This window comes from Parvibaculum sp. (genome assembly GCF_046297875.1).
Classification (GTDB): Bacteria; Pseudomonadota; Alphaproteobacteria; order Parvibaculales; family Parvibaculaceae; genus Parvibaculum.
Genome location: NZ_JBKBHD010000001.1, coordinates 952,313 through 1,007,403 on the forward strand (window position 1 = coordinate 952,313; position 55,091 = coordinate 1,007,403).

Below are 55,091 nucleotides of genomic sequence, written 5' to 3' on the forward strand. Positions count from 1 at the left end.
AGGGAACAGAACATTTGAAGAGCGGGCTTTCGGGCCCGCTCTTTTTCTTTGTGCCGCCGCTCTGGTTCTTTGTGCCGCAGTTCTGGTTTTTGCGCGCCCGGCTTGCTAGGACAAGGCATCCGACAAGACGAGGAACGACAAGATGGGCGCCCTGATCTGGCTTGCCTCCTACCCGAAATCCGGCAACACTTGGATGCGGAGCTTCCTGCACAATCTGTTCAGGAACAGCCAGAAGCCGGTCAGCGTCAATGAGATCGACGATTTCTGCCTTGGCGGCTCGACATCGTTCTGGTACCGCAAATATACGGCGACGCCGCCCGAACAGTTGAGCGAGGAAGAGGTCGCCCGCTACCGGATGCAGGTGCAGCGCGATTTCACCACCGTCTTTCCCGACTCGGTTTTCGTCAAGACGCATGACTATCTCGGCGAATATGCCGGCGTGCCGCTGCAGAACATGGAAGTGACGGCCGGTGCGATCTATATCGTGCGCAACCCGCTCGATGTCGTGATTTCGATGGCCCCGCATTTCGGGATCACGCTCGAAGAGGCGATCACATCGCTGGCGAACGAAGATGCCGGGACGAGCCAGAACGACACTCATGTGCCCGAGCATTACGGCTCATGGTCCACGCATGTGCGCACCTGGACGAGGCGGCCGAGCCCCGGCCTTCTCGTGATGCGCTATGAGGACATGCTCGACAAGCCGAAAAAGAGCTTCAAGACCGTCACGAATTTCCTCGGGCTGAAACCCTCGCCCGAGCGGCTGGACAGGGCGATCCGGTTTTCCTCTTTCAAGGTGCTGAAGGCACAGGAGGAGAAAGAGGGATTCAAGGAACGGCCGCAGACTTCGAAGTCCTTTTTCCGCGAAGGCAAGCGCGACCAGTGGCGCGAGAAGCTGACGCCCGATCAGGTGCGCCAGATCATTGCCGTTCATCACGAGCAGATGGCGCGCTTCGGCTATATTCCCGAGGATTACCGCGACGCCGTGCCGTCCTCATCGGCTGCCACGGCCTGACACCGCGCAAGCGAAACGGAGCGGCAGAAATTCATGGGCGCGTTGATCTGGCTTGCTTCCTATCCGAAGTCCGGCAACACATGGATGCGCATCTTCCTGCTCAACCTGTTGCGCGACAGGGACGAGCCGCTCGACATTAACAAGATGGCGGGTCTGAGCCCGATGGATTCCGCGCGCGTCTGGTATGAGCCATTTGCGCGCGCGCCGCTCGACCGGCTTTCCGAGCCCGAGATTGCGAAGCTCCTTCCGCTGGGGCACAAGCGCATCACCGAAATCAGGCCCGATCCCGTCCTCGTCAAGACGCATAACTTCTTCGGCAACTGGCGCGGCGTACCGCTGCATACGGGTGCCGTTTCGGCGGGCGCCATCTATATCGTGCGCAATCCGCTCGATGTCGCCATTTCCGTTCGCGGTCATTTCGGGATGAGCGATCTCGACCGGGCGATTGCCTATATCGCGAACGAGAATGTTGGTGCGCGGATGACGGATGAGAGGATGCCGGAATTCTATCGAAGCTGGTCGGGTCATGTGCGGAGCTGGACGGAAAGGCCCAGCCCGAAAATCCAGGTCGTGCGCTATGAGGATCTCGTGGCCGCGCCGGAAACCCACTTTGCGCGCGTCGCCCGGATTCTCGGGATACCGGCGAGCGACGCACAGATCGAACGCGCGATCCGCTTTTCCGCCTTTGACCGGCTGCAGAAACAGGAGGCCGAACAGGGCTTCATCGAAAGGCCGGAAAAATCGGAGAGTTTTTTCCGAGGCGGGAAAAGCGGCGCATGGCGCGATGTGCTGACGCCCGAACAGGTGACGCGCATCGTCGCCGATCACCGCGAACAGATGGCGCGGTTCGGCTATATTCCCGAAGGCTATTGAGCGTCAGCCGAGAAAGCCGATGCCGGCGATGCCTGCAGCGCCCGTGCCTTGCAGGCGGCGGACCTGTCTTTCGCCGACAATGCCGCCCAGTGCATAGGGCGCGAGGCCGAGGCTTGCCGCGAGGCGGGCGAGCTGCGCGAAGCGGACGATGCCGAGCGGCTTTGCGCCTGCATGGCTTTTCGTTGCAAAGACCGGCGAGATCAGCACGGCATCGGCACCCGCCAGTGCCGCGCGCCGGATCGCGGCTTCGGAATGGCAGGCAGCGGTCAGCGCCATGCCGGGGGGACGGTTGCGGCGCCCGATCACAAACACGCCGCTGCGCGGCCGCCTCACTTCGCGTTCGGGCAGGTGAATGCCCATGATTCCCGTTCGCGCGGCAAGGGCCGGAGAGCCCGCGACCAGAAGAACGACGCCGCGCCGATGCGCCAAAGATGTGAGGCGGCGAAGGCGGGCCGCGCCGGTATCGTCCTCATAGGCGCGCCAGATCAGGGCCGCGCCGCGCGGCAGGGCGCGCAGCGCCGCCTCCGCATCGGGCAGGCGCGCGGGGTCGGTCATCGCGATCAGCGCAACCTTTGAACTTCCGCCCGACAGCCAGGCTGCGGCACGTCCGATATTCATGTGCTGCCGTCCTGCTTGTCTCTCGCCGCCGCTGACACTAGCTTCTCCCCCGTCACCACGGAGAGACTATGACAGGCGCGGCAAGAGATACCAGTCCCGGCGATGCGGCGTCACGGCTTGCCGATATTCGCGGCCGCATCGAGGCAGCAGCGCGCGAAGCGGGGCGCGATCCGCGGGATGTGACGCTGGTTGCGGTGTCGAAAACATTTGGCGAAGAGGCAATCCTGCCCCTGATCGGGGCGGGGCAGCGGGTCTTCGGCGAAAACCGCGTGCAGGAAGCGGCGGCGAAATGGCCTGCGCTTCGCACGCGCTTTCCGGATATCGAGCTTCATCTGATCGGGCCGCTGCAGACCAACAAGCTCGACGATGCGCTGGCGCTCTTCGATGTGTTTCACACGCTCGACCGCGAGAAACTTGCGCTGGCGCTCGTCAAGGCGCGCGAAAAGGGAAAGGCGATGCCGCGCCTTTTCGTGCAGGTGAATACGGGCGAGGAAAAACAGAAGGCAGGCGTGATGCCGCAGGAGGCAGACGCCTTCCTTGCGCGCTGCCGTGAGGACTGGCAGCTCGAGATCGAGGGGCTGATGTGCATTCCGCCCGCCGATGAGGAGCCCGCGCTTCATTTCGCGCTCATCGACAAGATTGCGCGGCGCAATGGCGTTGCCAAACTCTCGATGGGCATGAGCGGCGATTTCGAAACGGCGGTGCGGCTCGGCGCGACGCATGTGCGTGTCGGCAGCGCCTTGTTCGGGGCGCGCGGCTAGGAAGGCTCGATCCGCATGAGCGTGCAGGGGCCGCAACGTGCGAGCACGTTCAGCATGCCGGGCAGGCGCAGCGCAACGCAGCCTTCGGTCGGGCGAAGGCCGGCGCCGGTTTCCTTTGCGAGGTGAAAGAAGATCGCGCTGCCCGCGCCGGGGATCACGGGATCGTCGTTCTGGCCGAGAATGACGACGAGATCGTAGAGATGATCCTCGCGCCACATCCTTTCGGCGCTTGCCGGATAGGGATGTTTCACGGGCCGGTTGTAGTTCGGATCGCCGGGCGCATCGCACCAGCCATCATCCTCCGCGATTGGCGTCATGGGGAGAGCGGTTTCGGGCGCGGTCAGGCGGTCGGCGCGGTAGCGCAGCGCGCGCAGCGGAAAGGTGCCGACGGGCGTTCCGCCATCGCCTTCGCGCTTCTCGTGAAGAATGCCTGTGCGGCCGAGTGCGCATTCGAAGCGCGCGCCACCTGCGGTCAATATGCCGGTCGTGCTGCCGGGCGCGGCGGTGACGAGAATTTCATCGAGAAGTCCGGTGCGTGTCATGGTGCGGGGAGATTAGGCGCGAAAGCATCTCGCGGCCAGTCTTGCGCTCAGCGTACCCGCTCAAGGGCTTCATATTTGTCCATCGCCTGCTGCATGGCCATCATCAGGCCGGCATCGGCGGCGGAGGGGCCTGTGGCGGGCGAGGAGAGGAGCACGGCCTCATCGTCATCGGCGTCGATCAGGCTTGCCGTCGCATCGCGCAGGGCCGACGGATCGGCAAAGGCGGTGAGCAGGGCGTCGAAGGCTTCAGGGCTCAGTTTTGCCATGGGCGCCTGAGGGGCGGGCGCGGCGGGGCGGGCCGGGGCTTCGGCCGGGCGCTGGGGCATGATCGAGGCGGTGGTGAGCGGCGCATCGGAAGGCGCCGTGTGCGGGGGTTCTTCGGCAGCGGCGGGTTTTTCCGCCGAGGCCATCAGCGTTGCCGGTGCCGGATCGCTGTCGCTGCCGATGAGCGAGGCAAAAATCGTGTCGCCCACGCCCTTCTCGCCATTGCCGGAGATGGCAAGGCTCAGAACGGAGGCAACGCCGCCAATCGGGCCGCCATAAAGCGTGCCGCCGGCGACGCGGGCCTGCGGGCTGATCCTGTCGCCGGTGACATGGCGGTAGAGTTCCGAGACGACCGGGATGTGCTGCAGCGGGTTCAGCGTGTCGACGAGATCGGCAAAGCTCAGCTCCTGGCCTGCAGGTGCGCGGCCTTCGGCGCGCGCGGCGCGCAGTTCCGCAAAGGCGGCGGACGCCATGTTGCGCTTGCCGGGCGTCTGGTGAAGGGCGATGGATGTGGCGGCGATCTCGGTCATGGGTTTGAGGGAGCAAGGAGCGGGCCAGTGCGAGGCCCCGAGTTTCCGCCATTTTTCAGGGGCCGCCCGTACTCTTGCGGCGGTGCGAGCGGCAATTTCTGCCGGGCAGGCGGCAGCTTCGGCCAGCGGGGCCGAAAGCGTTGGTCCGGGCTTCAGCCTGTGGCACACTCCGCGCCAATCCGCCAACCAGCAAAGCCCCGTTCCAGATGACGAAATCCTCTCCGCCCAAGGGGCCCGGCAAGCCCTTCCAGACCGGCCTTGCGCCGCAGGGCGGGTTTCGTCCCACGGTCGGCCTGCCGCCATCGGCGGGCGGGGCGCGGCCCACAGTGCCGTTGCCGGGCATGGCGCGGGGGGCACCCGCTGGCGTCTCGAAGGACGACATCATCCGGCTTCTGAAACTGGGCGGGGCGCATCTTGCGGCGGGCAGGCCCGACCATGCGGCCAAGGCGGCGGCGGCCATATTGCAGGTGGAGCCGAAGAACCCGGATGCGATCCATCTCATCGGCCTTGTTGCGCTCGCCAAGGGCGATACGGCAAAGGCCGAACAGCTGATTGCCGCGGCGGCGGCGCTGATGCCGCATCATCCCAATGTCTGGGTCAATCTCGGCAATGCGCAGCGCGATCAGGGCAAGGTGGACGAGGCGCTGATTGCCTATCGCCGCGCGGAGACGATCGATCCCGCTTATCCGGATCTCTATCTCAATCGCGGCCAGCTTCATCAGGACAATTCCGATCATGCCGATGCGATGGAGAATTTCGGCCGGCTGATCGAATTGAAGCCGGACGAAGCCTCGTCCTATATGCGGGCTGCATCGGCGGCGAACGATGCCGGGCTTTTCCGGGAGGCGGCCGAATACTGCAAGCAGGCGCTGCAGGCGCAGGGCGGCGAGCCTGCTCAGATCATGGCCATTCTCGCAACGACCCATGAGCGGCTAGGCGAGCTTGACGAGGCGATCCGCTGGGCGGAAAAGGCGCTCGAAACGCAGCCGAAGGATGCGGGGGCATTGCGGACATGGGCGAAGGCCCGCCGCCGCAAGGACAAGAAGAACAAGGCACTGCTTGCCGAGCTTCGCGCACGGCTTGAAAGCGTGGCGGCGGGGCCCATGCGCGCGCCGGATGCACGGCTCATCCTTTCAGAGCTCGGCCAGATTTGCGACGAGATGGGCGACTTCGAGGCGGCGTTCGCCCATTTCGAGCAGATGAACCGGCGGACGAGCGAACTGAAATCGCTTGAGCGGGTGGATCGCGGCAAGTTCATCGGCGAAGTGGAGGAGCTTCTGCGGCTTGCGACCGAAGAGACTGTCCGGCGCATGAGCGTGCTTCCCGGCATCGGGAAGGAGCCCGGTCACGCGGCGGCGCCGGTCTTTCTCGTCGGCTTTCCGCGATCCGGCACCACGCTGCTCGACCAGATACTCGATGCACATCCCGGCGTGCAGGTGCTTGAGGAGCTGCCGCTTCTCAATGCGGTGAAGAAGATATTTCACGGCTATCCGGAGACGCTGTTCACGCTGGACGAAGCAGAGCGCCTTCGTCTCCGGGACGTTTATTGGAGCGAAATCCGGGAGGCGGGCGCCGATCTCGAAGGCAAGGTTGTCATCGACAAGATGCCGCTCAACATGGTTCATGCCGGGCTCATCGCGCGCGTCTTCCCGGAAGCGAAAATGATCCTCGCGCTGCGCCACCCGGCGGATTGCGTTCTCTCCTGCTTCATGCAGGATTTCGTGCCGAACGGGGCAATGCTGAACTTCCTTACGCTCGAAGGATCGGCGCGGTTCTATGACCGGGTCTTCACGCTATGGGAGCAGTATCGCGCGCTGCTGCCGCTCAATGTGCAGGAAGTGCGCTACGAGAACCTGGTGGCCGATCTCAGGGCGGAAGTGGAGCCGGTGCTCGATTTCCTTGGGCTTGGCTGGAACGATGCGGTGAGCGATCCGGCGGCACATGCGCTCCAGCGCGGCACCATTCGCACGCCATCCTATTCGCAGGTGACGCAGCCCATCTATTCGAGTTCGACCGAGCGGTGGCGGCACTATGAGGCGCAGATGAGACCGGTGCTTCCCGTTCTTGCGCCGCATGTCGAACGGCTCGGCTATTCACTTTGATGGCGCCATGAACGGAACCAGGAAGATACTTGTCGTCGATGATGACGATGTTCTGCGGGGATCGCTTGCAGAGCAGCTTCAGTTGCATGAGGAGTTTTCCTGCATCGAGGCGGCGACGGCATCGGCCGGGCTCGATCTCGTGCGCAACCGGCATGTCGATCTCGTGCTGCTCGATGTCGGCCTGCCGGACATGGACGGGCGCGAGGCCTGCCGGCTGATGCGCAAGGCCGGCGTCAAGGTGCCGATCGTGATGCTGACAGGCGCGGATGCGGATTCCGACACGATTCTCGGGCTCGATGCGGGCGCGAACGACTATGTGACAAAGCCCTTTCGTTTTGGCGTGCTTCTCGCGCGGATCAGGGCGCATCTGCGCAGTCATGAGCAGAGCGAGGATGCCGTCTTCAAGATCGGGCCCTATTCCTTCCGGCCGAGCGCGAAGCTCCTCACCGATGCGGCGGAGCGGAAGGTCCGGCTGACGGAGAAGGAAACGGCGATCCTGAAATTCCTTTATCGCGCGGGCGCGAAGGTCGTCGGCCGCGACGTGCTGCTGACGGAAGTCTGGGGATACAATTCAGGCGTGACGACGCATACGCTCGAAACGCATATCTATCGCCTCCGGCAGAAGATCGAATCCGATCCCTCGAATGCTGAAATCCTGGTGACGGAAGCGGGCGGCTACCGGCTGGTGCCCTAGGCTTTCGCCGTCAGCGACAGCATGACGATCGTGCCGAGCGCGAGCGGCGTTCCGATCAGGGCTGCGACGAGAAGGGCGCTCGCGCCCCAGAGAAACACGCAAACCGCGACAAGCAGCACGAGATTGAGCGCAAAAAGCGTCGGGGCGTCGATCTGGTCCATGTCGGTCTCCTCGGTCCGGTGTGGCCCTGATGTGCCGTCTTGAGGCGCGGATTCCAACCGGACGTTTCGACGCAGGGCCGGCGAAAGCCGATCAGTTGTCTCCGTCGACCGTGGCGGTAAGCGCATAGGTGGAAACGAATTCCGGCGGCATGCGCGTGGCGCGGCCCGTTTCGATATTGATGCAGACGAAATCGGAGAGGCCGCGGAGCAGGGTTTCGCCGGTATCCGCATTCACCATCTGGAAGCGGCGGCGAAGGCGCAGGCGGCCGTCATTCCCCGTAATCCATGTACCGATCGCGACACGCTCGCCCTCGCGGCTCGCGGCGAGATATTCGAGCTCGTGGCGGCGCACCACCATGCCGCGATTGACGCTCGCATAGGCCGCGAAGTCGAGGCCCAGCGCCTTGGAATGTTCCCAGGCGGTCTTTGCCATCCAGGTCAGATAGACGACATTGTTCGTGTGCTGAAAATCGTCGATATGCTGCTTCTCGACCCTTGTCTCGTGGATGAAGGGGGAGGGGTAGTCCCAGACGATTTCAGGTTTTTCTTGCGTCATGATGAGGCTCTGGCTGCGGCGTCTTGCCCGGTTTCCGCCGGGTCATCCTTCATAGCGGCGGGGCGCCGCCTTCGCAAATCCGGGCCCCGCGACACGGCGCTCCCGCTTCGCTATGATTTTTACATGAGCCTCGAACCCGCCACCCAATTGCTGCAGAAGCTCGACCTTTTCGCCGGTCTCGATCCCGTGCGGCTCGAGGTCGTGGCCTTCACCTGCGAGCGGCGTGAATATGCTCCGGGGGCGACGCTTTTCCATGAGGGGGATGAGGCCGATTGCGCCTATCTCATTCTGGAGGGCGAGGCGGTGATGCTCGCGCATGACGGGGCGGGCGAGCCTGAGGCGCACAGGCTTGACAGGGGCGAGCTCATCGGCGAAACGGCGCTCTTCGAGCCGGAGCGGCGGCGCACGACGCTGCGCGCCGTCACTTCGCTTCACGTGCTCAGGATCGGGCGCGACATGTTTCAGCGGCTCCTTGGCGAATTCCCCGAAATGGCGGGCTCGGTCGCGGGCCGTGTGGCGGACAGGCTGGAGGCGGTGGGCGAGGATCTTGCGCGGCTGCGCCAGAGGCTCGGACGGGACGACGACAAAAAAGGGCGAGCAGGGGAATGAGCGACGGTCAGACGAAAGAGGCAAAGGCCCCGGCGGCACCGAAGGTGGACTGGCCGCCGAATATTCAGGCGGTCTTCAAGCGCATGGCGCCGGCGAGCCGCTATCTCGGGCTTGAAATTCTCGATGCCGACAAGGAGGCCCGCACGGTCCAGGTGGCGTTCAATGCGAGCGCCGAGCTTTGCAACATGTGGGGCGGCATCCAGGGCGGCATGGTGGCGGCGATGCTGGACGATGTGATGAGCCTTGCCGTCGGCCTCGATCTCGAATGGGGGCAGATCTCGCCGACGCTCGAACTGAAAGTCTCGATGCTCAATGCGGCGCGCCCCGGCCGCATCATCGGTACGGGCCGCGTCATCAAGCGCGGCAAGTCTGTCGGCTTCATCGAGGGCGAACTCGTGGATGAGGAAAGCGGCAAGCTGCTCGCCACCGGAAGCTCGACTGCGACCTTCGTGACGCTGAAGAAGAAGGAAAAGCCGGAGGGTTGAGGCCGCTCAGGCGTAGGCGTTCTTCTCGAAGTAGCGGCGCGCCTGCGCCGTCAGATGCGTGTCGAAAAGCGCGAAGTGGTGGCGGATGCCGGCATTGAGGGCGGCCTTGTCGAGCTTCACGACGCGGCGCGTCTCGCGCAGGAAGCTCGGCCAGTAGCGGATCACCATCCAGGTATTGTCGGCAAGCGGCGCCAGCTCATCCTCCGGCATGGAGAGGTGGCCCGCCTCGATCATGTGGCGGAAGAAGCGGACCAGCATGGCCGTCGTCGTCTCGTAGACATTGTGCACCTTGTCCTCGAGCTCGGGCGAGGTGCGGCCATATTCCGCCTGGTCGCGATAGAGATACTGATAGGTCCAGACCTCCTCGAAGACAGCGCGATTGAACAGGGCATATTTCTCGAGCACGTTTTCGGGTGTCGAGGAAATGGCGAGGCGCTTGTCGATCTGCTCGAAAAGCGCGAGCTGATGTGCCTTCACGAGATCGCGCTTGGTGCGGAAGTGGTACCAGAGATTGCCTTCGGAAATGCCGACGGTTTCGGCGATACGGGCGGTCGTCACCGCGTCATAGCCGTTCTCGTTGAAGAGCCTGAGGCTCGCGGCGAGGATCTTGTCTTTCGTCTTCGGTGCCATGCCGGGTCTTTTCTGCCTTTTTATCTTGTCTTGCCGTAGCGGTGGCCGGGCTCCTGCCGGGCAGGGGAGGGAACCCTGCTCCCTTGCGCTTATAGGGTCAATACCCTAATATGGGGCAACTACCCTAATGAGAAATCCCCCGCCGGGCGTCCCCCAAATACCCGGAAGGCGGACAGGCAGGTAGGAACCCCAGGAGCGGGCGGAGGCGAGACGCTTCACCCCCGAAGGCTGGCCCCCCAGCTCAAAGTCTCAGCGCCGCAACGACCGGCGCATGGTCCGACGCCCGCTCCCACCCCCTCGCATCCTTCCGCACATGCATCGACAGCGGCGCTTCGGCGAGTGCCGGCGTCACCCAGATATGGTCGAGGCGGCGGCCGCGATCGGCGGCAAGCCAGTCCTTCGCGCGGTAGCTCCACCAGGAATAGAGCTTCTCGGTGTCCGGCACGAAGCGGCGCATCACATCGACCCAGTCATGCGAGGCATAAAGCTCGTTCATGAGGTCCACCTCGACCGGCGTGTGGCTGACGACTTTCAGCAGCTGCTTGTGCGACCAGACGTCATGCTCGAGCGGGGCAATGTTGAGGTCGCCGACCAGCACCATGCGGTTGCTGCCCTTGTTGCGCTGCTTGCCGAAAAGCGAGGTCATCTCGCGCACAAAATCGAGCTTGTGGGCGAACTTGTCGTTGATCTTCGGGTCGGGCTCGTCGCCGCCAGCGGGCACATAGAAATTATGGATGCGCAGCCCCCCCGGTACATCGAGGTCGGTAGCGACATGGCGGCAATCGCCCTTCTCGCAGAAGTCGCGGCTCTCGATCTTCCTGAAGGGAATTTTGCTCAAGGTCGCGACGCCGTGATAGCCCTTCTGGCCGTGAACGGCGACATGCTCATATCCCGCTTTCCTGATCGTCTTGATCGGGAAAGCATCGTTGACGCACTTGATTTCCTGCAGGCAGAGCACATCGGGCTGTTCTTCCGCCAGAAGCTTCTCGACGAGATTAATCCGCAGGCGGACGGAATTGATATTCCAGGTCGCGATCTTGATATCCAAAGTCTTGTTCCGTTCCCTGTCTCAGAAAATATTGAAAGTGAGGCCCGCTATGCCGATCGGCCAGCGGCCGCGCGTGAAAAGCGCGAATTTGCGGCGGAAGGGGTGATCGTCGTCGGCGCCGGCGACGAGCGACAGGGCGGCGCCATGCGCGGCATGGAGCGCAGCACCCGCCGCTGCATTCAGCAGTTCCACATCGTCCACTTCCCAGAAATCGGCAGCCTCTTCCACCGCCACGCGGACGCGCTCGCTCAGAAGTGCGGAAACATGCGTCATGGCGATGTTGAGCGCATCCTCGCTCAGAATATCGAGCGCATCGGCGGCTAGGCTCGCGCGCAGGCTTTCTTCCGCCTCCCAATGGGCGGGGTCGATGTCGAGCGTCATGGCGGCGTCGGCCGCCTCCACCCAGTCGCGGATGCGGGCGGGCTCCGCATCGGGAAAGCCGAGCCCGTCGAGATAGGAGCGGGCCAGCGCCTTCACCTCGCGGTCGAGCGGGCGGCCGAGCTTTGAGAACCAGGGCATGTTGACCGCCTCCTCGCCGAAGCGCCGGATGCCGGCAAGGATCGGGATTTCCTGTTCCAGCTCGTCGAGCTCGGCATCGGAAATCATGTGGGTGGCGTCGCCGGATGGGTCGGAAAAGCGAGACATGGGGCCCGATTCATGGGGAAGGGAGGGGGGAGATTAGCCGCTTCGGGCAGGGCGGCGCAAAGAGAGGTACAAAAAAGTTGCGTCCCCCACCTTTTGAACAAGAAAGGCGGGGCGCAAAAAAGTTGCGTCCCCCACCTTTTGAACAAGAAAGGCGGGGCGCAAAAAAGTTGCGTCCCCCACCTTTTGAACAAGAAAGGCGGGGCGCAAAAAAGTTGCGCCCCCCACCTTTTGAACAAGAAAGGCGGGGCGCAAAAAAGTTGCGCCCCGCCGGGGGAGGACGGGGCGCAACAGCGCATCTCGCGCTTGGCACCGGGAGGGGAAGACCGGCGCCGGAGGGGGCCAGAGGCGCCGCGGGGGTGAGCGGGGGGCAGTCACCCGGGCGGCCAGTTGCCCGGCCCTCATAGTTGAGTAGATAGGTTTGGGACTGCCGGTGTTCAATATGCGCTTTAACGAAAGATGAATCAGCGGGTTTACCGACCGCTCACACAAGATTTCTTCATGTTTTCAGTGGCTTGGGCGGGAATGGCCGGGCAGCGGGGTGCCTGCGACAAACCGCCGCAAGGCGCCCGGCCTGGAAAGGCCCAGCAAATGCCTCAGGAAACGCCGAGGTCCCTGGCGGTGAGATCGATGCAGCGCCGGGCGAGGCCGAAAAGCTCGTCGATCTCGCCTTCCGTGATGGTGAGCGGCGGGCTCAGCACCATCGTGTCGCCGATGGCGCGCATGATGAGGCCGTTCGAGAAGCAATGATTGCGGCAGATCGTGCCGGTGCTGCCGACATCGGGGAATTTCTCGCGGGTCTTCTTGTTCTTCACAAGCTCGATGGCACCGAGCAGGCCGACGCCGCGCGTCTCGCCGACCAGCGGGTGTCCGGAGAGTTCGGCAAGCCGCTTCTGGAAATGCGCGCCGGTGGCGCCGCCCGCCTTTTCGACGAGCTTTTCCTTCTGCATGAGTTCGAGATTGGCGAGTGCCACGGCGGCCGCAACCGGGTGGCCGGAATAGGTGAAGCCGTGCGACCACTCCTCGTCGGAATTGAAGATCACGTCGCCGACGCGCTTGCCGAGGCCGACAGCCGCGATCGGCTGATAGCCCGACGATAGACCCTTGGCCATGTTGATCATGTCGGGCTCGATGCCGAACGTGTCCGAGCCGAACCAGTTGCCGGTGCGGCCGAAGCCGCAGATCACTTCATCGACATGGAGCAGCACATCGTATTTGCGGCAGATGCGCTGGATCTCGGCCCAGTAATTCGCGGGCGGGATGATGAGGCCGCCGGCGCCCTGCACGGGCTCGGCGACGAAAGCGGCGACATTCTCCGCCCCGAGTTCGAGGATCTTGTCCTCAAGGCTCTTGGCGGCGAAGGCGCCATGTTCCTCGGGCGTGCGCGCGCCGCCTTCGGCAAACCAGTCCGGGCATTCGACATGGTGGAAGCCCGGCATCGGCAGGTCCGCCTGCGGGTGCATATGCGTCAGGCCGGACAGCGAGGCCGCCACCATCGTCACGCCGTGATAGGCCTTCTTGCGGGCGATGAAGAGTTTCTTGTTGGGCCGCCCTTGAAGGTTCCAGAAATAGCGGATGATCTTCACCGCGCTGTCGTTTCCTTCGGAGCCTGAATTGGCAAAGAAGAAGCGGTCGATCCCCTTCGGGCAGACTTCCGAGAGTTTCTGCGAAAGTTCGGCGGCGTAGGGGTTCGTCGTCTGGAAGAAGTTGTTGTAGTAGGACAGTTCCTTCAGCGCCTTGTAGCCCGCCTGCGCCAATTCCTCGCGGCCATAGCCGACCTGCACGCACCAGAGCCCCGCCATGCCGTCGATCAGGCGCTTGCCTTCCGAGTCATAGAGATAGACGCCTTCGGCATGGGTGATGACGCGCGCGCCCTTGGCGGCGAGGTCCTTGTGCGTCGTGAAGGGATGGAGGTGATGGGTGGCGTCCATCTCCTGCCAGCGTTTGGTCTGGTTCGAGATTGCGGCGGTCTGCGACATGGGAATTTGCTCCGTGTTCCGAATGAAAGAGAGATGCGGAATTGCGCGGGGGATGTGACCCGAGCCGGAGCGGATTTACGGGTTGTAGCCGATGCGGGCGCAGAGGATCAGAAGCTCGCGCTTGGCGAGCCGCATCCGCGCGGCAGGTGTGAAGGCATCGCTGGTCATGGGGGGGAGTATAGGGGAATAGGGGTGATTTACCAACCTTCGCCGTTTCACACGTTCAAGAGCAGATGCTCGCGTTCCCACGCCGAAATCACCTGCTGATAGGCTTCGTGTTCGGTGAGTTTCACGTCCATGTAGAGCGTCACGAAATCGGCGCCGAGGACTTCCTTGAGTTCGCTTGCGGTGCGCAAATTGTCGAGCGCGTCGAGGAGATGGCGGGGCAGCGCGAAACGCTTGCTGTCATAGGCATTGCCCGTCATTTCCTTGGTCGGCTTCAGATCGTTCACCATGCCGATATAGCCGCAGGCGAGCGAGGTGGCGATGGCGAGATAGGGGTTCGCGTCGGCGCCGGGCACGCGGTTCTCGACGCGGCGGCCCTGACGGCGCGCTTCCGGTACGCGCAGGCCCACCGTGCGGTTCTCATGGCCCCAATGGGTATTGATGGGGGCGGCATGGTCGCGGACGATGCGGCGATAGGAATTGACGTTCGGCGCGATCAGCGCCATCGCATCGGGCAGGAATTTCTGCAGGCCGGCGATGTAGCCGAGAAAGAGCTTCGTGTCCTTGCCCTGCTTGGTGGCAAAGAGATTGTCGCCCGTCTCCGCGCTCACGATCGACTGGTGGATATGCATGGCGCTGCCGGGCTCGCCTTCATAGGGCTTCGCCATGAAGGTCGCATAGATGCCGTGGCGCAGTGCCGCCTGCCGCATGGTGCGCTTGAAGAGGAAGGCCTGATCGGCGATTTCGAGCGGGTCGCCATGATCGAAATTGATCTCGACCTGGGCCGCGCCCGACTCGTGAATCAGCGTGTCGATATCGAGGTTCTGCGCCTCGCAGAAATCATACATGTCCTCGAAGATCGGATCGAACTCGTTGACCGCGTCGATGCCATAGGACTGGCGTGCGGTTTCCTGCCGGCCGTTGGCGCCGACGGGCGGCTCCAGCGGATAGTCGGGGTCGATGTTCTTCGCTGCGAGATAGAATTCGATTTCGGGCGCGACGACGGGCTGCCAGCCCTTTTCCTCGAACAGCGCGACGACGCGCTTCAGCACGTTGCGCGGCGCGATGGGAACGGGGCTGCCGTCGCGGTAGTTCGCGTCGCAGATAATCTGCGCGGTGGGCTCGTCATACCAGGGCACGACGCGCACGGTGGCGGGATCGGGATCAAGAATGATGTCGGGCTCGATGTCGCCGAGGAAATCGCTGTCGACATAATCGCCGGTCACGGTCTGGCCGAAAATCGATTCAGGCAGTTTCAGCGAGCGGTCGTTCAGTCCGATGATGAACTTGCGCGTCGGAATGATCTTGCCGCGCGCGATGCCGGCCATGTCCGACACCATGCATTCCACCTCGGTGATGCGGCGATCCTTCAGCCACTTCACCAGTTCTTCCGCGTTCTTGACCGCTTCGTCCTTCTCGCTGCCCATTGTCATGGGACACCATTCTTTCATGTTTCAGGCGCGGGGCCCCTCAGGGCCCGTGCCGGTTCAGGCCGTGGCGGAGGCTGCCTGCCTTACCGCATCCCCGAAAGCGCCGAAGAGTTTCTGCGACACGGGGTTTTCCCAATATTTCCATTCCGGGTGCCATTGCACGCCCAGTGCGAAGGCCGCCGCGCCCTTCACGCGCACTGCCTCGACGGTGCCGTCCGGCGCGCGGCCTTCGGCGACAAGACCATCTGCCAGCCGGGCAATACCCTGACCGTGAAGCGAGTTCACCCGGATCGTCTGTGTACCGAGCAGTTTCTCGAAGGCACCGCCCGGCGTGAGCGCCACGTCATGGGCAGGCCCGTACTGGATCTCCAGCGGGTCGTCCTTCTTCTCGCGGTGGTCGAGGCGCGGCGCAAAGCCGGGCTCGCCCCCCGTTTCCTCGATATGCTGGTGAAGCGTGCCGCCAAAGGCGACATTCAGTTCCTGGAAGCCGCGGCACACGGCAAAGAGAGGCACGGCGCGGGCGACGCATTCGCGGATGAGGGCAAGCGTCAGCGCATCGCGCTGCCGGTCGATCAGCACGCCTTCGCGCGGCGGCGTGCCGCCGTAGTTTTCCGGATGGACGTTCGAATGCGAGCCGGTGAGGAAGATGCCGTCGCAGAGCGCGAAGATGTCGTCGAGCTTCGCGCTGCTGTCGAAAGGCTCGCCCGGCGTTGCGCGCGGCACAGGCAGGAGGACCGGCTGGCCACCGGCGCCGCCTTCAACCGCAGCGATATATTTTTCGCCCACCGCGTGAAACGGGTGGGGCCCCAGCATCTTCACGTCGCAGGGAATGCCGATAATGGGCCGTCGATGAGATTTTCGGGTCATGCAGGTCACAAGTATCCGCGCGCGCGGACGCCGGTCAAGGTGGCGGCCGGCGCAAGAAGGAACAGGTGTTGATGATAATAGACGGAGGGGAAATGCGCCAGCGAGCGGCGCAGGCCCTGTCTAGCGGGCGCCGCCGATCGTGGGCCGCTGCTCGTCCCGCAGTACGAAGAGCGCATTGTCGGCGCGGATACCGGTCTGGATATTGCGCAGCGCAACCGTGGTCTGGAGCCCTTGCGCATCCGTCACCACCCATTGGCGTAGCTGCATGCGCGGCTGGTCGAAGATCAGCGTGATCTGGCCGGGGGCTTCGCCGGAGCGGTCGGCGATGGTGACGAGCAGGGCGCCGGGCTGATTTTCGACATTCAGCACACGGGCGCTTTTCGTCAGATCGACATTCTGCGCGAGGATCAGGCCAAGCGGCGTCGAGGAGATGGGATAGCGCTGGGCGGGGGCGGCGCTGTCCTTGACGGCGACCCAGGTGCCGTCCGCGACGACAAGGAGATTTTCTGGCGCGTTGTATTCGAAGCGAAGGCGGCCCGGCCGGCGCAGATAGAATTTGCCTTCCGTCACCGAACCATCGGGGCCGACCTGCAGGAAATCGCCCTGCATGCTGTCGAGCGCGGAAAGATAGGCGCTTGCCTCGGAAAGCGCCTGTTCGTCGCCCGCATCGGCGGCGGTGTTTTCGGCCGGTGCCTGTGCGCCCGTTTCGGCGCGGGCGTACCCGCCCGCCGTGACGACCGTCACGACAAGGAGGCCAAGGCCGATCACGGCTGCCGCAAAGAGCATGCGCTGGCGCGCGCGGTGGTTCTGATCGAAGTCTTTCATGAAAGACAGCATGGGCGCTCTTTGTGGCGAAATGTAGAACCCCGGCGGGCTATTTGGAGGCGATGGTAAACCGGGAATTAATCCGAAAGCCGCCGCCTATTCAGTGATCTCCGACAAGAACCTCGCGCTTGCCCTGATGATTGGGCGGGCTCACCACGCCTTGTTCTTCCATAAGTTCGATCAGGCGCGCGGCGCGATTATAGCCGATCTGCAGGCGGCGCTGGATGTAGCTGGTCGAGGCGCGCTTGTCGCGCGCGACTATTGCCACAGCCTTGTCATAGAGATCGTCGCCGGTGCTGCCGCCGCTATCGAAGGCGAAGGGATCGTCGCCGCTTTCTTCCTCGGCAGTGATGGCTTCGAGATATTCAGGCACGCCCTGCTTCTTCAGGAAGGTGACGATCTTTTCCACTTCCTCGTCCGACACGAAGGGACCGTGCACACGGCGGATGCGGCCGCCGCCGGCCATGTAGAGCATGTCGCCTTGCCCCAGCAATTGTTCGGCGCCCTGTTCGCCGAGAATGGTTCGGCTGTCGATCTTCGATGTCACCTGGAAGGAAATGCGGGTCGGGAAGTTCGCCTTGATTGTGCCGGTGATGACGTCGACGGAGGGGCGCTGCGTTGCCGTCACGATATGGATGCCGGCGGCGCGCGCCATCTGCGCAAGGCGCTGCACGGCGGCCTCGATTTCCTTTCCCGCGACCATCATCAGGTCCGCCATCTCGTCGACGATGACGACGATGAAGGGCATGGGCGAAAGGTCCATCTCCTCTTCTTCGTAGATCGCCTCGCCGGTTTCCTTGTCGAAGCCCGTCTGCACGGTGCGCACCAGCACTTCGCCGCGCTCATTCGCCTCGACCACGCGTGTGTTGTAGCCGTCGATGTTCCGTACACCAACTTTCGACATCTTGCGGTAGCGGTCTTCCATCTCCTTCACCACCCATTTCAGCGCGACGACCGCCTTCTTGGGTTCGGTAACGACGGGGGCGAGAAGATGCGGGATGCCGTCATAGACGGAGAGTTCGAGCATCTTCGGGTCGATCATGATGAGCTTGCACTGCTCGGGCGAGAGCCGGTAGAGCAGCGACAGGATCATCGTGTTGATGCCAACGGACTTGCCCGAGCCCGTGGTGCCCGCGATCAGGAGATGCGGCATCCGCGCGAGATCGGAGAGCACGGGCTCGCCGCCGATATTCTTGCCGAGCGCCAGCGTCAGTTTCGAGCTTGAATTCTCGTAGTCCTGCGTCTCCAGAAGTTCGCGCAGATAGACCGTCTCGCGCCGCGCATTGGGCAGTTCGATGCCGATGGCATTGCGCCCCGGCACGACGGCGACACGGGCCGAGACCGCGCTCATCGAGCGGGCGATGTCGTCGGCAAGCGAGATCACGCGCGACGACTTGATGCCGGGCGCGGGTTCGAGTTCGTAAAGCGTGACGACGGGGCCGGGGCGCACCGAAATGATTTCGCCGCGAATGCCGAAATCGTCGAGCACGGATTCGAGAAGCCTCGCATTCTGCTGCAGTGCTTCGTCGGTGAGTTGTGTCGCGACGCTGGTTGTCGGCTTCGGTTTGGTGAGCAGGCTCAAGGGCGGCAATTGGTAGTCGCCTGCCGGTTCGAGCGGCAGTTTCGGCTGCGCCTCGCGCGCGGCGCGCTTCGAGGGTTTCACGGGCTTTGTAGTGGAGCGGTTGACGCGCGGCGCGGGGCGGTCGGACCAGGTGGGTTCGACGCGCTCTTCCGGCGCGGGCCTTTCGCGGCGGCGGGCGGGGCGGGCTTCCGCCTCCTCGTCCTCGCCGCGGCGGCCGAAGCTGCCGAGGCGGCCCTGCCGTGCGGCTTCGATTTCATCGGGGTCGAGCGGGGCATAGTCGCCGCGCTTCAGAACGCGGTCGCGCCAGTCGCCCAGCGTGTCGCCGATCGTCCATGCGATGATGCGAAGGCGGCTCGGCTCGACATCGGGGCGATGCGGCCGGGGCGCTGCGGCCACGGCTGCGCCGCCGCGGCGCGCGCGGGTGCCGCCGGGATAGCGCCGTTCGGTTTCCTCTTCCTCATCGCTTTCGCGGCCGAGCTTCGCCTTCACCCATTGCGCGGCTTTGCGAATGTCGGCAATCGAGGTGTCGGTTGCAAAGAGGATCAGGAACAGGGCGATCGGGGCGGCGATGAGCGCTGTCAGCGTGTAGGCGGCATTGGCGCCTGCCAGCGGTGCAAAGACGCTGAGGCCAAGCGCCGCCAGCGCCTGGCCGAGAACGCCGCCAAGGCCAAGCGGCAAGGGCCAGAAGGTGAAATGCGGCAGCGCGCCGAAAAAGGCGGCGGCGGCAAGCGTGCCCGCGAGCCAGGCAGCGACGCGGAAAACGATGTGGCTCACGCGGCGATGCGAAAAGGCGCGCAGGCCCCAGACGAAAACCGGCAGCAGCAGAAACAGGCAGGCAAGGCCGAGCGTCTGCAGCAGGATGTCGGCGGTATAGGCGCCGGGCAGGCCCATCCAGTTCGATGCCGGCCGCGTTGTCGCATTGTTGAGGCTCGGATCGTCGAGCGACCAGCTCATCACGCCGAGAAGGCCGAACAGCGCAACGCCCATCAGCACGACGCCCGCACCCTCGACGAGACGGCGCGTAACGAAGTCGCTTGCCGCCGGTGGCAGCCAGGTCAGCGGATTGACGATCCACTTCCTCACGCGATCCGTCCTCCGATCGGCTCTCGCCGTCTGCTTCCGGGGCGCCGGTCCCGGCTTCTTGCCGCCGGTCTTTCGCGCCTTCCCGGTCTTTGCGCTGCGGCTACCCTTCGCCGATGCGCCGATCACAGCGCCTCCGCCATGCGCGACAGCGCTTCTTCGGTTTCCGTCTCGCTGCCGACAAGCGCGACGCGAATATAGGCCCGGCCCGGATTGCCGCCCGGTCCATAGGGTGAATCTTCGCGCGAGAGATAGGCTCCCGGCAACACTTTCACGCCGGCCTTCGCCCAGAGTTCGTGCGCGGCCTTTTCGCCATCGCCGACATCGAGCCAGAGGAAGAAGCCGCCGGCGGGACGGTAGAAGCCGAAGCGATTGCCGAGTATGCGTTCGGCCGCGGTGATTTTCGCGCGGTAGAGATCGCGGTTCGCCGCCGCATGCCCGTCGTCGTTCCAGCAGGCGGCAGACGCCGCCATCAGCGGCAGCGGCACTTGCGGGCCTGCAATGTTGCGGAAATTGCGGAAGCGTTGCATCAGCGCCTTTTCACCGGCGCAGAAGCCGGAGCGCAGCCCCGGCAGGCTCGAGCGCTTCGAGAGCGAATGGAAGATGATGATATTGGCGAAGGGGTCTCCGCCTTTTCCGTTGTCCCGGCCATCATGGATCGCGAGCGCGGCCTGAAGCGCACCGGCAGGCGGCTCGCGGTCATAGATGTCGGCGTAGCATTCGTCGATCGCGAGCGTGATGTTGTGGCGCCTGGCGAGCGCGATGAGGCCCTTCAGATAGTCGAGGCTTGCGACCGAGCCCTGCGGGTTTGCCGGGCTGCAGAAATAGATCATCGCGGTGCGCGCCAGCAGCTCCTCGGGCAGCGCCTCGAAATCGGGCATGAAGCCATTGTCGCGCGTTGCGGCGATGTAGACGGGCTCGGCGCCCGCGGCCAGCGCCGCAGCCGCATAGCATTGATAGAACGGGTTGGGCATCAGGATCGCCGGGCGCCTGCCTGCCTTTTCAGGCGGCGTCGCCACCTGCGCGATCAGGAACAGCGCCTCGCGGGTGCCGTTCACGGGCAGGATCTGGTGGTCCGGATCGAGGTCACGGTCCTTGCCGATATGTTCCGCGATGCCAAAGCGCCGCCCGAGCCAGCCCGCCGCCGCATGGCGGAAGACCTCGGTGCCGATGATCGGCGGATATTTGCCGAAAGAGGCTGCATTCCGCGCGATTTCCTCGGTCACGAAGGCGGGAAAGGCGTGTTGCGGCTCGCCCAGCGACATGATGAGCGGCGAATTGCCGGGCTCCACACCCTCGATTAGCGCATTCAGGCGCGGAAAGGGGCTGTCCGGCAGCCCTTCGAAGCGTGAGATGTCGCTCGCTGTCATGGGGATCGCGCTAAGTCCTGTGGCGCTCGGGCAGGTGCGCCACAAGATACGCACGGACCCGGTAAAGAGATCGGCGCGATCTTAACCATGGGCGGCGAAGCGGTCCAGTGCTCCGGACCGCTTCGCCCAGTGGAAAAAGCTGTGGAATTCCCGCGCCTTATCCACAAAATTGGAAGCAAATATTTAACGGCGCGTTAACAAAACCGTTATGGGCTGCTTCTGCTCCTGCGGTGCGGGCTCTCCTCAGCGTTGCGGAATCTCGGATTCCGGGTTGGCGCCGATATTGTGGATCGACAGGTCGGCGCCGCGATGTTCCTCCTCCGGCGTGAGGCGGATGCCGGTCACGACCTTCAGAAGCCCATAGACCGCAAAGCCCGCAACCGCTGCATAGGTGACGCCCGCGAGCGAGCCGACAAGCTGGCTCATGAAGCTGACGCCGCCAAGGCCGCCGAGTTCGGTGAGGCCGAAAATGCCCGCCGCGATGCCGCCCCAGAGGCCGCAAAGCCCGTGCAGCGGCCAGACGCCCAGCACGTCGTCGATCTTGAAGCGGCGCTGGCAGAGGTCGAACATGACGACGAATAGAGCGCCCGCGACCGCGCCGACCACGAAGGAGCCGGCGGGGTGCATGATGTTCGAGCCGGCGCAGACGGCGACGAGGCCGGCCAGCGCGCCGTTATGGATGAAGCCGGGGTCGTTCTTGCCGATGACCAGCGCGGCGAGAATGCCGCCGCCCATGGCCAGCAGCGAGTTCATCGCGACGAGGCCCGACACGTCTTCAAGGGCCTGGGCGGAAACGACGTTGAAGCCGAACCAGCCGATGCAGAGCAGCCAGGAGCCGAGCGCGAGCCAGGGGATCGAGGAGGGCGGAAAGCCGACCAGCTTGCCGTCCTTGGTGTAACGGCCCTGACGCTGGCCAAGCAGGATGACGGCCGCGAAGGCCAGCCAGCCGCCGACGCCATGCACCACGATCGAACCCGCGAAGTCGTTAAAGGGTGCGCCGAAAGTCGCTTCAAGCCAGTCCTGGAAGCCGAAATTGCCGTTCCAGACGAGGCCCTCATAGAAGGGATAGACGAGGCCGACGATGATCGCGGTCGCGGCCGCCTGCGGCCAGAAGCGGGCGCGCTCGGCAATACCGCCCGAGATGATCGCGGGGATCGCGGCGGCAAAGGTGAGGAGGAAGAAGAACTTCACGAGATCGAGGCCCTGCGGGGCAAACTCGACGCCTTCCATCGTTTCCGCACCGCTCAGAACGGCGGCGCTGACGAAGAAGGTGACGCCATAGGCGACCATGTAGCCGATCAGGAAATAGGAGACGGTCGAGACAGCGAAGTCCGCAAGGATCTTCACCAGCGCATTGACCTGGTTCTTGTGGCGCACCGTGCCGACCTCGAGGAACGCGAAGCCCGAATGCATCGCGAAGACGAGGATGGCGCCCATGAGGATGAAAAACACATCGCCGCCCGCGCCGAGGCCGACGGCCGCAGTCTCAATCTCTTCCATGAAGGATCTCCCTTTATTGCCACCGATCCGCCCGGCATTGCCTGCCGGTACGGATGCCGGCCGCCTGTTGCTCCCCCAATGGGCATGCGGCCTGATTATTCAGCGATCTGCATAATCAATATGCATGCCACTGATGCGGGCAGCCGGGAGTGCTTTAGGATCATGGGGTTAGGGAAAGTCTGTCAATCCGGCGGGCGCCAATGCAGTTCCGCCTGCACAGGGAATGACCCTTGTTTCGAGGCAAATGGATTAATTCTTGTGCAGCCGGAAAATCTGCCGCCGGAATGAGCGGGCCGGCCCGGCTGATGACCAAGCCCATAAAAAGAGCCCGCGGAGGGGATCCGCGGGCTCAAGTGATGCTGACCGGTCCCGGAAGTGGTGGCGTGGGCCGGTCAGCCGTGGGAGGGAGCGGGGCCCCGAGGAAAGGGCCCCGCCCGGAGAGATCAGTTAGCGGCTGAACTCGGGATAGGCTTCGACACCGATTTCCGCCTTGTCGAGGCCCATCATCTCTTCCTCTTCCGAGCAGCGGATGCCGATCGTGAAGCGGAGCGCCAGCCAGAGCACGAGGCTCGTCACGGCGACGAAGATGCCGATGGAGATCACGCCGGTCGCCTGAATGGCGAAGCTCGTATCGGCATTGGTCAGCGGCACGGCCATCGTGCCCCAGATGCCGGCGAAGAGGTGGACCGGGATCGCGCCCACCACGTCGTCGATGTGGAGCTTGTCGAGGAGCGGCACCGTGAGAACCACGATCACGCCGCCGACGGCGCCGATGCCGAGAGCCCAGCCAAGCGTCGGCGTGAGCGGTTCGGCGGTGATGGCGACGAGACCGGCCAGAGCGCCGTTGAGCGCCATGGTGATGTCGACCTTCTTGTAGAGGAGCTGCGTCAGGATCATCGCGGCGACCACGCCACCGGCGGCGGAAATCGTCGTGTTGATGAAGATCGTCGACACGGCCTGTGCGTCGGCAATCGTGCCGAGCGCGAGCTGGGAGGCGCCGTTGAAGCCGAACCAGCCGAGCCAGAGGATGAAGGTGCCGAGCGTGGCGAGCGGCATGGACGAGCCGGGGAGCGGGTTCACGCCGCCGCCCTTGATATACTTGCCGATGCGGGGCCCGAGAATGATCGCGCCCATGAGCGCGGCCCAGCCGCCCGTGGAGTGCACGATGGTCGAACCGGCGAAGTCGGAGAAGCCCATTTCGCTGAGCCAGCCGCCGCCCCACTGCCAGGCGCCCTGGATCGGATAGATGACGCCGGTGAGCACGACCGTGAAGACGAGGAACGGCCAGAGCTTGATGCGCTCGGCGAGCGTGCCGGACACGATCGAGGCCGCGGTCGCGACGAAGACCATCTGGAAGAACCAGTCGGAGGCCGCCGCATAGCCGGTGCCGTCTTCGGCAACGCCGCCCGAATCGTCCACGCCCCAGAGCGAGAGCGAGCCGAACCAGCCGCCATCGACGCCGTCATACATCAGGTTGTAGCCGACGAGGTAGTACATGATGCCGGCAATGGAGAAGAGCCCGATATTTTTCGTGCACTGCATGGCGACGTTCTTGGAGCGGACAAGGCCCGCTTCGAGCATCGCAAAGCCTGCCGCCATCCACATGACGAGGAAACCGCCGATGAGGAAGAGCAGCGTGTTGAAAATATATGCCGTTTCCGGCGCGGTGAGAGTGAAGGCCTCTTCGGCCACCTCTTCGATTTCCTGCGCGAAGGCGGGCGCCGTCATGGCCAGCATGGCCATGCCCGCAAGTCCCGCCAGGCGTGTGTATCGTCCAGTCTTGGTCATAGTTCCTCTCTCATTCGAGGGTTGCCTTCCCCATTAACGGAGAGCTTCGATCCGTGTAGGGATCAAAGCGCTTCTGCGTCCGTTTCGCCGGTGCGGATACGCAGCACCTGCTCGACGGAAATCACGAAAATCTTGCCGTCGCCGATCTGGCCGGTCTTGGCCGCACCGCTGATGGCGGAGACGACGCTGTCGACCTGATCGGTGGCGACGACGACTTCAATCTTGAGCTTCGGCAGGAAGTTCACCGCGTATTCCGCGCCGCGATAAATTTCGGTCTGGCCCTTCTGGCGGCCGTAACCCTTTACTTCGGTCACCGTCAGACCCTGGACGCCGATTGTGGTCAGTGCTTCGCGCACTTCATCCAGTTTGAATGGCTTGATGATCGCCATGACGAGCTTCATATGAGTTTCCTCTTTTTCTGTCGCCGGGGGCCCCTCTCGGCACCGGCGTCTCATCGCTCCTGTCTCCGAACATCGCCATGCCGGTTACGCCCGGACGGGAGCAAGCGCCGTTGCGGTTTCAAGAACCGTGCCGCGCAAGACGACCTTGGCGAGTACGGAAAAAGCGGCTGAATCCTGCCGGTCGCGGGCAGATGTTGTGGCGCGTGTGCGGCTGTGGCGGAGGCGCTGCCCGGCGGATGGCGGCGCTATGCACAAAATCTAAGCATGGCCGCAGCACGATGATCCGGCCACGGATGAACCGGCATACGCTGCGGGAATCGGCGCTTTCCTGGCGCGGGCTCGGCAGCGGGCCGGCACCGGGCGATGGCAGGCGAGGGGACGAAAGGCCCGATCAGGAGGTGATCGGGTGGAATCCCGCTGGATATGCACAATATTTAATCATATAAGATCATTTGATTAAAGAATAGGCATTTTGGCCCTTGCGGTTTGGGCGGAACGAGCCCGGAGGCGAGGGCAGGGCCGATCCCCTTCGCTTTCTCCCGGTGCGTTCTGCGGTCGCTTTTGAGGGAGGGGGTGGGTTTTCCGCCCATTGTCCATGAGCTAGAGTTTTTCAACAAAAAGGCGGAGGGCAACTCCGCATAAGAGGCAGGCGCCGCGCGGGGCGCGCATAGCAAGGGACGGGGAGGTCCATGGCGGATTTAGCAAAGAATTGGCCCGTGGCGGTGAATGCCGCGGCGGGGCTCGTGCTGGCCGGTTTCATCGGCTGGCAGTTCATCGGCGGCAGCAGCGAGGAAGGGGCGCCTGCCCGGCCAACGGTGGCCGAAGCGCCGGCCGAGGCCGGGCCGCAGGAAGCGCCGCGCGTCGAGGGCGCCATCGGCGTCGATCTCGAACGGATCATCAATGCCGATAGCGAGCCCGGCAACTGGCTTGCCCATGGCCGGACCTTTGACGAGCAGCGGTTCTCGCCGCTCGACCAGATCACGGCGGACAATATCGGCGAGCTGTCGCTTGCCTGGTCGACAGACACCTATACGACGCGCGGCCTCGAGGCGACGCCGATCGTGGTGGATGGCGTCATGTATCTCTCGCTCAACTGGGGCATCGCCATTGCGGTCGATGCCAAGACGGGCGAGGAGCTCTGGCGCTTCGACCCGGAAGTGCCGGGCGAGTGGGGCCGCTATGGCTGTTGCGACGTCGTCAATCGCGGCGTCGCGGTCTGGAAGGGCCGCGTCTATACGGCGAGTTTCGACGGGCGGCTTTTCGCGCTCGATGCGAAGGACGGTTCGGTCGTCTGGGAAGTGAACACGATCCCCGGACCGCCCTACACGATTACCGGCGCGCCACGCGTCTTCAACGACAAGGTCGTGATCGGCAATGGCGGCGGCGAGTATGGTGTGCGCGGCTACATCACGGCCTATGACACGGAGACGGGCGAAGAGGCATGGCGCTTCTACACGGTGCCGGGCGATCCTTCGCTGCCGCTCGAACATCCCGAACTCGAAGCCGCGGTGCCGACCTGGAAGGGCGGCGAGTGGTGGAAAGTCGGCGGCGGCGGCACGGCCTGGGACTCGATGGTCTTCGAGCCCGAGACGAACACGCTTTATGTCGGCACCGGCAATGGCTCGCCCTGGACGCGCGCAATCCGCTCGCCCGGCGGCGGCGACAATCTCTATCTCTCGTCGATCCTCGCGCTCAACGCCGATAGCGGCCGCATGAAGTGGTATTACCAGACGACGCCCGGCGACAACTGGGACTACACCGCGACGCAGCCCTTGATGCTCGCCGATATCGAGATCGACGGAAAACTGCGCAACGTCATCATGCAGGCGCCGAAAAACGGCTTCTTCTATGTGCTCGACCGCAACACGGGCGAGCTTCTCTCGGCCAATCCCTTCTCGACCGTCACATGGGCAAGCCATGTCGATCTCGAGACGGGCCGTCCTGTCGAAACGGGCGAAGGCGAATTCAACGACCGCACGGCCTTCGTGCTGCCGTCTGCCAATGGCGCGCATAACTGGCACCCGATGGCGTTCCATCCGGGCACCGGTCTCGTCTATATCCCGACACAGGATATCGCCGGTATCTATTCGCTCTCCGAACAATGGAAGCGCGACGGCGAATACGAGGTGAAGGAGAACTGGTGGAACACCGGCATCGACTGGACCGCCTATGTCGACGCGATCAACGCGCTGCCGGAAATTCCGATGGAGAAGGGCTATCTCAAGGCCTGGGATCCGGTGAAGGGCGAAGCGCGCTGGCAGGCGGAATATCCCGCGCCGCTCAATGGCGGTGTGCTGGCGACGGCGGGCAATCTCGTCTTCCAGGGCACGGCGGATGGCTATTTCCATGCCTACAAGGCGGATACGGGCGAGCGCGTCTGGTCGCAATATATCCAGACCGGCATCGTCGCAGCGCCCGTGACCTATACGGTCGATGGCGAGCAATATGTCGCCGTGCTTGCGGGCTGGGGCGGCGTCAACATCGTCTCGGGCGATGCGCGCACATCGGCGGCGGCGCGCTATGGCAATGAAGGCCGGCTCATTGCCTTCAAGATCGGCGGCGGCGGGGAGCTGCCGCAGCTCGCGCTCCGGGATCAGTCGATCCCGGAATGGCCGGCGCTCACCGCTTCGGAAGAAGAGGTGCGGCATGGCGAGATCGGCTATGCGACCTATTGCATGCTGTGCCATGGCGCGCTGGCGATTTCGCCCGGCGTCACGCCGGACCTTCGCCGCATGAACGAGAATGTGCGGGCGATGTTCGACGAGATCGTGCGCGGCGGCATTCTTTCCGACAATGGCATGGCAAGCTTCGCCGACCATCTTTCGGAAGAGGACGTGCAGGCGATCAAGTCCTATATCCAGAAGCGCGCGCTTGAAGACCGCGCGCGGCAGGAAGTCACGAACTGATCCTGCGGGAGCGGACGGAAAAGCCCCGGCAGCGATGCCGGGGCTTTTTCATTTGAGTAAGCGCTCGAGCGAGAGGGCGAGGGTCAGCAGCTTTTCCTCCGTATGGGGAGCGCCCTGCAGCATGAGGCCGATGGGCAGGCCCTTGTCGTCGATACCGCATGGAAGCGTGATCGCCGCGAGGCCAAGCTGATTGCCGATGGTCGTGTTGCGCAGTGCGAGCCGGTTTGCGCGGCCGTAAGCCTCGCCGCCGGCCTCAAGTTCCGCGATGGGCGGCGGCGCAATGGCAACGGTGGACAGGATCACGGCGTCGGCGCCTGCTGTCGCTGCAAGATAGCGCGTATTGATCTCGCGGCGCTTCAGGTCGCCGCGCACGAGATCGCCCGCCATCAGTCTTTCGCCCGCCATCACGCGATCAAAGACGGGACGATAGATGAGGTCTTCGTTCGCGGCGAGCATCTCGCCCCATTGCGCAAAGGCCTCGGCGACGAGGCGGCTTGCCTTCGGGTCCCAGGCAAGGGTGTGAACCTCGTCGAGTTCGGGCAGCGGATGTTCGACGATCCGCGCGCCGGCGCGGACGAGGCGGCGGACGGCATTGTCGAGGGCGGAGCGGATGGGCGGCTCGACGCTTTCCCAGACGACGCCGCCGGATGGCAGCCAGAAGGTGGCGCGCGAAAGATCGGCCGCATGGAGCTGGCGAGCCTCGCGTCCCTCAAGGAGGGCGAGCAACGCATTCGCGTCTTCCACATCTTTCGCAAGCGGGCCAACCGTGTCGAATGTCGGCGAGAGCGGCACGGTGCCGGTGAGCGGCAGGCGGCCTGCCGTGGTTTTCAATCCGACAAGCCCGTTCCAGGCGGCGGGAATGCGCACCGAGCCGCCTGTGTCGGTGCCGATGGCGGCGGGCGCGAGACCGGCCGCGACCGAGACGCCCGCCCCGGCGGACGAACCGCCCGGTACACGCTCGATCTTCTCGTCATGGGGATTTGCGGGCGTCCCGAATTTCGGATTGATGCCGAGGCCGGAGAAAGCGAGTTCCGTCATCGTGGTCTTGCCGAGTGCGACACTGCCCAGGCGCGTTGCGCGGGCAAGCACTTCGGCGTCCTGCGCCGGCATGCGGGATTTGAGCGCGAGCGAGCCGCCTGCCGTTGCCTCGCCCGCGACATCGAAGAGGTCCTTCCAGGACAGCGGCACGCCGTCGAGCGCATGGCGGCGCAAGCCCCGTTCCGCGCGCTCGCTTGCGGCTTCGGCTTCGGCGCGCGCGCGGCGCTCCAGAAGGCGCACATAGATGCGCCGGCCGGGGTCCATGAGGCTCGCGCGTTCGAGAAATTCTTCCGTCACTTCGCGCGGATCGGCCTTGCCCGACTCGAAGGCGCGGCCAAGTTCAAGTGCGGTCTTGTCTGCGAAACTCATCTGTCCTGCTCCTGCGAGGCGCAGAGTAGGCCGCGAGGCTCCTTGCGTCCATCCGCCACTTGCCTTTCGCGGCTGCCCGGCCGATCTTCCATGCCATGAAACCGGACAGCGACATTCTGATCGTCGGCGGCGGGCTTTCGGGCCTGCCGCTCGCGCTTGCCTGCGCGCAAGGGGGCCTCAGCGTGACGGTTGTCGATGCGCTCGATCCTGCGACGGCGACGGATGCGAAATTCGACGGGCGCGTGTCGGCGATTGCCTTTGCGTCCTGCCGGATGCTGGCGCAGCTCGGCGTGACGCAGCACCTCAGCGGACAGATGCAGCCCATCAACGACATCATGGTGTCGGACGGGCGGGTGCGCGAAGGGGCGTCTCCTTTCTTCCTCCATTTCGATCACAAGGAAATCGGCGACGAACCGCTTGGGCATCTGATCGAGAACCGGCATATGCGGATCGCGCTGCAGAAGGCGGTGACGGATCAGCCGCTGATCCGTTTGATCGCGCCGCAAAGCGTGAAGCGTGTGGCGTATGGCGCGCAGGCGGTCGCGACGCTCGGCAATGGCGAGACGGTTTCCGCGCGGCTCTGCTTTGCGGCCGACGGGCGCGGCTCGCCGGTGCGCGAGGCGGCGGGCATCAAGACGGTCGGCTGGGATTACGGGCAGACGGGCATCGTCTGCACGGTCGAGCATGAGGTGCCGCATGAAGGCGTGGCGCAGGAATATTTCCTCCCCGGCGGGCCTTTTGCGATATTGCCGATGGTCGGCAACCGCGCCTCGCTCGTCTGGACGGAAAAGACAGAGGATGCGAAGGCGATCCTCTCGCTTTCCGACGAAGCCTTCGCGGACGAGATGCGCGCGCGCTTCGGCGATTATCTCGGGGCCTGCGCGCCTGTCGGCCCGCGCTGGTCCTATCCGCTGACGCTGCAGCTTGCGCGCGACTATGTGCGTCCGCGGCTCGCGCTGATCGGCGATGCGGCGCATGGCATTCATCCGATTGCGGGGCAGGGGCTCAATCTGGGGCTCCGCGATGTGGCAGCGGCGGCGGAAGTCGTCGTGGATGCCGCGCGGCTCGGCCGCGATATCGGCGCGCTCGATGTGCTGGAGCGTTACCAGCGCTGGCGGCGCTTCGACAATGTGGCGCTGTCCTTGCTGATGGACGGGCTCAACCGCCTCTTCTCCAACGATATCGGCCCGGTGCGCCTTGCGCGCGATCTCGGGCTCGGGCTCGTGCAGCAGATCGGCCCGGCGCGCCGCTTCTTCATGCGCCATGCAGGTGGCGTGGTCGGCGATCTGCCGAGATTGCTCAGGGGCGAGGCGGTTTGACCCTCACTCCCGGCTCAGGCCCTGACGCTCCAGCGCGGTGAGGTAATCCGTCCAGAGCTTGTCGCTGTCGCGGCCCAGACGGTAGAGCGTGTCCCAGGTGTAGAGGCCGGTGTCGTGGCCGTCGCCGAAGACGATGCGGACCGCGTAATTGCCGACAGGTTCGAGCGCCACGATGGCGACATTGGCCTTGCCGGGCACGGTCTTTTTCTGGCTCGGCCCATGCCCTTGCACTTCGGCGGAAGGGCTTTCGACGCGCAGCAACTCGGCGGGCAGGCGGAAATGCGCGCCGTCATCGAAACTGACTTCGAGGATGCGTTCGGCTTTTTTCAGCTTGAGGCCGGTCGGCCAGGGCCCGCTTTCGGTCATTCCGCGTCACTCATCGTCGAGCGCGCGCGCCTCATCCGTCAGCATGATCGGAATGCCGTCGCGGATCGGAAAGGCGAGGCGGGCCTTGTCGGAAATCAATTCCTGCTTGTCGCGGTCGTAGCGCAGTGTCGATTTCGTCACCGGGCAGACGAGAATTTCGAGAAGCTTCGGGTCCACTTCCATTTTCGGCGCGGGCGCGCCTTCCTGTGTATTCGCCTCGGTCATTCGTTTCTTCCGTTCTATTGAACCGTCGCATCGCCGGGCGAAACCTCGCGCAGCGCCTTTTCGGTGAGGGCGATCAGCATCTGGTTGCGGTCTTCGAGCGTCTTCGCCTCGAGCAGCGCCTGTTTCTCGCGCGGGCCATAGGGGCTGATGGTGCAAAGCGAGTTCACCAGCGTCTCGTTGGAGGAAAGACGGATCGCGCGCCAGTCCGCCTGCAGTCCGTGCGTATCGAGATATTCCTTCAGGATTTCGAGGAGCCGCTCGCGGCTCACCTCCTCCTGCCCTTCGCCGGCGGTAAGGTCGCCCGCGAATTCGTCCCAGGCGATCTCGAACTGGCGATAGGGCGTCATGGCGGCAAGTTCGTTCTTCAACCGGAAGCGCATGATGCCCGTCAGCGTGATGACGATGCGGCCATCGCCCGTCTCCGCCCAGGAGGTAATGCGGCCCGCGCAACCGATGGCGCAGAGGGGCGGCGTCTTGCCCTCGATCTGCGAGGCGAGGATCGCCGCTTCGCCGTCCGGCTGCACCATGCCGATGATGCGCTCGGTGCGCATCGCGTCATCGACCATTTTCAGGTAGCGGGGCTCGAAGATGTTGAGCGGCAATTGTCCGCGCGGCAGCAATATCGCACCGGCAAGCGGAAAGACGGGGATCACCCCCGGCAGGTCACCCGTGCTGCGATATTGATCCGTGAGCCCCATATTGCGGCCTAGCTGAAAAGGATCGAGGAAAGGCGGCGCCTGCCGCTCAGCGTGATCTCGTCCTTCGGGCCATAGGCGTCGAAGAATTCGACAAGCTGCTTGCGGGCTGCCTGTTCGTTCCAGTTGCGGTCATATTCGATGCTGATGAGAAGCTGGTCGACGGCGCCTTCGCGGTCGCCGCGCGCATTGAGCGCGAGTGCAAGGTCGAAACGCGCCTGATGATTCTTCGGGTTCGCTTCCACTTTCGCCTGCAGTTCAGCGATGTCGCCGAGATCGCCCGCCTTTTCTGCAAGTGAGAGGGCGGCCTGAGCGGCGGCGATTTCGGCATCGCTGCGCGCATCGGGGCGCACCAGCGCCAGCGTCTGTTTCGCGCGGTCGAGATCGCCCGCCGCGATGTAGCAGCGCGCAAGGCCCGCCACGGCGGCGGGATTGCCCGGCTCTTCCTGGGCTGCCTGCGCAAAGGCCTGCGCGGCGCGCGAGAGATCGCCAGCGTCAAAGGCCTCGCGGCCGATTTCGATGAGTTCTTCGGCAGGTGAGGGGCCCGTGTCGCCGGCAAGGCGGGCGATGAAGGCCTTGACCTGGCTTTCCGGCATCGCGCCCATGAAGCCGTCGACCGGCTGGCCATTCTTGAAGGCGAAGACAGCCGGGATCGACTGGATGCGAAGCTGCTGGGCGATTTCGGGCTCGTCGTCGATATTCATCTTCACGAGCTTCACGGCGCCGCGCGCCGACCGGACCGCATTTTCGAGGATCGGCGTCAGCTGCTTGCAGGGGCCGCACCAGGGCGCCCAGAAATCGACCAGCACGGGCACATGGCGAGAGGCCTCGATCACGTCCTTGCCGAAATTGCGGGTCGTGGTATCGACGATGAGGTCGTCCGCGCCCGCCATGCTGCCCTGTCCGATGATCGGTTCCATCTGCCGTTCCGTTCTGTTCTGCCGGTCTTGCCGCCGCTTCGTCTCCATGAAGATGGAGCGGCGCGCTTGCGAAACAATGGTTTAGCGGGCGGCTGGCAAGGGCGCAAGGAAGCGCGAATTTTTGGTGACGCGCCCTGTATTTGCAGGATTGCCTCCCCATTTATGGAACGTCTTCGGGCGGCTTTTGGGGGAGGAATCCATGTCGCAGGCCTTGTTTCGCATTGTTGTCGCGCTTTCGGGCGCGATCGTGCTTCTGCTGGCGCTCAATATCGTGATGGGTGGCGTCGCCACCGCCGGCTGGCGCGGCGAGCGGCCCTTCTTCGCGGTGACGGATGATGAGCAGTTCCGGCTGATCGACAGCCATACGCGGTTTCTGGGCGGGCTTTTTGCCGCCACAGGGCTTGTGCTTCTTCTCGGCGCGCTCGATCCGCGGAAATATGCGCAGGCGCTCAATGTGGTCTTTATCGGGATTTTCCTCGGCGGCCTTGCGCGCTTTGCAAAGCCGGACATGGAAGCCTTCATGACCTCCGATGTGGGCACGGCGCTTGCGGCCGAGCTGATCCTCATGCCGGTGCTTGCCTTCTGGCTCAGCCGTCTCCGGCGGGGCTGACGGCGGCCTCTAGATCGAGGATCAGCGGGTCATGCCCGGTTTCCTTGAGGAATCTCAGGAAATCGGACTGGGAAAGCGCCGTCGTGGCCGTATTTTCGAGCGGATGATAGTTGAGCCGCTCATGGCCGAGCATCGGCGCGTCCAGCACCACAGTGACGCGGTGCTCGCGGTCGTTCACGAGCGCAAAGGGCGTGACCGAGCCGGGGCGGACGCCAAGCACCTCCCACATCAGCTCCGCATTGCCGAAGGAAAGCCGCGCCGAGCCGATGGGCTTCGAGAGGCTGTTCAGCTTCAGGTCGCGATGTTCCTCGGTGACGATGAGAAAGAGGCGGCCCTTCTTGTCTTTCAGGAAGAGGTTCTTGCAGAAGGCGCCCTCGCGCTCATGGGCGGCCCATGTGGCGCGGTGCGCCAGCGCCTCCTCAACGGTGTGCAGGGGCGGGTGGTCGCGCGTCTCGTGGGGGATGCCCTTTTCCGCAAGCCAGGCCAGGAATTCGGCTTTGGTGGTCAGTTTCGCTGCGCTCATGCCCCTTGATTGGCATGGGGAAGGGCGGCCCGCAAGGGCACGTAAATCCGCGCAATTCCGCTCTTGCAAAGGCTCAAACGATGGGTCATAACACCGCCCTCACAGCCGGTTGGCGCCTTTCGGGGCCTCGGACGGCTGACCTGGATGCGGGCGTAGCTCAGGGGTAGAGCACAACCTTGCCAAGGTTGGGGTCGTGAGTTCGAATCTCATCGCCCGCTCCAATTTGCAAAGCCGCCTTATGGGCGGCTTTTTCTTTTCGAGGTGTCCGATGATTTCCGGTTCCGCTCCCTGCCCCTGCCGTTCGGGCCTCGAATTCGGCCAATGCTGCGAGCCGTATCTTGCGGGTGCGAAGCTGCCGCCGACGCCGGAAGCGCTGATGCGCTCGCGCTATTCGGCCTTTGCGACCGGCAATATCCCCTATCTCGAAGAAACGCTGCTCCCCGGCACGCGGGACGATTTCGATCCCAAGGGTGCGGCTGAATGGGCGGCGGCAAGCGAATGGACCGGGCTTGAAATCCGCCACACGGAAGGCGGGGGACCGGGTGAGAACGAAGGCGTCGTCGAATTCGTCGCGCACTACCGGCAAGCGGGCGACGAGCGCGTCCATCACGAGACCTCGACCTTCAGGCGGCAGGACGGGCGCTGGTGGTATGTCGACGGGATCATGGGTGTGCGGCCGCGGCGCGCCGAGAAGATCGGCCGCAACGATCCCTGCTCCTGCGGCTCGGGAAAGAAATACAAGAAGTGCTGCGGCGTGGCCGCCTGACGGATTTTCCGGCGCTTCCCTGACTGGCCCTTTCATGCTCCACTTCGCGCCGCCGCTGCGCCACAGGCAGCCGGGCGAAGCGGGAGGATGAGACGAGTGGATGCCGTCGAAAAGGGGGGGGGCGATGAGCCCGTGCGCGTTCAGGTGCCAGGACAGGCAAGCGCACAACTGATTTCCGCTTCGGGCGGCGAGGCGGCGGACGGCAAGGGCCAGTGGAGCTGGGCGCTGTTCGAATGGGCGCGCAATCCTTATGTGATCCTCATCACGATCTATATCTTCTCGCCCTATTTCTCGAGCACGGTGGTGGGCGATCCGGTTCGCGGCCAGGCGATCTGGGGCAATATCAACGGCATCGCCGGTTTCTTCATCGCCTGTCTCGGGCCGGTGCTCGGCGCCATCGCCGATACGGGCGGCAAGCGCAAACCCTGGATCGTCTTCTTCATCGCGATCATGGTGCCGGCCATCTATGCGCTGTGGTGGGCGATGCCGGGCGAGGCGGGGCTTTCCATTCTCGCGATTGCCGCGCTGATCGTGCTGATTGCGGTCGCTTTCGAGTTCTCCGCCGTCTTCCACAATTCGATGCTGCCCGCCGTTGCGCCGCATGAGCGGATCGGATTTCTTTCCGGTCTCGGCCTTGCGCTCGGCAATGCGGGCGCGCTCATCATTCTCTGTTTCATGCTCTGGGCCTTCATGCTGCCGGGCAATGTCGACTGGGGTTTCGTGCCTGCCGAACCCCTGTTCGGCATCGACGCATCGGCGCATGAGAACAGCCGCATCTCGGGGCCCATCGTTGCGGTGTGGCTTCTCTTCTTTTCGCTGCCGCTGCTTCTCTGGACGCCGGATGTGAAGGGTACGAATGTGCCCATGAGGAAGGCGATTTCGCGCGGCATCGGCAATGTCATCGGCACGGTGCGGAAGCTGCGCCACTACAAGAACATCGCGATCTATCTTGCCGCGCGCATGTTCTACAATGACGGCAAGACGGCGGTGCTCGTGTTCGGCGGCGTCTATGCGGTGGGCATATTCGGCTGGGGGCCGCTCACGCTCACCATCTATGGCATCGTGCTGTCGGTCTTTGCGGTGGCGGGCGGTTTCTTCGGCGGCTGGCTCGACGATACGTTCGGTTCGAAGCGCGCGATCCTCGTTTCGATCGGCGGCACATGCGTCGGCCTCATTCTCGCGATTTCGATCACGCCGAACGAACTTTTCTTCTTTCCCTATGATGCGGCGGCGGCAGGGCCGATCTGGGATCTTCCCTTCTTCGCGACGCTGCCCGAACTCATGTATCTCATCGTCGTCATCATCGTCGCGATCTGCATCACGGCGGCCTATGCGAACAGCCGCACCATGCTTGCGCGCATTGCGCCCGTCACCAAGATGTCGGAATTCTTCGGCATCTATGCGCTGTCCGGCACGGCGACGGCCTTTCTCGGGCCGCTTCTCGTCGGTGTCGTCACGCTCATGTTCCAGAGCCAGCGCATCGGCTTTGCCTCGATCCTCATTCTTCTCGGGCTCGGGCTGGCGGGTATGCTGTTCGTGAAGGAAGAACGTGCGGAGGCGGTCGATTGAATGCAGTGATCGAGGGCGCGGTGCCGGAGCTTCAGCCGCCGCATGATACGGGCGGCAAGGAACCCGCCTCGAATGTCGCGCAAGGCGCCTGGGTTCTCTATGAATGGGCGAACCAGACCTATTTCTCGCTCATCACGATCTTTCTCTTTCCACCCTTCTTCACGCAGGTGCTGGCGGCCAATCCCATCGAGGGTCAGGCGCAATGGGGCTATGTGCAGGCAGTGGCCGGCATTTCGATTGCGCTCCTGAGCCCGCTTCTTGGCGCGATGGCCGATGCGGCGGGGCCGCGCAAGCCCTGGATCGTGGTCACCACGCTGATTTGTGCGGCGGGCTGTTTCGCGCTCTGGTTCGCGGTGCCGGGATCGCCGCTCCTTCCCATCATGATCTCCCTTGTCGTCGCCGCGATCGGCATGGAATTCACGATCATCTTTGCCAATGCCATGCTGCCGACCATCGCATCGGACCGGCGGATCGGGCTTCTGTCGGGCATCGGCATCGGCGTCGGCCAGCTCGCCGCCATCGTGGCGCTGGTGCTGGTGCTGATCCTTTTGCAACTGCCGGGCGAGGTGGAAGCCTCCTTCATTCCTTCAGAACCGATCTTCGGTCTCTCCAAGGAAGCGCATGAGACCGACCGCATCATCGGTCCGATCTCGGGCCTCTGGTTCCTCGTCTTCATGCTGCCCTTGCTCTTTCTCGTGCCGGACCAGAAGAGCCGAGGCATAAGCCGCACACAGGCCGCGCGGGAAGGTCTCACGCGCCTCATTGCGACGCTGCGCTCCGTCCGCCATTTCCGCAATGTCGGGCTCTATCTCTTTTCGCGCATGCTGTTCTATGACGGCATGACGGCGATCTTCGTTTTCGGCGGCATTCTCGCGGCGGGCATTTTCGGCTGGGGCGCGATGGAGATGGCCGTCTATGGCATCTGGGTGACGCTGTTCGCTGCCTTCGGCGCATTTGTCGGCGGCTGGGTCGATCTGAAGATCGGTTCGAAGCGGACGCTCGTCTGGTCGCTCCTTGGCGTCATTGCAACCTTCCTGCTCCTCCTCTCCTTCGACCGCGACCGGATCTTCTATGTCATCACCGTGCCGGTGGCGGCGGATGCGGGCGCCTTCACGACGCTTCCGCAGCAGCTTTTCCTTCTGACCGTCGGCTTCTTCGGGCTATCGGTCGGGCCGGTGATCGCATCGAGCCGCACCATGATGGCGCGGATCAGCCCGCGCGAAATGATGACGGAGTTCTTCGGTCTCTTCGCGCTGGTCGGCAAGGCGACGGCCTGGGTTGCGCCGCTCTTTATCGGCATCGTGACGGCGATGACGCAGAACCAGCGCTTCGGGCTGATGGTCGTCGTGCCGCTTATCCTGGCCGGTCTGATCGGCCTTCTCTTCGTGAAGGAAGAACGCGCGAGCGCTGTCGTTCATTGAGGGCGCTCATCTTCCGCTTCAATGGCGGAAGTGGCGCATCCCCGTCATGACCATGGCGAGACCCTTTTCGTCTGCCGCCGCGATCACTTCATCGTCTCGCACGGAACCGCCGGGCTGGATCACGGCGGTCGCGCCTGCTTCCGCCGCCGAGAGAAGGCCGTCGGCGAAGGGGAAGAAGGCGTCGGAGGCAACGACCGAACCGATGGTGGCGGGCGTCTTCTCGCCTGCCGCTTCCGCCGCATCCTGGGCTTTCCGCGCGGCGATGCGGGCCGAATCCACGCGGCTCATCTGGCCGGCGCCGATGCCGACGGTGGCGCCATTCTTCACATAGATGATCGCATTCGACTTCACATGCTTGCAGACGCGGAAGGCGAATTTGAGGTCGGCCATTTCCTGCGCCGCCGGGGCGCGCTTCGTCACCACTTTCAGATCGAGATCGTCGATGCGGCCATTGTCGCGCGACTGGACGAGCATGCCGCCCGCCACCGCCTTGAAGTTCAGGCCCGGCGCGCCCGCATCCGGCAGGCCGCCGGTGACGAGGAGGCGGAGGTTCTTCTTCGCGCCGATGATGCGGCGCGCATCTTCATCGGCGCCGGGAGCGATGATGACTTCGGTGAAGATACGGGCAATTTCTTCCGCCGTCTCGCCATCGAGAGGCATGTTCGCGGCGATGATGCCGCCAAAGGCAGAGACGGGATCGCAGGCGAGCGCCTTTCTGTAGGCGTCCGCAAGAGATGTGCCCGTCGCCACGCCGCAAGGGTTCGCATGCTTGATGATGGCGATGGCGGGGGCAATCTTCGGATCGAATTCGCCGACGAGTTCGAAGGCCGCGTCCGTGTCGTTGATATTGTTGTAGGAAAGCTCCTTGCCCTGAAGCTGGACGGCATTGGAGACGCCGGGGCGGTTCTCGCCGGACATATAGAAGCTTGCGATCTGGTGCGGGTTCTCGCCATAGCGCAGCGTCTGCTTGAGGCTGCCGCCAAAGGCGCGATAGGCGGGCGCCGTCTCGCCGATCGCATCGGCCATCCAGTTCGAGATCGCGGCATCGTAGGCCGCGGTGCGGGCATAGGCCTTCTGCGCGAGCTTCGTGCGGAGCGCGAGCGACGTGCCGGACTTGCCGCGGATTTCGGACAGCACCGCGTCGTAGTCCGACGCATCGACCACGACCGCGACATAGGCATGGTTCTTCGCTGCCGCGCGGATCATGGCCGGGCCGCCAATGTCGATATTCTCGACGCAATCGTCGTAATTGCCGCCCTTCGCCACCGTTTCCTCGAAGGGGTAGAGATTGACGACCAGCAGGTCGATGCCGCCGATGCCATGCTCCTTCATGGAGGCGGCATGGGCCTGATCGTCGCGGATTGCGAGGAGGCCGCCATGCACTTTCGGGTGGAGCGTCTTCACGCGGCCATCCATCATTTCGGGAAAGCCCGTCAGGTCCGACACATCCTTCACCGGCAGCGCCGCATCCTTGATCGCCTTTGCCGTACCGCCGGTCGAGATCAGTTCGACGCCCGCCTCGTGCAGCGCGCGGGCGAATTCGGCAAGCCCCGTCTTGTCGGAAACGGAGATGAGGGCGCGGCGGACGCGCTGGATATCGGCGGCTTCAGGGTAGGCTTTGGCGGTGGGCATTTCGGGGCTCCGGTGGGGCGGGAGGATGGCCGGGGCAATAGCATGAAGCGGCGAAGGGGCCAAGGCGGCAGGGGCTGGAATGGAATTGGCCCCATGAACTTTACCTCAGAGGTTATCGAAAGGCTGGCGCCGCGCGGCTAGGCTCACGGCCAACGCCCTGAAAATGCGAGGAAATTCCCATGAGTGCCGTGCCCGATATCTCCTATCTGCCCTTTGCCAATCTGCTCGGGATCGAGCTTGAGGAGGCAACGCCCGACCGCGTGGTGGCTAGGTTGACGGTGCGGAAAGAGCTTTGCACCGTGCCGGACATTCTTCATGGCGGGGCGATCATGTCGTTTGCGGACACGGTGGGCGCGGTGGCGACCGTGCTCAACCTCAAGGGCGGGGCCACGACGACGACGGTCGAGAGCAAGACGAATTTCCTCGCGCCCGTGCCGGTGGGCGATGTGGCGACGGCGACCTGCGAGCCCTTTCACAAGGGCGGGCGGCTGATGGTCTGGCAGACGAAGATCACGCGGGGCGACGGGCGACTCTGCGCGGTGGTGACGCAGAGCCAGATGGTGCTGGAGCCGAAGAAGAAGCACTAGCTCACTCGCCCGGCGGCAGGTCGAGATCCGGCAGCTCCGGCAGCAATTCGTCTTCGCGTTTCGTATGGCCGGCATTGCGCGTCGAGAGGCGGCGCCATGCCCAATTCACGCGGGCTTCACCGCGGAAGACGCGGCCTGCAACGACGATCTGCTCGGCGCGGCGGGTCGTGTCGCCGGAACCGAGATAGACGCTCTCCTCGATCGCGATTTCGCATTCGCCGCCGCCCGAGCGGGCGCGGAACTGCCAGCCATCGCCATTCGGCAACAGCACCAGCACATTGGTGCGGTCATGGGCAAGCGACACGCGCGCATCCGGGTGGATATGGAAGCGGATGGTGAAGTCCGGGTCTTCTTCCGGCTTTGCCCAATAGCGGCGCTGCCAGAAACGGGCGGGGCGCTGGCTCACCGTTTCGAGCCTGTCCTCGCCGCGCAGATCCTCGCCCGTTGCGGAGAGGAAAAGGCGGCGGCAATGGCGCAGGCCGAACAGGCCCACATAACCGTCATGGGCGGCCTCGAGCCAGATGCCCGCCTCGTTCTCGTTGCGGCGGCTTTCGACCTCGACAGGGCCTTCCATGATGCGCGCGCCGAGCAATGTGCGCGAGATTTTTCCCTTCAGCATCCGCGCCGAGGATGTGTCGGCAAGGACGAGCGTCGAATGGGCGGCAGTGGCGCGGCTCGCGGCCTCCCAGTCGGGGCCGAGCACTTTCGTCGCGCCGCAATTCACGATCATGCGGGCGCGGCCCGTGCTCATCTCGAAGGCGAGGCAGCCGGCATGGGCTTCATGGCTGAACGGGCCCGGCGGCGGTGCGCCCGTATCCATGACGAGGCTTGCGGGCCCCGCGGCCAGGCGCTGATAGCCCGAATGCGGCGCAAGACCGAAAGGCTTTCCCTTCGTGTCGTCGCGCTCCAGCACGGCGTCGATCGCGCCTTCCGGTCCTTCGGTCGAACCGTTGAAAAGCGCCAGCCGCCCGTCGCCGTGGCGGAAGAAGCGCAGCATCGGCGTCATGCGGTCGATTGCATCGCGCACCGGCTTCGGCACTTCGATGCGCCGCGCGGTGAGTGCATCGCGCAGCGACAGAAGATCGAGCAGGATCGAAAGCTGCGCCGAAGGATTGCGGCTCACATGGCCACCATCGGCGAGGATCTGCCGGTCGAGTTCGCGGCAGAGAAGCGCCACGCCTTTCTTCAGCCGCTTGTGACCTTCGGACAGGCAGAGACCGGAAAAGGCAAGGCCCAGCGCGGCGGTGATGCGCGGCTCGCCCGCCGGTGCGATGGCGGCGACGCGGGCAAGGTGACGCGCCTGCCGCGCCATGTTGCGCAGCAGCGTCGAGCGGTAGACGAGGTCGGTGCCGTCGATGATGAGTGCGCCGTTTGCGACCCATGACATGAGCCGGCGTCCGATCACCTGCGGCCGCCAGGCGATGTCGTGCCAGCGGCCTTCGGCCGCGATCCAGCTTGCGACAAGTTCCTGCGCATGGCGGCGCGCGGTATCGCCATTATTCGCGTCATGCGCCGTGGTGAAGTGGCGCAGCCAGGAAAAGCCGTGCAATTCCTCCGACCAGCGCTCGCTTGGCGGATCGGCGGCGAAAGGCGAGGAGCCGCCCGGCGCGCGGACCTGACCGCCCGGCAGAAACCAGCGGCCCTGAAAGAGAGCGTCTGCCGCGCTGGCGCGTCCGGGGCGCAGTTCCGGCGGATAGAGCACCATATGGTCGGGCATCGGCCCACGCAGCGTCTGGCCATAGACCCAGGTGTTGAAGATGCCGGCAAGGGCGGCGTCGCGCGTGCGGGTGAGGGCAGCGCCTGCGAGGTCGATCAGCCGGTTGCCGGACGCGGTGCGCCGTGGAGCGGCCGCTCCCTTCTGTTCCGATCTCGCCAGCGCCTCGGCCATTCGAGAGGCCCTTTCTTCGCGCCCTGATTCAGGCGCCGCCGCGCAATGCCGCGATGTTCTTCGCATAGGCGGCGGGACCGCCCTTGAAAGTTGCCGTGCCGGCGACGAGCACATTGGCGCCGGCCGCGATGGCGCGGGGCGCCGTTTCGAAATTAATGCCGCCATCGACTTCGAGTTCGACCGCAAGCCCTTCCGCATCTATCCGCTTACGGATGGTTTCGATGCGGGCGAGCTGGCTTTCGATGAAGCTCTGGCCGCCGAAGCCGGGGTTCACCGACATGACGAGCACAAGGTCGATATCGCGGAGAAGCGGCCAGAGAAATTCGAGCGGCGTGCCGGGATTGAGCGAGAGGCCGGCCTTGCAGCCCGCCGCCTTGATCGCCTGGATGGTGCGGTGGGGATGGGGGCCCGCCTCCGGGTGGAAGGTGATGATATCGGCGCCCGCCTTCGCAAAGCCCTCGATATAGAGGTCAACCGGCGAGATCATCAGATGGACGTCGAAGACCTGGTCCGAATAAGGCTTGATCGCCTTCAGTACGTCCGGGCCGATGGTGATGTTCGGCACGAAATGCCCGTCCATCACATCGACATGGATATAGTCGGCGCCCGCTTCCGTGATCGCGCGCACTTCCTCGCCCAGCCGGGCAAAGTCGGAGGCGAGAATGGAGGGGGCAATCTTGACGCTCGGTTTGCCGCTCATCGTTCAAAGCTCTTGTGGTAGTGACCGCCCGAGCATACTGCATTTTGCGGCGCGGGCCTGCTCATTCAGTGATTAACAGCAAGCCTCACGAGGCGCAAGAATCCGCGTTTGCGGAAAGCGCGGCGTCGAACTCGGCGGCCAGCCGCTCGAGCGGAATGCGCCCATGTTCCGGCCCGCCATAATCCTGCGCCCAGACGGTCTGGAGGAAGGGAGTCCGCGGTGCATATTTCGCGGGCGAGTGGCGGCCATAGAGCAGGATCAGCGGAATACTGGAGATCGCCAGCATATGACCGAGGCCGGAATCATTTGCGACCGCGACATCGAGGCGGCGGCCGAGCGCGGCGACGAGAATGGGTCCCCGGGGGCCGCCCGACGGCGCCTCGTCTTCGGGAAAGAGGGCGGCGGGCAGGGCGGCGCGAATTTCCGCCGCCATGTCGCGCTCGCTCGGGCCGATGAAGAAGACCGGGCGGCGCCCCTTCGCTTCGGCGTGGCGGGCGAGCGCGATGAAGCGCTCAAGCGGCCAACGCTTGGTCAGGTCGCCCGAGCCCGGCGCAAAGCCCGCATAGTGCGCGCCCGCAGGCAGGAGCTTCTGTGCGAGCGCCGAATAGTCTTCCGGGATCGCGACGGCGCCTTCCGCGCCTTTCGTCCGGCCAAGCGAGGCGAGGTCGAGAAGGCGCATCAATCCGTCCGCGAAATGGGCAGGCTTCTTCCTCGTCCACCGCGGATCGATCGCCGGCGGCTTCACGCTGGAAAGGAGGTAGTCGGCGGCGGGTGCGATGAAGATGCGGGGCCGCAAGGCGCGTTTCACGGCGAGCGCGCGCCAGATGTTTGTCTGTGTGTCGATCAATATGTCGATATCGCCGGTGCCGATCCGGAGCGGCTTCAGTATTTCGCGCGGCGACATTGCAAGCCCGGTTTCCTCGATCACGCGGTTGAGACAGGGCGCGACCAGCTCCTTCAGGACACCGGCATAGACCGTCTTGCCCGTCGTGATCCAGATGATTTCCGCCTGCGGGAAGGTCTCTCTCAGGGAACGGACGAACTGCAGCTTGAAGAAGCCGTCGCCGAGAAGCTCGGCGCCGGAATAGACGGCGATGCGCCTCGCTTCGCCGGCCTGTTTCATGCGGGCTTTCGATAGGCGACGAGCGTCGTGCCTTTCAGATGCGCCAGCGGCAATTCGCGGCCAAGCTCGTTCAGCGCCTTGTAGACCCCGGGGCAGCGCGGCGAATAGTCATGCCACAAGACGAAGCCGCCAGGCGCCACCATGCGCAGCGCCTTTGCGCTGTCGCTCTTCACATAGGAATAGGAATGTGCGCCATCGACGAAGATGAGGTCGACCTTGCCTTCATAGGGCGCTTCGTCGAACTTCGCGCTGTCGCCGAAATGCTGCGCAACCTTGTGCGCGACCGGCGTGTCCTCATAATAGAACTTGTCGTAGCGCGACTCGCCAAGCGCGATCTGCTTCCATTTCTCCGCATCGGGATCATCGGCGTTGAACTCGGCGTCTCCCGTGCCGTCGTCGAAATAGGTCAGCGTGTCGATTTTCGCATCGCCGGGTGCATTGCGGGCAAGCACATAGGTGGTGCGCCCGGTCGCCGTGCCGAATTCGAAGATGCGTCTCGCCTTCTTTGCCAGCGCGCCGAGCACCCATGTCTCGGTGTCGTTGATGCTTGCCAGCGCACCGGACTGGCCGATAAAGGCAATCTCGGAATCGCGGTTCGGCCCGAGGCCCGTCGACTTGAAAATATCGTTCCAGCGGTCGATGGCGACATGGGGCACGGGCGGCTTGCCGAAATTCGGCCTGAGCTTCATGCGCACACGCTGGCGGAGCGCAAAGCTGAGCGTGGCCGCAAAGGCGGCCGCAAACAGGATGGTCAGGGCCACAAGCAGCCAGAAGAGAAATGGTGAGACCGACATTCATGCCCTCAAGCGTGGTGCCGGGCGGCGCTCACCGCCCGGTCATTGCGCAAAATACCGGCGCGGCGGCAAAAGAGAAAGCCCCCGAATGACCGGGGTTCAGAGCTTGCGGGCCAGCACCTTGAGGCGCGACTTGGTGCTCCAGATGAAGCGGATCACCTCGAAACCGTGGCCGGTGAGGAAGCGGCGCATCGCATCCTTCGTGAAATAGTGAAGATGCTGCGGCGGGAAGACTTCATGCCATTTGGTGAAATCGCGCGGTACGCGCCAGTGCCCTGCATCGGGCGTCGTCAGATAGAGCAGCGCGCCGGGCTTCAGCCGCATTTTCATAGCCTCGAGATAGGCATGCGGGTCCGGCAGATGTTCGACCACCTCGATCATGAAGGCGAAGTCGAAATCCTTCCAGCTCTCCGGCAGGCTTTCCGGGGCGCCGGCGTGATAGTGACCGCGCGGATAATCATGGCGCGCGATGCCGACGCTCTCCTCGTCGATATCGACGCCATAGGCATCGAGGCCGAGCCGCGTTGCCGCTTCCACCGCCGTGCCGATATTACAGCCGAAATCGATGAAGCGGGTGCCGGGCGCGAGGTGGCGGTACCGCCTGATCTGCTTCATGGCGCGCAGCACCTTGCGCTCGGCTTTCGCTGCGTAAAGCTTGTTCGAGGAATATTTCTCGTAGATCGCCGCTATCTCGGAAAGCGGCGGCGTCGGATGAACGAAGTGAAGGCCGCACGTCATGCAGCGGAAAATGCGGTAGCCGGAGGAAATGCCCGCCGGGCGGAAGGTGCCGCCGCCGCAGATGATGCAGGCGGTGGGCTCCACGGCCGCTTCGTTCGATCTTGTTTCTGTCTGCGTCACTTGATGCCGTCCGAAAAGCTCGCGCCAGACTGACGCCGGGCCTGCCGGGCGTCAACAGATGAATGGGAGGGTTAACGGCGCGTCAGCCGCGCGGCAAAGAATCCGTCCATGCCGCCTTCGATGCCCATATGGCAGGGCAGGCTGCGCAGGTCACCTTCACCTGTGACGATCTCGCCTATGCCGCCGACGTCATCGGGCGCAATGGGCTTGCGCGCAAAATCCGGGTGGCGGGCGAGAAAAGCCTCGATCTGGCGTTCGCCTTCCTGCGGCTCAAGCGAGCAGGTGCAATAGACGAGCGTGCCGCCGGGCGCGAGCAGCTTGGCCGCATTGTCGAGGAGGCGTGCCTGAAGCACGACAAGCTTGTCGCGGTCGGCGGGGGACTTCAGATGCAGCACGTCCGGGTGGCGGCGGATGGTGCCGGTCGCGCTGCAGGGCGCATCGAGAAGAATGAAGTCCCATTGGTGGCCGGGCGACCAGCTTGCGGCGTCCGCCACGACGGTCTTTGCCGAAAGGCCGAGGCGGGCAAGATTTTCCCTGAGGCGTTCGAGGCGCGGCTTCGAGCGGTCGAGCGCGGTCACGTCTGCGCCTGCCGCCGCGAGCGCCGCCGTCTTGCCGCCCGGCGCAGCGCAGAGATCGAGCACTTCGCGGGACGCCACGTCGCCGAGCAATTTCGCAGGCAGCGCGGCGGCGGCATCCTGCACCCACCACGCGCCTTCATCGAAGCCGGGCAGCTCTTCCACGCGGCCTGCTTCCTCGAGCCGCAGTGTGCCTGTCGGCAGCATGGCCGCGCCAAGCGTTTCGGCCCATTCACCGCTCGCGTTCTCATCCTTCAGCGAAAGATCGAGCGGGGGGTTTTCATAATGCGCACGGATGATGCGGCGCGTCGTCTCTTTGCCGTAAGCGGCGACCCAGCTCTCCCAGAGCCAGTCCGGCGTGTCGAGACGTTCGGTGTCGAGCGCGGCGAGCATGGCATCGCCCTCGCGCGTCAGGCGGCGAAGCACGGCATTGACGAGCGCCTTGTAATGTTTCGCTGTCGCGTCCTTGTCTGCCGTCTCGACATTCATGGCGACGGCGGCATGGGCCGGCACGCGCAGGAACAGAAGTTCGGCGGCGCCTGCGCGCAGAATGTCCAGCGTCGGCCCGGCGCGCTTCGGCAGTTCCTTATCGAGCAGAGCGGCGATCAGGTGATCGATGGTGCCGAGGCGGCGCATGACGGTTGCGGCGATGGCGCGGGCAAAGGCGCGGTCGCGGGGTGCGACACGGGCAAGGGCGCCGCCTGCCGCTTCGGCGGCAAAGGCCTCGTCGAGCGGGCGGCGGCTTGTGAGCACTTCGCCAATGAGAGCGGCAGCGCCCTGGCGCGCGCCAAGGCCCGGCATGCCGCCGGGTGCAAAGGAAGACCGGTTGTTCATGGGGAGAGGGTTAGACCACAGGCCGGCGCCGCGCGCAAAGCGTCAGTTCCCCAGCCCAAGTGAGCCCCAGCGGGCCTCAGCAGACTTCAGTGCCAGGGACGGCGCTGCACGGCGCCCGTGGCTTCGGCGAATTTCCGCAGCTCGGCGATACGGTTCGCGGTCGCCGGGTGCGTCGAAAAGAGATTGTCGCGGCCGCTGCCGTTCAGCGGGTTGATGATGAACATGTGCGCGGTCGCGGGGTTTGCCTCCGCCGCCTCGTTTGGTGCGCCGCGCCGCGCGGCCTCGTCGATCCGCTCCAGCGCAGAGGCGAGCCACATCGGATTGCCGCAGATTTCGGCGCCGCCCCGGTCGGCGGAATATTCGCGTGTGCGGCTGATCGCCATCTGCACGAGGCCGGCGGCCATGGGCGCGAGAATGGCAAGCGCGATCGCGCCGACCATGCCGCCCGCATTGCGGTTGCCGCCGAAGAAGAGTGCGAAATTGGCGAGCATGGAAATCGCACCGGCGATGGTCGCCGTCACGGTCATGGTCAGCGTGTCGCGGTTCTTGATATGGGCGAGTTCATGCGCCATCACGCCTGCAAGCTCTTCCGGCGAAAGCATGGAGATGAGGCCGGTCGTCGCGGCGACGGCGGCATTTTCCTCGTTGCGGCCGGTGGCAAAGGCATTGGGCTGCGGATTGTCGATGACGTAGATCGCGGGCACGGGCATGTTCGCGCGGGCAGCGAGCTGCTTGACGATGCCGACATAGTTCGGCGCCGTCGTCTCGTCGACGCGCTTCGCGCTGTACATGCGCAGCACGATCTTGTCGGAGTTCCAGTAGGCAAAGAAGTTCATGCCCGCGGCAACGACAAAGGCGATCATGGCGCCGCCTGCGCCGCCGATCAGGTAGCCGAGCCCCATGAAAAGCGCGGTCATGGCCGCGAGCAACATGAAGGTCTTGAGCGTGTTCATCTTTCTGCCGGTCCTCCGGGACGTTTGCTTCCAACGGGCTTCCAGGCTGGAAGCCGCGCCTCACCCGCTTTATATGTACTCACAGAGGCCAAGGTTCAAGAAAGGCGCAAATCCGTGGCGGATGCAACAAAGACGGGAGAAAGCGGCGAAAGCGTGGCCGAAACGCCCCGCAAGGCTCTCACGCCTGCGGCAGAGCGCGCCCTTGCCGAAGCCGAAGAGCGCCGCCGCAAGGCCGATGCCGCGCCCCCGCGCGCGCGGGAGATCAATGGCCGTGGCGGCAAGGAGCCCACACGCTATGGCGACTGGGAAGCGAAGGGCATCATCAGCGATTTCTGATTTCCCTTCCGGGTTTTTTTGGCGGGCGCCGGGGGGCGCGACAAAGGACGATCGTTGAACGAGAGATTTTCGCCCCGTCTCCACCTCTGGCTTGCCATTGCCGGGATCGCCTTCCGCTTCGTGCTGCTCATCACCGGGCTTTCCGCCGCGCTCTGGTTTGCGCTCATCCATTTTCCCGATGCCTATAACCCTTTCACGCCGCCGGACATTCGCGAGGCGCCCACCGTTGTCACGCCGCTCAAGCTGCGCGGGCTTGCGGGTGAATACGAGATCTGTACATCCGTGGTGAGGGCCTCGGGCGCGAAGGCCGAGCGGACGAGCATTTCCTCGGCAACGGAAGGCTGCGGCATGGAGCGGGGTCTAAGGCTTCAGCAGTCGCGGATTTCATATGGCGGCGGGATCGATCTCACATGCCCCGCCATGACGGCGCTTCTGATGTGGGAGCGGCATGTGGTGCAGCCCGCCGCGCAAGAGCATCTGGGCTCCGAAGTCACGCGCATCCGCCATATGGGCACCTATGCCTGCCGCAATGTGAACCATTCCGCGGCGGGTCGGCGGAGTGGCCATGCGGCGGCGAACGCCATCGACATTCAGGGCTTCGACCTTGCCGACGGGCGGCGCATCACGCTCCTCTCCCATTGGGGCAAGGAGACGGATGAGGGCCGCTTCCTCGCCGCCGTCCATGAAGGCGCCTGCAGCATTTTCCCGATGGTGCTCGGGCCGGACTACAACACGCTCCATGCCGACCATTTCCACTTCGAAATATCGCGCTGGGGCGTTTGCCGGTGAGCGGTCAGAACAGCAGGTAGATCAGGATGATGACCGGAATCGGGACGCCGATCGCCCAGAGCAGGATGCTGCGCATGTTTCTCTCCTCGTTCTTTCGTATGAGTTACGAATAGAACGAGCGGAAGGGGAGAGCGTTCCGCGCGTGTGGGTGGAGTGAAGCAATGCGAATGGGCCGCCCCGATGAGCGGCCCTTTGCATCGCAGCGGCGGAGAAAACCTATCCCGCCTTGTTCTGCCGGTTGTTCACGAGATCGTCGACCACGGAGGGGTCGGCAAGGGTCGAGGTGTCGCCGAGGTTCGAGAAATCGTCCTCGGCTATCTTCCTGAGGATGCGGCGCATGATCTTGCCCGAGCGCGTCTTCGGCAGGCCGGGCGCGAACTGGATGAGGTCCGGCGAGGCGATGGGGCCGATTTCCTTGCGGACCCATTGGACCAGCTCCTTGCGCAGCTCTTCGGACGAAGGCTCGCCGGCATTCAGCGTCACATAGGCATAGATGCCCTGGCCCTTGATGTCGTGCGGATAGCCGACGACGGCGGCTTCTGCGACTTTCGGATGGGCGACCAGCGCGCTTTCGACTTCGGCCGTGCCCATGCGGTGGCCGGAGACATTCAGCACATCGTCCACGCGGCCTGTGATCCAGTAATAGCCGTCCTCGTCGCGGCGGCAGCCATCGCCGGTGAAATAGCGGCCGGGATACTGGATGAAATAGGTCTGCACGAAGCGTTCGTGGTCGCCATAGACGGTGCGCATCTGGCCCGGCCATGAATCGTCGATGCAGAGATTGCCGGTCGTCGCGCCTTCGAGCACGCGGCCTTCGGCATCGACCACCACGGGCTTCACGCCGAAGAAGGGATTTGTCGCCGAGCCGGGCTTCAGGGCGGTCGCGCCGGGCAGCGGCGAGATGAGGATGCCGCCCGTTTCCGTCTGCCACCATGTATCGACGATCGGGCAGCGCCCGTCGCCCACCACGCGGTGATACCAGAGCCAGGCTTCGGGATTGATCGGTTCGCCGACCGAGCCGAGAAGGCGCAGCGTCTTGCGGCTCGTCTTCTTCACCGGCGCCTCGCCCTCGCGCATCAGCGCGCGCAGCGCGGTCGGCGCGGTGTAGAAAATGTTGACGTTGTGCTTGTCGATCACCTGCCAGCAGCGCGAGGCATCGGGATAGTTCGGCACGCCTTCGAACATCAGCGTCGTCGCGCCATTCGCAAGCGGACCGTAGAGAATGTAGCTGTGGCCCGTGACCCAGCCGACATCCGCCGTGCACCAGTAGATGTCGCCATCGTGATAGTCGAAGACATATTGATGCGTCATGGAGGCGTAGACCATGTAGCCGCCGGTCGTGTGGAGCACGCCTTTCGGTTTTCCGGTCGAGCCCGACGTATAGAGAATGAAGAGCGGGTCTTCCGCGCCCATCTCTTCCGGCGTGCATGTCGCGGGCACCTTCGCCGCTTCTTCGCCGTACCAGACGTCGCGGCCGGCAGCCATCTCTACCTTGCCGCCGGTGCGCTTCACGACGATGACGGATTTCACGCCGGGACATTTCTTCAGGGCTTCGTCGGTATTCGCCTTCAGCGGGATCTTCCGTCCGCCGCGCACGCCTTCATCGGCGGTCACGACGCAGTTCGACTCGCAATCGAGAATGCGGCCGGCAAGACTGTCCGGCGAGAAGCCGCCAAAGACGACGGAGTGGATCGCGCCGATGCGCGCGCAGGCGAGCATGGCGTAAGCCGCTTCGGGGATCATCGGCATGTAGATGGTGACGCGGTCGCCCTTCTTTACACCGCGCGCCTTCAGCACATTGGCGAAGCGGCAGACTTCCGCATGAAGTTCCTTGTAGGTGATCTCCTTGTGATCGGCCGGGTCGTCGCCTTCCCAGATGATCGCGGTCTGATCGCCCCGCCTTTCGAGATGACGGTCGACGCAGTTCACGCTCGCATTCAGCGTGCCGTCCTCGAACCATTTGATCGAGACATTATGCGGGTCGAAGCTCGTGTTCTTGATCTTCGTATAGGGCTTCATCCAGTCGATGCGCAGCCCTTCGCGCCGCCAGAAGCTTTCCGGGTCGTTGACGCTCGCCTCATACATATTGCGGTAATTATCCGCATCGACGATGGCGCGCTTCTTCCATTCCTCCGGAACGGGAAAGAGTGTGTCAGACATGGAGGCCTCCCATCAAGACGCGTGTTTCTTGGTTTCGCGCATTATGTCGGGCCCGTGGACGGGGGACAAGGGTGCCCTCCCGCGCGTCACCCGCCCGTCAGTTTCGCGATCTCTTCCTCGCTCATGCCCGCCTCGCGCAGCACTTCCGCCGTCTGCTCGCCGAGGCGCGGCGGGTGGCGGCGGATCGATGACGGGCTTTCCGCGAAACGCACCGGCGGCTTCAGCGCGAAATAGGGCCCGGCATGCGGGTGATCGTAACGCTGGAAGAAATCCACGGCCTGCAAATGCGGATCGTCCATCAGATCGTCGAGCCGGTTCATTTTCACGGCGGGAATGGACAGCGGCTTCAGCAGCGCCAGCCATTCATCCGTCGTCTTCGTCTCCGTCGTCTCCTCAATCATCGCATAGAGCTCGCGGATATGGACAGTGCGCGCCTTGTAATTGTTGAAGCGCGGATCGTTCTTGTAGTCGTCGAGGCGGCCTGCGAGCTCGAAGAACTGTTCCCACTGCTTGTCGGAATAGGGAAGGAGGCCGATATGCCCGTCCTTGGTACGATAGGGGCGGCGGTCGGGATTGGTGATGCGGCCATAGGTCCATTGCCCGGTCGGCGGGTCATAGACATGGTCGTAGAAATGTTCGGCGAGCACGAAGGAGGTGACGGCTTCGAGCATCGGCACTTCGACGAACTGGCCTTCGCCGGTCCGCTCCTTGTGGAAGAGCGCGGCGGTGACGGCCTGCACCATGAAGAGACCGGACACCTTGTCCGCCATGATGGTGGGGATGTAGCGGGGCTTCGGATCGCCATCCATGCGGCCCAAGAGGTCCGCCGCGCCGGAGCCCGCCTGAATGAGATCGTCGTAAGCGGGCAGTCCGGCATAAGGCCCGTCCGAGCCATAGCCCGCCGCATGCACGAAGATGATGTCTGGCTTCACCGCCTTCACATCTTCATAGGCGAGGCCGAGCTTCTTCATCGCCGCATAGCGGATATTCGAGGTGAGAACGTCGGCGGTTGCCACGATCTTCAGCAGCGCCTCGCGGCCTTCCTTCGTGCCGAGGTCGAGCAGCACGGAGCGCTTGTTGCGGTTGATGGTGAGGAAGATGGGGCCGAGATCGGGCGCCGCACCTTCGGGCAGGTGTCCCGGCCAGCGCATGATGTCGCCGCCTTGTCCGCCGCCGCCGGTCGGCGAGGGGGCTTCCACCTTGATCACATCCGCGCCCATGTCGCCCAGGATCTGCGTCGCATAGGCGCCGAAAACGACGGCGGTCAGATCGACGATCCGCACGCCTTTCAGCGGCCCGCGATTTTCCGCTTCGAGGGTCTTGTTTTTCTTCTCGTTCAACGCCATTCCCCGTTTGCCGGTCACGCCTCTTTATGGGCGCCATTCATACAATATGCCGGGCAGGTTTTCCTCGTTGCCGCCATCGGTGCGGCTGACTTCCCTGCATCCGTGGCGCCCATGGAAGCGCCGGGCGCCGAGATTGGCCTGAAACGTCCAGAGGGAAAAGCCCCGCGGCAGTTCATCCTTCGCTTTCGCGATCAGGAGGGAGCCTGCCCCTGCGTTATGCGAGGGCGCCGATTCCACATCTATCGTGGTCTCCCCTATGATGCGAGGAAAGGAGCGCCCATGCTGCTGCATCATTCGAGCTGGCCGGAGGTCGAGGCCTATCTTGAGAAATCGAAGGGGATCGTGATCCCGATCGGCTCGACGGAGCAGCACGGGCCGACGGGGCTGATCGGCACGGATGCGATCTGCCCGGAGGCGATTGCGGCCCGTGCGGGCGCGCAGGCCGGGTTCCTTGTCGGCCCCACTTTCAATGTCGGCATCGCGCAGCATCATCTCGGATTTCCCGGCACGCTGACGCTTCGCCCCTCCACCATGATCGCGGCGATCCATGACTGGGTGTCCTCGCTCGCGCGTCACGGCTTCGAACGCATCTATTTCTTCAACGGGCATGGCGGCAATGTGGCCACCATCGAGGCGGCCTTCGCCGAAATCTATGCCGACCAGTCGCTTGCCAATGCGGCGAGCAATCGCGGGCCCGTGAAGTGCAAACGCGCCAACTGGTGGGACTTCAAGCCAGTGATGGATTTCTGCCAGAAGCGTTATGGCGCCTCGCATGGCGTTCATGCGACGCCGTCGGAAGTCGCCGTCACCTATTTTCTCCATCCTCATGCGGTGAAGGATGCCGAGATGAGCCCGAAGGTCGCGCCCTGGGGCCGCTACACGGACGCCGAAAGCTACCGGGCCGCCTTCCCGGACGGCCGCATCGGCTCAGACCCGTCGCTGGCGGACCCCAAGGACGGCGAGAAACTGATCGCGCTTTCGGCTGAAGGACTGATCGCGGATTTCCGGAAATTCGAGGCGGAGTAGGAGAGGTCTAGTTCGTACGGTCAGGATGAACTTCAGGTGTTTTGCTGTAGCCTGTGCAATCTCCCGGAGGCGACATGATCCCGCTCAAACTTACCCAGATTGGCGAAGCGACAGCTTTGATCCTGCCGGAAGGGGTACTGCAGCGCCTCGGGGTTGCGGTGAACGACGCCGTTTGCCTGATCGAAGTGCCTGAAGGCTTCGTGCTCGCGGCGAATGATTCAAAGCTTGCCGGGCAAATGGAGATCGGCAACGCTATCATGAGCGAAGACCGCAAGGTTCTGAAGGAACTCGAATAGTGAAGTCCTTTATCGCTCGCATGAGAATGTTCGTTCGTCGTCCGGCGAAACTTAGGCGGCGCGCGCGGAGCAAGCGGCCCTGGATTGCTTCGTCGCTTCGCTCCTCGCAATGACGGTTGATAGGCGGGTAGGTTTTCGCAAGGCGATGGTTTGAAGCCTAGTCCGCGATCCGCACCACGCAGTCCGCCACTTCCACCGCGATGCTTTCAAGATGCCGCCCCACGCAAGGGCCGCTTGTGCAGAGGCCGTCCTCGATGCGGAAGAGGGCGGCGTGGCCGCCGCAGACGATCTGCGATTCGTCCTGCGTGAGAAAGCGGCCGGGCCTTGCGTCGAGCGGCTGGTTCGCATGTGGGCAGCGGTTTAGATAGGCGAAGACGGCGCCATCCTTCCGTACAAGGAAGATATCGCGGCGCGCCTTGCCCTGACCGAGCGTGAAGCCGCGCGCGCCAGGATCGTCGAGATCGTCGAGCGCGCAGATTTCCGTTCCCGTCACGGCGCTTTCTTCAGCCCGCCCATCCTGCACAGCAGCTTCCATTCATCGGTGCGCACGGGCTGCACGGAAAGGCGGGATTGTTTCAGGAGCGCCATTTCGGCGAGCGCGGGCTCGGCCTTCACATCGGCAAGCGTCACGGGGTTCGGCAGGTCGCAAACGGCTTCGATGGTGACGAGGCCGAATCGCCCGCTTTCATCCGTCGGGTCCGGGCGGTGCTCCTCGATGACACGGACGATGCCGACCATGCGTTTCTCGTCCACCGAATGATAAAAGAAGCCGAGGTCGCCCTTTTTCATCGCCTTCATGTTGTTGTTCGCCTGATAGTTGCGAACGCCGTTCCAGGGCTCGCCCTTCGCGCCCTTCTTCTTCTGCTGTTCCCAGGACCAGGTGGAAGGTTCGGATTTGAAAAGCCAGTACGCCATCGCTCAGTCCTTCGCTCTCAGTCCTTGGGGCCCAGCAGCCATTTCCAGGCGCGCACTTCCGTCGCTGCGAAAAGCCCCGCCTTGTTGTAGGGATCGTTCTCGACGAGTTTCTCCGCCGCTGCGCGATCGGCCACATCGATCACCAGCATGGAGCCGTTCATCACGCTCCGATCGTCATTGGTGAAAGGCCCGCCGATTTTCACGCAACCTGCCTCGCCCCAATATTTCAGATGGGCGTCGCGATTGGCGAGGCGGAGTTCCAGCGCATTCGGCTTGTCGGTGCAGATAAGGCAGAAGAGCATGTCGGATTCCGTTCTCAGGTTTCGCTGCGGAAGGGGCGGGCGAGAAGGGCGGCAATGGTTTCATCGACGCTCGCGCGGCCGCTTACGATATTGGCGACCGCTTCGGCGATCGGCATTTCTATATCGTATTTCCGTGCCAGCGCCACGACGGCGGTGGCGGAGTGGACGCCCTCGCTCACCGAATTGCGCGACCCCATGATCTCTTCGAGCGTCTTTCCCTCGCCAAGGGCAATGCCGAGCGACATGTTGCGCGATTTCGGCGAGTTGCAGGTGAGGATGAGATCGCCAAGGCCGGAGAGGCCCGCCAGCGTTTCCGGCTTTGCGCCGAGCGCGAGGCCGAGCCGCGTCAGTTCGGCAAAGCCGCGCGTGGTGAGTGCTGCGCGGGCGCTGTCGCCGAACTTCTTGCCCTCGACAATGCCGCAGGCGATGGCGAGCACGTTCTTCACGGCGCCGCCCACTTCCGCGCCGGTTAGATCGGCGGAGTAGTAGGGCCGGAAGGTCGGCAGGCCGATGGCATGGGCGAGCCCCTCGGCCACCGCCTCGTCCTCGCAGGCAAGCGTCACCGCCGTCGGCAGGCCGCGCGCGACTTCGGCGGCGAAGCTCGGGCCGGACAGCACGGCGGGCAGGGCGCGGGGCATTGCCTCGGCGAGCACTTCCGTCAGGAGGCAGTTGGTCGATTGCTCGATGCCCTTGGCGCAGAGCACGACGGGCTTTCCCTCCGCCACATGGGGAG

Annotated in this window: 55 protein-coding genes and 1 tRNA gene (1 of these 56 cut by a window edge); 19 read left to right on the forward strand and 37 right to left on the reverse strand. The window is 64.1% G+C overall.

Annotation, left to right across the window (positions count from 1 at the left end; all coding sequences use genetic code 11):
* The first annotated feature begins 142 nt into the window (after window positions 1-142).
* Window positions 143-1,015, forward strand: coding sequence for a sulfotransferase domain-containing protein (locus ACK4FH_RS04710; RefSeq protein WP_409811447.1), 873 nt, complete (start codon window positions 143-145; stop codon window positions 1,013-1,015).
* Between the two features lie 33 nt (window positions 1,016-1,048).
* Window positions 1,049-1,888: a sulfotransferase domain-containing protein gene (locus tag ACK4FH_RS04715; RefSeq protein WP_409811448.1), complete on the forward strand. Its 840-nt coding sequence runs from the start codon at window positions 1,049-1,051 to the stop codon at window positions 1,886-1,888.
* 3 nt (window positions 1,889-1,891) lie between these two features.
* Here ACK4FH_RS04715 and ACK4FH_RS04720 read toward each other — a convergent pair whose 3' ends face one another.
* Complete coding sequence (locus tag ACK4FH_RS04720) at window positions 1,892-2,506, reverse strand: thiamine phosphate synthase (protein ID WP_409811449.1); 615 nt, start codon at window positions 2,504-2,506, stop codon at window positions 1,892-1,894.
* Window positions 2,507-2,574: 68 nt separating this feature from the next.
* Here ACK4FH_RS04720 and ACK4FH_RS04725 point away from each other — a divergent pair, with 68 nt between their 5' ends.
* A complete protein-coding gene (locus ACK4FH_RS04725; protein WP_409811450.1) occupies window positions 2,575-3,267 on the forward strand; it encodes a YggS family pyridoxal phosphate-dependent enzyme in 693 nt (230 codons plus the stop codon).
* Here the strand turns inward: ACK4FH_RS04725 and ACK4FH_RS04730 are convergent.
* Both ACK4FH_RS04730 and ACK4FH_RS04735 read right to left on the reverse strand, forming a co-directional pair.
* Window positions 3,264-3,809 carry a L,D-transpeptidase gene (locus ACK4FH_RS04730; protein WP_409811451.1) on the reverse strand — a complete coding sequence of 182 codons (546 nt, stop codon included), beginning with the start codon at window positions 3,807-3,809 and terminating at the stop codon, window positions 3,264-3,266. The two genes, ACK4FH_RS04725 and ACK4FH_RS04730, sit on opposite strands and share 4 nt — an antisense overlap.
* Before the next feature lie 47 nt (window positions 3,810-3,856).
* Entirely contained in the window at window positions 3,857-4,603 is a 747-nt protein-coding gene (locus ACK4FH_RS04735) for a hypothetical protein (protein ID WP_409811452.1), read from the reverse strand.
* Window positions 4,604-4,809: 206 nt separating this feature from the next.
* On the opposite strand from ACK4FH_RS04735, the gene ACK4FH_RS04740 reads away from it, so the two are divergent.
* Together ACK4FH_RS04740 and ACK4FH_RS04745 are read left to right on the forward strand one after the other, a co-directional pair.
* The gene (locus ACK4FH_RS04740) at window positions 4,810-6,705 is read left to right on the forward strand and encodes a tetratricopeptide repeat-containing sulfotransferase family protein (protein WP_409811453.1); all 1,896 of its coding nucleotides are present in this window, start codon (window positions 4,810-4,812) and stop codon (window positions 6,703-6,705) included.
* Window positions 6,706-6,712: 7 nt separating this feature from the next.
* Window positions 6,713-7,399 carry a response regulator transcription factor gene (locus tag ACK4FH_RS04745; RefSeq protein ID WP_409811454.1) on the forward strand — a complete coding sequence of 229 codons (687 nt, stop codon included), beginning with the start codon at window positions 6,713-6,715 and terminating at the stop codon, window positions 7,397-7,399.
* On the opposite strand, the gene ACK4FH_RS04750 is transcribed toward ACK4FH_RS04745, so the two are convergent.
* Window positions 7,396-7,560 carry a hypothetical protein gene (locus ACK4FH_RS04750; protein WP_409811455.1) on the reverse strand — a complete coding sequence of 55 codons (165 nt, stop codon included), beginning with the start codon at window positions 7,558-7,560 and terminating at the stop codon, window positions 7,396-7,398. The genes ACK4FH_RS04745 and ACK4FH_RS04750 overlap by 4 nt on opposite strands.
* A 91-nt stretch (window positions 7,561-7,651) precedes the next feature.
* On the reverse strand, window positions 7,652-8,116 hold the full coding sequence (locus ACK4FH_RS04755; protein ID WP_409811456.1) for an acyl-CoA thioesterase: 465 nt from the start codon (window positions 8,114-8,116) through the stop codon (window positions 7,652-7,654).
* Between the two features lie 123 nt (window positions 8,117-8,239).
* Between ACK4FH_RS04755 and ACK4FH_RS04760 the strand changes: the two genes are divergently transcribed.
* A complete protein-coding gene (locus ACK4FH_RS04760) occupies window positions 8,240-8,725 on the forward strand; it encodes a cyclic nucleotide-binding domain-containing protein (protein WP_409811457.1) in 486 nt (161 codons plus the stop codon).
* Window positions 8,722-9,210: a PaaI family thioesterase gene (locus ACK4FH_RS04765; RefSeq protein ID WP_409811458.1), complete on the forward strand. Its 489-nt coding sequence runs from the start codon at window positions 8,722-8,724 to the stop codon at window positions 9,208-9,210. The genes ACK4FH_RS04760 and ACK4FH_RS04765 overlap by 4 nt, the downstream gene beginning before the upstream one ends.
* A gap of 6 nt (window positions 9,211-9,216) precedes the next feature.
* Here the strand turns inward: ACK4FH_RS04765 and ACK4FH_RS04770 are convergent, their stop codons facing one another.
* From ACK4FH_RS04770 to ACK4FH_RS04825, 12 genes are all read right to left on the reverse strand, one after another.
* Window positions 9,217-9,840: a TetR/AcrR family transcriptional regulator gene (locus tag ACK4FH_RS04770; protein ID WP_409811459.1), complete on the reverse strand. Its 624-nt coding sequence runs from the start codon at window positions 9,838-9,840 to the stop codon at window positions 9,217-9,219.
* Window positions 9,841-10,081: 241 nt separating this feature from the next.
* Entirely contained in the window at window positions 10,082-10,888 is an 807-nt protein-coding gene (locus ACK4FH_RS04775) for an exodeoxyribonuclease III (RefSeq protein WP_409811460.1), read from the reverse strand.
* A 21-nt stretch (window positions 10,889-10,909) separates the two neighbouring features.
* A complete protein-coding gene (locus tag ACK4FH_RS04780; RefSeq protein ID WP_409811461.1) occupies window positions 10,910-11,533 on the reverse strand; it encodes a hypothetical protein in 624 nt (207 codons plus the stop codon).
* Window positions 11,534-12,126: 593 nt separating this feature from the next.
* Complete coding sequence (locus ACK4FH_RS04785; protein ID WP_409811462.1) at window positions 12,127-13,509, reverse strand: aspartate aminotransferase family protein; 1,383 nt, start codon at window positions 13,507-13,509, stop codon at window positions 12,127-12,129.
* A 215-nt stretch (window positions 13,510-13,724) separates the two neighbouring features.
* Window positions 13,725-15,107: a glutamine synthetase family protein gene (locus tag ACK4FH_RS04790; protein ID WP_409811464.1), complete on the reverse strand. Its 1,383-nt coding sequence runs from the start codon at window positions 15,105-15,107 to the stop codon at window positions 13,725-13,727.
* A 54-nt stretch (window positions 15,108-15,161) separates the two neighbouring features.
* Window positions 15,162-15,971, reverse strand: a complete 810-nt coding sequence (locus tag ACK4FH_RS04795) for a gamma-glutamyl-gamma-aminobutyrate hydrolase family protein (RefSeq protein WP_409811465.1) — start codon at window positions 15,969-15,971, stop codon at window positions 15,162-15,164.
* 120 nt (window positions 15,972-16,091) lie between these two features.
* Window positions 16,092-16,796, reverse strand: coding sequence for a LolA family protein (locus ACK4FH_RS04800; protein ID WP_409811466.1), 705 nt, complete (start codon window positions 16,794-16,796; stop codon window positions 16,092-16,094).
* A 100-nt stretch (window positions 16,797-16,896) separates the two neighbouring features.
* Window positions 16,897-19,461 carry a DNA translocase FtsK 4TM domain-containing protein gene (locus ACK4FH_RS04805; RefSeq protein WP_409811467.1) on the reverse strand — a complete coding sequence of 855 codons (2,565 nt, stop codon included), beginning with the start codon at window positions 19,459-19,461 and terminating at the stop codon, window positions 16,897-16,899.
* Between the two features lie 122 nt (window positions 19,462-19,583).
* Entirely contained in the window at window positions 19,584-20,828 is a 1,245-nt protein-coding gene (locus ACK4FH_RS04810; protein WP_409811468.1) for an aminotransferase class I/II-fold pyridoxal phosphate-dependent enzyme, read from the reverse strand.
* A 243-nt stretch (window positions 20,829-21,071) separates the two neighbouring features.
* Window positions 21,072-22,328: an ammonium transporter gene (locus tag ACK4FH_RS04815; protein ID WP_409811470.1), complete on the reverse strand. Its 1,257-nt coding sequence runs from the start codon at window positions 22,326-22,328 to the stop codon at window positions 21,072-21,074.
* Window positions 22,329-22,775: 447 nt separating this feature from the next.
* Window positions 22,776-24,116 carry an ammonium transporter gene (locus tag ACK4FH_RS04820; protein ID WP_409811471.1) on the reverse strand — a complete coding sequence of 447 codons (1,341 nt, stop codon included), beginning with the start codon at window positions 24,114-24,116 and terminating at the stop codon, window positions 22,776-22,778.
* 62 nt (window positions 24,117-24,178) lie between these two features.
* Entirely contained in the window at window positions 24,179-24,517 is a 339-nt protein-coding gene (locus tag ACK4FH_RS04825) for a P-II family nitrogen regulator (RefSeq protein ID WP_409811472.1), read from the reverse strand.
* Window positions 24,518-25,206: 689 nt separating this feature from the next.
* On the opposite strand from ACK4FH_RS04825, the gene ACK4FH_RS04830 reads away from it, so the two are divergent.
* Window positions 25,207-27,423 carry a PQQ-dependent dehydrogenase, methanol/ethanol family gene (locus ACK4FH_RS04830; protein ID WP_409811474.1) on the forward strand — a complete coding sequence of 739 codons (2,217 nt, stop codon included), beginning with the start codon at window positions 25,207-25,209 and terminating at the stop codon, window positions 27,421-27,423.
* Between the two features lie 48 nt (window positions 27,424-27,471).
* On the opposite strand, the gene ACK4FH_RS04835 is transcribed toward ACK4FH_RS04830, so the two are convergent.
* Window positions 27,472-28,830 (reverse strand): amidase, encoded by a 1,359-nt coding sequence (locus ACK4FH_RS04835; RefSeq protein WP_409811475.1) that lies wholly within the window; start codon window positions 28,828-28,830, stop codon window positions 27,472-27,474.
* 95 nt (window positions 28,831-28,925) lie between these two features.
* On the opposite strand from ACK4FH_RS04835, the gene ACK4FH_RS04840 reads away from it, so the two are divergent.
* Window positions 28,926-30,149, forward strand: coding sequence for an FAD-dependent monooxygenase (locus tag ACK4FH_RS04840; RefSeq protein WP_409811476.1), 1,224 nt, complete (start codon window positions 28,926-28,928; stop codon window positions 30,147-30,149).
* A 3-nt stretch (window positions 30,150-30,152) separates the two neighbouring features.
* Here ACK4FH_RS04840 and ACK4FH_RS04845 read toward each other — a convergent pair whose 3' ends face one another.
* From ACK4FH_RS04845 to trxA, 4 genes are read right to left on the reverse strand one after another with little or no spacing between them, the layout of a single operon-like run.
* Window positions 30,153-30,515, reverse strand: a complete 363-nt coding sequence (locus tag ACK4FH_RS04845; RefSeq protein WP_409811478.1) for a gamma-butyrobetaine hydroxylase-like domain-containing protein — start codon at window positions 30,513-30,515, stop codon at window positions 30,153-30,155.
* 6 nt (window positions 30,516-30,521) lie between these two features.
* Window positions 30,522-30,740: a Trm112 family protein gene (locus ACK4FH_RS04850; protein ID WP_409811480.1), complete on the reverse strand. Its 219-nt coding sequence runs from the start codon at window positions 30,738-30,740 to the stop codon at window positions 30,522-30,524.
* Window positions 30,741-30,754: 14 nt separating this feature from the next.
* Window positions 30,755-31,438, reverse strand: a complete 684-nt coding sequence (locus tag ACK4FH_RS04855; protein WP_409811481.1) for an LON peptidase substrate-binding domain-containing protein — start codon at window positions 31,436-31,438, stop codon at window positions 30,755-30,757.
* Between the two features lie 8 nt (window positions 31,439-31,446).
* Window positions 31,447-32,355, reverse strand: a complete 909-nt coding sequence (gene trxA / locus ACK4FH_RS04860) for a thioredoxin (protein ID WP_409811482.1) — start codon at window positions 32,353-32,355, stop codon at window positions 31,447-31,449.
* Window positions 32,356-32,554: 199 nt separating this feature from the next.
* On the opposite strand from trxA, the gene ACK4FH_RS04865 reads away from it, so the two are divergent.
* On the forward strand, window positions 32,555-32,965 hold the full coding sequence (locus ACK4FH_RS04865) for a DUF4345 domain-containing protein (RefSeq protein WP_409811483.1): 411 nt from the start codon (window positions 32,555-32,557) through the stop codon (window positions 32,963-32,965).
* Here the strand turns inward: ACK4FH_RS04865 and ACK4FH_RS04870 are convergent.
* A complete protein-coding gene (locus ACK4FH_RS04870; protein WP_409811484.1) occupies window positions 32,943-33,488 on the reverse strand; it encodes a prolyl-tRNA synthetase associated domain-containing protein in 546 nt (181 codons plus the stop codon). The genes ACK4FH_RS04865 and ACK4FH_RS04870 overlap by 23 nt on opposite strands.
* A 146-nt stretch (window positions 33,489-33,634) precedes the next feature.
* On the opposite strand from ACK4FH_RS04870, the gene ACK4FH_RS04875 reads away from it, so the two are divergent.
* From ACK4FH_RS04875 to ACK4FH_RS04890, 4 genes are all read left to right on the forward strand, one after another.
* A tRNA-Gly gene (locus tag ACK4FH_RS04875) sits at window positions 33,635-33,709 on the forward strand.
* Between the two features lie 47 nt (window positions 33,710-33,756).
* Window positions 33,757-34,254 (forward strand): YchJ family protein, encoded by a 498-nt coding sequence (locus ACK4FH_RS04880; protein WP_409811485.1) that lies wholly within the window; start codon window positions 33,757-33,759, stop codon window positions 34,252-34,254.
* Between the two features lie 96 nt (window positions 34,255-34,350).
* The gene (locus ACK4FH_RS04885) at window positions 34,351-35,823 is read left to right on the forward strand and encodes an MFS transporter (protein WP_409811487.1); all 1,473 of its coding nucleotides are present in this window, start codon (window positions 34,351-34,353) and stop codon (window positions 35,821-35,823) included.
* Between the two features lie 5 nt (window positions 35,824-35,828).
* The gene (locus ACK4FH_RS04890) at window positions 35,829-37,244 is read left to right on the forward strand and encodes an MFS transporter (RefSeq protein WP_409815156.1); all 1,416 of its coding nucleotides are present in this window, start codon (window positions 35,829-35,831) and stop codon (window positions 37,242-37,244) included.
* Between the two features lie 18 nt (window positions 37,245-37,262).
* On the opposite strand, the gene purH is transcribed toward ACK4FH_RS04890, so the two are convergent.
* Window positions 37,263-38,876 carry a bifunctional phosphoribosylaminoimidazolecarboxamide formyltransferase/IMP cyclohydrolase gene (gene purH, locus ACK4FH_RS04895; RefSeq protein WP_409811488.1) on the reverse strand — a complete coding sequence of 538 codons (1,614 nt, stop codon included), beginning with the start codon at window positions 38,874-38,876 and terminating at the stop codon, window positions 37,263-37,265.
* Between the two features lie 179 nt (window positions 38,877-39,055).
* Here purH and ACK4FH_RS04900 point away from each other — a divergent pair, with 179 nt between their 5' ends.
* Window positions 39,056-39,463: a PaaI family thioesterase gene (locus ACK4FH_RS04900; protein WP_409811489.1), complete on the forward strand. Its 408-nt coding sequence runs from the start codon at window positions 39,056-39,058 to the stop codon at window positions 39,461-39,463.
* Window position 39,464: 1 nt separating this feature from the next.
* On the opposite strand, the gene ACK4FH_RS04905 is transcribed toward ACK4FH_RS04900, so the two are convergent.
* The 7 genes from ACK4FH_RS04905 to htpX form a co-directional block, all read right to left on the reverse strand.
* Window positions 39,465-41,351, reverse strand: a complete 1,887-nt coding sequence (locus ACK4FH_RS04905; RefSeq protein ID WP_409811491.1) for a heparinase II/III family protein — start codon at window positions 41,349-41,351, stop codon at window positions 39,465-39,467.
* A 28-nt stretch (window positions 41,352-41,379) separates the two neighbouring features.
* Window positions 41,380-42,051: a ribulose-phosphate 3-epimerase gene (rpe, locus tag ACK4FH_RS04910; RefSeq protein ID WP_409811492.1), complete on the reverse strand. Its 672-nt coding sequence runs from the start codon at window positions 42,049-42,051 to the stop codon at window positions 41,380-41,382.
* An 85-nt stretch (window positions 42,052-42,136) separates the two neighbouring features.
* Window positions 42,137-43,174, reverse strand: a complete 1,038-nt coding sequence (locus ACK4FH_RS04915) for a glycosyltransferase family 9 protein (protein WP_409811494.1) — start codon at window positions 43,172-43,174, stop codon at window positions 42,137-42,139.
* A complete protein-coding gene (locus tag ACK4FH_RS04920; protein ID WP_409811496.1) occupies window positions 43,171-43,968 on the reverse strand; it encodes an O-methyltransferase in 798 nt (265 codons plus the stop codon). The genes ACK4FH_RS04915 and ACK4FH_RS04920 overlap by 4 nt, the downstream gene beginning before the upstream one ends.
* Window positions 43,969-44,067: 99 nt before the next feature.
* Complete coding sequence (locus ACK4FH_RS04925; RefSeq protein WP_409811498.1) at window positions 44,068-44,826, reverse strand: class I SAM-dependent methyltransferase; 759 nt, start codon at window positions 44,824-44,826, stop codon at window positions 44,068-44,070.
* 71 nt (window positions 44,827-44,897) lie between these two features.
* A complete protein-coding gene (gene rsmB / locus ACK4FH_RS04930; protein ID WP_409811500.1) occupies window positions 44,898-46,235 on the reverse strand; it encodes a 16S rRNA (cytosine(967)-C(5))-methyltransferase RsmB in 1,338 nt (445 codons plus the stop codon).
* A gap of 86 nt (window positions 46,236-46,321) precedes the next feature.
* On the reverse strand, window positions 46,322-47,188 hold the full coding sequence (htpX, locus tag ACK4FH_RS04935; RefSeq protein ID WP_409811501.1) for a zinc metalloprotease HtpX: 867 nt from the start codon (window positions 47,186-47,188) through the stop codon (window positions 46,322-46,324).
* Window positions 47,189-47,302: 114 nt separating this feature from the next.
* On the opposite strand from htpX, the gene ACK4FH_RS04940 reads away from it, so the two are divergent.
* Both ACK4FH_RS04940 and ACK4FH_RS04945 read left to right on the forward strand, forming a co-directional pair.
* Window positions 47,303-47,524, forward strand: a complete 222-nt coding sequence (locus ACK4FH_RS04940; RefSeq protein WP_409811503.1) for a DUF1674 domain-containing protein — start codon at window positions 47,303-47,305, stop codon at window positions 47,522-47,524.
* A gap of 54 nt (window positions 47,525-47,578) precedes the next feature.
* On the forward strand, window positions 47,579-48,313 hold the full coding sequence (locus tag ACK4FH_RS04945) for an extensin family protein (protein ID WP_409811505.1): 735 nt from the start codon (window positions 47,579-47,581) through the stop codon (window positions 48,311-48,313).
* Between the two features lie 216 nt (window positions 48,314-48,529).
* On the opposite strand, the gene acs is transcribed toward ACK4FH_RS04945, so the two are convergent.
* Window positions 48,530-50,473, reverse strand: a complete 1,944-nt coding sequence (acs, locus tag ACK4FH_RS04950; RefSeq protein ID WP_409811507.1) for an acetate--CoA ligase — start codon at window positions 50,471-50,473, stop codon at window positions 48,530-48,532.
* Between the two features lie 86 nt (window positions 50,474-50,559).
* Entirely contained in the window at window positions 50,560-51,813 is a 1,254-nt protein-coding gene (locus ACK4FH_RS04955) for a CaiB/BaiF CoA transferase family protein (protein WP_409811509.1), read from the reverse strand.
* Window positions 51,814-52,098: 285 nt separating this feature from the next.
* On the opposite strand from ACK4FH_RS04955, the gene ACK4FH_RS04960 reads away from it, so the two are divergent.
* Both ACK4FH_RS04960 and ACK4FH_RS04965 read left to right on the forward strand, forming a co-directional pair.
* Window positions 52,099-52,845, forward strand: coding sequence for a creatininase family protein (locus tag ACK4FH_RS04960; RefSeq protein WP_409811511.1), 747 nt, complete (start codon window positions 52,099-52,101; stop codon window positions 52,843-52,845).
* A 74-nt stretch (window positions 52,846-52,919) separates the two neighbouring features.
* Window positions 52,920-53,141 carry a hypothetical protein gene (locus ACK4FH_RS04965; protein ID WP_409811512.1) on the forward strand — a complete coding sequence of 74 codons (222 nt, stop codon included), beginning with the start codon at window positions 52,920-52,922 and terminating at the stop codon, window positions 53,139-53,141.
* Window positions 53,142-53,298: 157 nt separating this feature from the next.
* Here ACK4FH_RS04965 and ACK4FH_RS04970 read toward each other — a convergent pair whose 3' ends face one another.
* The 4 genes in view from ACK4FH_RS04970 to ACK4FH_RS04985 are tightly spaced (at most 17 nt apart) and all read right to left on the reverse strand, a layout consistent with a single transcriptional unit that may run on beyond the window.
* The gene (locus ACK4FH_RS04970; protein WP_409811513.1) at window positions 53,299-53,634 is read right to left on the reverse strand and encodes a Rieske (2Fe-2S) protein; all 336 of its coding nucleotides are present in this window, start codon (window positions 53,632-53,634) and stop codon (window positions 53,299-53,301) included.
* Window positions 53,631-54,056, reverse strand: a complete 426-nt coding sequence (locus tag ACK4FH_RS04975; protein ID WP_409811515.1) for an EVE domain-containing protein — start codon at window positions 54,054-54,056, stop codon at window positions 53,631-53,633. The genes ACK4FH_RS04970 and ACK4FH_RS04975 overlap by 4 nt, the downstream gene beginning before the upstream one ends.
* Window positions 54,057-54,073: 17 nt before the next feature.
* Entirely contained in the window at window positions 54,074-54,358 is a 285-nt protein-coding gene (locus ACK4FH_RS04980) for a YciI family protein (RefSeq protein WP_409811517.1), read from the reverse strand.
* Window positions 54,359-54,372: 14 nt separating this feature from the next.
* Window positions 54,373-55,091, reverse strand: partial view of an NAD(P)H-dependent glycerol-3-phosphate dehydrogenase gene (locus ACK4FH_RS04985; protein WP_409811519.1) — the 3' portion only. Its footprint extends 283 nt past the window's final position; the window shows 719 of its 1,002 coding nt (coding positions 284-1,002); its start codon lies off the right edge, out of view — the gene reads right to left on this strand; its stop codon occupies window positions 54,373-54,375.

Bases quoted from the DNA above. Each gene is read 5' to 3' on its own strand.
- ACK4FH_RS04800 (WP_409811466.1), bottom strand. From the start codon at position 16,796: ATGAAAGACTTCGATCAGAACCACCGCGCGCGCCAGCGCATGCTCTTT.
- ACK4FH_RS04870 (WP_409811484.1), bottom strand. From the start codon at position 33,488: ATGAGCGCAGCGAAACTGACCACCAAAGCCGAATTCCTGGCCTGGCTT.
- ACK4FH_RS04880 (WP_409811485.1), top strand. From the start codon at position 33,757: ATGATTTCCGGTTCCGCTCCCTGCCCCTGCCGTTCGGGCCTCGAATTC.
- ACK4FH_RS04820 (WP_409811471.1), bottom strand. From the start codon at position 24,116: ATGACCAAGACTGGACGATACACACGCCTGGCGGGACTTGCGGGCATG.
- ACK4FH_RS04750 (WP_409811455.1), bottom strand. From the start codon at position 7,560: ATGGACCAGATCGACGCCCCGACGCTTTTTGCGCTCAATCTCGTGCTG.
- acs (WP_409811507.1), bottom strand. From the start codon at position 50,473: ATGTCTGACACACTCTTTCCCGTTCCGGAGGAATGGAAGAAGCGCGCC.
- ACK4FH_RS04810 (WP_409811468.1), bottom strand. From the start codon at position 20,828: ATGACAGCGAGCGACATCTCACGCTTCGAAGGGCTGCCGGACAGCCCC.
- ACK4FH_RS04725 (WP_409811450.1), top strand. From the start codon at position 2,575: ATGACAGGCGCGGCAAGAGATACCAGTCCCGGCGATGCGGCGTCACGG.
- ACK4FH_RS04960 (WP_409811511.1), top strand. From the start codon at position 52,099: ATGCTGCTGCATCATTCGAGCTGGCCGGAGGTCGAGGCCTATCTTGAG.
- ACK4FH_RS04760 (WP_409811457.1), top strand. From the start codon at position 8,240: ATGAGCCTCGAACCCGCCACCCAATTGCTGCAGAAGCTCGACCTTTTC.
- ACK4FH_RS04780 (WP_409811461.1), bottom strand. From the start codon at position 11,533: ATGTCTCGCTTTTCCGACCCATCCGGCGACGCCACCCACATGATTTCC.
- rpe (WP_409811492.1), bottom strand. From the start codon at position 42,051: ATGAGCGGCAAACCGAGCGTCAAGATTGCCCCCTCCATTCTCGCCTCC.
- ACK4FH_RS04980 (WP_409811517.1), bottom strand. From the start codon at position 54,358: ATGCTCTTCTGCCTTATCTGCACCGACAAGCCGAATGCGCTGGAACTC.
- ACK4FH_RS04825 (WP_409811472.1), bottom strand. From the start codon at position 24,517: ATGAAGCTCGTCATGGCGATCATCAAGCCATTCAAACTGGATGAAGTG.
- ACK4FH_RS04765 (WP_409811458.1), top strand. From the start codon at position 8,722: ATGAGCGACGGTCAGACGAAAGAGGCAAAGGCCCCGGCGGCACCGAAG.
- ACK4FH_RS04710 (WP_409811447.1), top strand. From the start codon at position 143: ATGGGCGCCCTGATCTGGCTTGCCTCCTACCCGAAATCCGGCAACACT.
- ACK4FH_RS04720 (WP_409811449.1), bottom strand. From the start codon at position 2,506: ATGAATATCGGACGTGCCGCAGCCTGGCTGTCGGGCGGAAGTTCAAAG.
- ACK4FH_RS04865 (WP_409811483.1), top strand. From the start codon at position 32,555: ATGTCGCAGGCCTTGTTTCGCATTGTTGTCGCGCTTTCGGGCGCGATC.
- ACK4FH_RS04900 (WP_409811489.1), top strand. From the start codon at position 39,056: ATGAGTGCCGTGCCCGATATCTCCTATCTGCCCTTTGCCAATCTGCTC.
- ACK4FH_RS04730 (WP_409811451.1), bottom strand. From the start codon at position 3,809: ATGACACGCACCGGACTTCTCGATGAAATTCTCGTCACCGCCGCGCCC.
- ACK4FH_RS04745 (WP_409811454.1), top strand. From the start codon at position 6,713: ATGAACGGAACCAGGAAGATACTTGTCGTCGATGATGACGATGTTCTG.
- ACK4FH_RS04835 (WP_409811475.1), bottom strand. From the start codon at position 28,830: ATGAGTTTCGCAGACAAGACCGCACTTGAACTTGGCCGCGCCTTCGAG.
- rsmB (WP_409811500.1), bottom strand. From the start codon at position 46,235: ATGAACAACCGGTCTTCCTTTGCACCCGGCGGCATGCCGGGCCTTGGC.
- ACK4FH_RS04740 (WP_409811453.1), top strand. From the start codon at position 4,810: ATGACGAAATCCTCTCCGCCCAAGGGGCCCGGCAAGCCCTTCCAGACC.
- ACK4FH_RS04905 (WP_409811491.1), bottom strand. From the start codon at position 41,351: ATGGCCGAGGCGCTGGCGAGATCGGAACAGAAGGGAGCGGCCGCTCCA.
- ACK4FH_RS04975 (WP_409811515.1), bottom strand. From the start codon at position 54,056: ATGGCGTACTGGCTTTTCAAATCCGAACCTTCCACCTGGTCCTGGGAA.
- ACK4FH_RS04830 (WP_409811474.1), top strand. From the start codon at position 25,207: ATGGCGGATTTAGCAAAGAATTGGCCCGTGGCGGTGAATGCCGCGGCG.
- ACK4FH_RS04920 (WP_409811496.1), bottom strand. From the start codon at position 43,968: ATGTCGGTCTCACCATTTCTCTTCTGGCTGCTTGTGGCCCTGACCATC.
- ACK4FH_RS04850 (WP_409811480.1), bottom strand. From the start codon at position 30,740: ATGACCGAGGCGAATACACAGGAAGGCGCGCCCGCGCCGAAAATGGAA.
- ACK4FH_RS04855 (WP_409811481.1), bottom strand. From the start codon at position 31,438: ATGGGGCTCACGGATCAATATCGCAGCACGGGTGACCTGCCGGGGGTG.
- ACK4FH_RS04965 (WP_409811512.1), top strand. From the start codon at position 52,920: ATGATCCCGCTCAAACTTACCCAGATTGGCGAAGCGACAGCTTTGATC.
- trxA (WP_409811482.1), bottom strand. From the start codon at position 32,355: ATGGAACCGATCATCGGACAGGGCAGCATGGCGGGCGCGGACGACCTC.
- purH (WP_409811488.1), bottom strand. From the start codon at position 38,876: ATGCCCACCGCCAAAGCCTACCCTGAAGCCGCCGATATCCAGCGCGTC.
- ACK4FH_RS04915 (WP_409811494.1), bottom strand. From the start codon at position 43,174: ATGAAACAGGCCGGCGAAGCGAGGCGCATCGCCGTCTATTCCGGCGCC.
- ACK4FH_RS04755 (WP_409811456.1), bottom strand. From the start codon at position 8,116: ATGACGCAAGAAAAACCTGAAATCGTCTGGGACTACCCCTCCCCCTTC.
- ACK4FH_RS04845 (WP_409811478.1), bottom strand. From the start codon at position 30,515: ATGACCGAAAGCGGGCCCTGGCCGACCGGCCTCAAGCTGAAAAAAGCC.
- ACK4FH_RS04715 (WP_409811448.1), top strand. From the start codon at position 1,049: ATGGGCGCGTTGATCTGGCTTGCTTCCTATCCGAAGTCCGGCAACACA.
- ACK4FH_RS04770 (WP_409811459.1), bottom strand. From the start codon at position 9,840: ATGGCACCGAAGACGAAAGACAAGATCCTCGCCGCGAGCCTCAGGCTC.
- ACK4FH_RS04840 (WP_409811476.1), top strand. From the start codon at position 28,926: ATGAAACCGGACAGCGACATTCTGATCGTCGGCGGCGGGCTTTCGGGC.
- ACK4FH_RS04785 (WP_409811462.1), bottom strand. From the start codon at position 13,509: ATGTCGCAGACCGCCGCAATCTCGAACCAGACCAAACGCTGGCAGGAG.
- htpX (WP_409811501.1), bottom strand. From the start codon at position 47,188: ATGAACACGCTCAAGACCTTCATGTTGCTCGCGGCCATGACCGCGCTT.
- ACK4FH_RS04735 (WP_409811452.1), bottom strand. From the start codon at position 4,603: ATGACCGAGATCGCCGCCACATCCATCGCCCTTCACCAGACGCCCGGC.
- ACK4FH_RS04790 (WP_409811464.1), bottom strand. From the start codon at position 15,107: ATGACAATGGGCAGCGAGAAGGACGAAGCGGTCAAGAACGCGGAAGAA.
- ACK4FH_RS04795 (WP_409811465.1), bottom strand. From the start codon at position 15,971: ATGACCCGAAAATCTCATCGACGGCCCATTATCGGCATTCCCTGCGAC.
- ACK4FH_RS04815 (WP_409811470.1), bottom strand. From the start codon at position 22,328: ATGGAAGAGATTGAGACTGCGGCCGTCGGCCTCGGCGCGGGCGGCGAT.